Source organism: Furfurilactobacillus curtus (assembly GCF_054657915.1).
Genome location: NZ_BAAHXU010000001.1, coordinates 1,265,514 through 1,323,184, shown reverse-complemented (window position 1 = coordinate 1,323,184; position 57,671 = coordinate 1,265,514). Strand labels below are relative to the sequence as shown.

The 57,671-nt window shown below is 43.7% G+C and carries 41 protein-coding genes, 2 tRNA genes, 3 rRNA genes and 1 riboswitch (2 of these 47 cut by a window edge); of the genes, 29 read left to right on the top strand and 17 right to left on the bottom strand.

Annotated elements, in window-relative coordinates:
- On the bottom strand, window positions 1-908 hold the beginning of the coding sequence (locus ACYQ0Y_RS06310) for a YfhO family protein (protein WP_407882596.1). 1,684 nt of this gene lie to the left of the window's left edge; 908 of the gene's 2,592 nt are visible here — the first part of the coding sequence; the start codon lies at window positions 906-908; the stop codon falls past the left edge of the window.
- 145 nt (window positions 909-1,053) lie between these two features.
- Between ACYQ0Y_RS06310 and ACYQ0Y_RS06305 the strand changes: the two genes are divergently transcribed.
- The 4 genes from ACYQ0Y_RS06305 to ACYQ0Y_RS06290 are packed head-to-tail and all read left to right on the top strand — an operon-like array spanning window position 1,054 to window position 4,233.
- Entirely contained in the window at window positions 1,054-2,808 is a 1,755-nt protein-coding gene (locus ACYQ0Y_RS06305) for a hypothetical protein (RefSeq protein ID WP_407882595.1), read from the top strand.
- 41 nt (window positions 2,809-2,849) lie between these two features.
- Window positions 2,850-3,380: a helix-turn-helix domain-containing protein gene (locus tag ACYQ0Y_RS06300; RefSeq protein ID WP_407882594.1), complete on the top strand. Its 531-nt coding sequence runs from the start codon at window positions 2,850-2,852 to the stop codon at window positions 3,378-3,380.
- Complete coding sequence (locus tag ACYQ0Y_RS06295) at window positions 3,365-3,805, top strand: IS3 family transposase (protein WP_407883428.1); 441 nt, start codon at window positions 3,365-3,367, stop codon at window positions 3,803-3,805. Before ACYQ0Y_RS06300 ends, ACYQ0Y_RS06295 begins: the two co-directional genes overlap by 16 nt.
- A gap of 8 nt (window positions 3,806-3,813) precedes the next feature.
- Window positions 3,814-4,233: a DDE-type integrase/transposase/recombinase gene (locus tag ACYQ0Y_RS06290; RefSeq protein WP_407882593.1), complete on the top strand. Its 420-nt coding sequence runs from the start codon at window positions 3,814-3,816 to the stop codon at window positions 4,231-4,233.
- Window positions 4,234-4,256: 23 nt separating this feature from the next.
- Here ACYQ0Y_RS06290 and ACYQ0Y_RS06285 read toward each other — a convergent pair whose 3' ends face one another.
- Complete coding sequence (locus ACYQ0Y_RS06285) at window positions 4,257-4,787, bottom strand: hypothetical protein (RefSeq protein ID WP_407882592.1); 531 nt, start codon at window positions 4,785-4,787, stop codon at window positions 4,257-4,259.
- 234 nt (window positions 4,788-5,021) lie between these two features.
- Between ACYQ0Y_RS06285 and ACYQ0Y_RS06280 the strand changes: the two genes are divergently transcribed.
- The 4 genes from ACYQ0Y_RS06280 (at window position 5,022) to ACYQ0Y_RS06265 (ending at window position 10,570) form a co-directional block, all read left to right on the top strand.
- Entirely contained in the window at window positions 5,022-6,173 is a 1,152-nt protein-coding gene (locus tag ACYQ0Y_RS06280) for a serine hydrolase domain-containing protein (RefSeq protein WP_407882591.1), read from the top strand.
- Window positions 6,174-6,366: 193 nt separating this feature from the next.
- Window positions 6,367-8,163, top strand: coding sequence for a glycerophosphoryl diester phosphodiesterase membrane domain-containing protein (locus tag ACYQ0Y_RS06275; RefSeq protein ID WP_407882590.1), 1,797 nt, complete (start codon window positions 6,367-6,369; stop codon window positions 8,161-8,163).
- Between the two features lie 237 nt (window positions 8,164-8,400).
- A riboswitch (purine riboswitch) is annotated at window positions 8,401-8,498 on the top strand.
- Window positions 8,499-8,640: 142 nt separating this feature from the next.
- Window positions 8,641-9,249, top strand: a complete 609-nt coding sequence (locus ACYQ0Y_RS06270; RefSeq protein ID WP_407883426.1) for a xanthine phosphoribosyltransferase — start codon at window positions 8,641-8,643, stop codon at window positions 9,247-9,249.
- Window positions 9,233-10,570, top strand: coding sequence for a nucleobase:cation symporter-2 family protein (locus ACYQ0Y_RS06265; RefSeq protein ID WP_407882589.1), 1,338 nt, complete (start codon window positions 9,233-9,235; stop codon window positions 10,568-10,570). The genes ACYQ0Y_RS06270 and ACYQ0Y_RS06265 overlap by 17 nt, the downstream gene beginning before the upstream one ends.
- Window positions 10,571-10,657: 87 nt before the next feature.
- Here ACYQ0Y_RS06265 and ACYQ0Y_RS06260 read toward each other — a convergent pair whose 3' ends face one another.
- Window positions 10,658-11,629, bottom strand: coding sequence for a GMP reductase (locus tag ACYQ0Y_RS06260; RefSeq protein WP_407883424.1), 972 nt, complete (start codon window positions 11,627-11,629; stop codon window positions 10,658-10,660).
- Between the two features lie 210 nt (window positions 11,630-11,839).
- On the opposite strand from ACYQ0Y_RS06260, the gene ACYQ0Y_RS06255 reads away from it, so the two are divergent.
- The 5 genes from ACYQ0Y_RS06255 (at window position 11,840) to ACYQ0Y_RS06235 (ending at window position 19,215) form a co-directional block, all read left to right on the top strand.
- The gene (locus ACYQ0Y_RS06255; protein WP_407882588.1) at window positions 11,840-13,162 is read left to right on the top strand and encodes an adenylosuccinate synthase; all 1,323 of its coding nucleotides are present in this window, start codon (window positions 11,840-11,842) and stop codon (window positions 13,160-13,162) included.
- Complete coding sequence (gene purB / locus ACYQ0Y_RS06250) at window positions 13,159-14,460, top strand: adenylosuccinate lyase (RefSeq protein WP_407882587.1); 1,302 nt, start codon at window positions 13,159-13,161, stop codon at window positions 14,458-14,460. Before ACYQ0Y_RS06255 ends, purB begins: the two co-directional genes overlap by 4 nt.
- A 255-nt stretch (window positions 14,461-14,715) precedes the next feature.
- Window positions 14,716-16,452 (top strand): ABC transporter ATP-binding protein, encoded by a 1,737-nt coding sequence (locus tag ACYQ0Y_RS06245; protein ID WP_407882586.1) that lies wholly within the window; start codon window positions 14,716-14,718, stop codon window positions 16,450-16,452.
- Window positions 16,449-18,356 (top strand): ABC transporter ATP-binding protein, encoded by a 1,908-nt coding sequence (locus ACYQ0Y_RS06240; RefSeq protein WP_407882585.1) that lies wholly within the window; start codon window positions 16,449-16,451, stop codon window positions 18,354-18,356. The genes ACYQ0Y_RS06245 and ACYQ0Y_RS06240 overlap by 4 nt, the downstream gene beginning before the upstream one ends.
- 1 nt (window position 18,357) lies before the next feature.
- Window positions 18,358-19,215, top strand: a complete 858-nt coding sequence (locus ACYQ0Y_RS06235) for a hypothetical protein (protein ID WP_407882584.1) — start codon at window positions 18,358-18,360, stop codon at window positions 19,213-19,215.
- A gap of 90 nt (window positions 19,216-19,305) precedes the next feature.
- Here the strand turns inward: ACYQ0Y_RS06235 and ACYQ0Y_RS06230 are convergent, their stop codons facing one another.
- Window positions 19,306-20,523, bottom strand: coding sequence for a DUF2075 domain-containing protein (locus tag ACYQ0Y_RS06230; protein WP_407882583.1), 1,218 nt, complete (start codon window positions 20,521-20,523; stop codon window positions 19,306-19,308).
- Window positions 20,524-21,231: 708 nt separating this feature from the next.
- On the opposite strand from ACYQ0Y_RS06230, the gene ACYQ0Y_RS06225 reads away from it, so the two are divergent.
- From ACYQ0Y_RS06225 to ACYQ0Y_RS06200, 6 genes are all read left to right on the top strand, one after another.
- Window positions 21,232-22,806: ribosomal RNA gene (locus ACYQ0Y_RS06225) — 16S ribosomal RNA — on the top strand.
- Between the two features lie 91 nt (window positions 22,807-22,897).
- Window positions 22,898-22,971, top strand: a tRNA-OTHER gene (locus tag ACYQ0Y_RS06220).
- Window positions 22,972-23,117: 146 nt separating this feature from the next.
- A 23S ribosomal RNA gene (locus ACYQ0Y_RS06215) occupies window positions 23,118-26,036 on the top strand.
- A 63-nt stretch (window positions 26,037-26,099) separates the two neighbouring features.
- Window positions 26,100-26,216: ribosomal RNA gene (gene rrf / locus ACYQ0Y_RS06210) — 5S ribosomal RNA — on the top strand.
- The 16S, 23S and 5S rRNA genes sit together here with 2 tRNA genes alongside, the layout of an rRNA operon.
- A gap of 473 nt (window positions 26,217-26,689) precedes the next feature.
- Window positions 26,690-26,762 (top strand) — tRNA-Thr (locus ACYQ0Y_RS06205).
- 226 nt (window positions 26,763-26,988) lie between these two features.
- On the top strand, window positions 26,989-28,167 hold the full coding sequence (locus ACYQ0Y_RS06200; RefSeq protein WP_407884360.1) for an NAD(P)/FAD-dependent oxidoreductase: 1,179 nt from the start codon (window positions 26,989-26,991) through the stop codon (window positions 28,165-28,167).
- A gap of 57 nt (window positions 28,168-28,224) precedes the next feature.
- Here the strand turns inward: ACYQ0Y_RS06200 and ACYQ0Y_RS06195 are convergent, their stop codons facing one another.
- Entirely contained in the window at window positions 28,225-29,751 is a 1,527-nt protein-coding gene (locus tag ACYQ0Y_RS06195) for a bifunctional metallophosphatase/5'-nucleotidase (RefSeq protein ID WP_407884362.1), read from the bottom strand.
- A gap of 656 nt (window positions 29,752-30,407) precedes the next feature.
- Here ACYQ0Y_RS06195 and ACYQ0Y_RS06190 point away from each other — a divergent pair.
- On the top strand, window positions 30,408-30,929 hold the full coding sequence (locus tag ACYQ0Y_RS06190) for a hypothetical protein (protein WP_407884364.1): 522 nt from the start codon (window positions 30,408-30,410) through the stop codon (window positions 30,927-30,929).
- A 73-nt stretch (window positions 30,930-31,002) separates the two neighbouring features.
- Here the strand turns inward: ACYQ0Y_RS06190 and ACYQ0Y_RS06185 are convergent, their stop codons facing one another.
- Both ACYQ0Y_RS06185 and ACYQ0Y_RS06180 read right to left on the bottom strand, forming a co-directional pair.
- A complete protein-coding gene (locus ACYQ0Y_RS06185) occupies window positions 31,003-32,574 on the bottom strand; it encodes an MFS transporter (protein WP_407884366.1) in 1,572 nt (523 codons plus the stop codon).
- Window positions 32,575-32,604: 30 nt separating this feature from the next.
- On the bottom strand, window positions 32,605-33,060 hold the full coding sequence (locus ACYQ0Y_RS06180) for a GNAT family N-acetyltransferase (RefSeq protein ID WP_407884368.1): 456 nt from the start codon (window positions 33,058-33,060) through the stop codon (window positions 32,605-32,607).
- A gap of 59 nt (window positions 33,061-33,119) precedes the next feature.
- On the opposite strand from ACYQ0Y_RS06180, the gene ACYQ0Y_RS06175 reads away from it, so the two are divergent.
- Window positions 33,120-33,785, top strand: coding sequence for an endonuclease III domain-containing protein (locus ACYQ0Y_RS06175; RefSeq protein WP_407884370.1), 666 nt, complete (start codon window positions 33,120-33,122; stop codon window positions 33,783-33,785).
- Window positions 33,786-33,788: 3 nt separating this feature from the next.
- Complete coding sequence (locus ACYQ0Y_RS06170) at window positions 33,789-35,024, top strand: ATP-binding protein (protein WP_407884372.1); 1,236 nt, start codon at window positions 33,789-33,791, stop codon at window positions 35,022-35,024.
- 193 nt (window positions 35,025-35,217) lie between these two features.
- On the opposite strand, the gene ACYQ0Y_RS06165 is transcribed toward ACYQ0Y_RS06170, so the two are convergent.
- The gene (locus ACYQ0Y_RS06165) at window positions 35,218-35,364 is read right to left on the bottom strand and encodes a hypothetical protein (protein ID WP_407884374.1); all 147 of its coding nucleotides are present in this window, start codon (window positions 35,362-35,364) and stop codon (window positions 35,218-35,220) included.
- 198 nt (window positions 35,365-35,562) lie between these two features.
- Here ACYQ0Y_RS06165 and cls point away from each other — a divergent pair, with 198 nt between their 5' ends.
- Complete coding sequence (gene cls, locus ACYQ0Y_RS06160; protein ID WP_407884376.1) at window positions 35,563-37,008, top strand: cardiolipin synthase; 1,446 nt, start codon at window positions 35,563-35,565, stop codon at window positions 37,006-37,008.
- Between the two features lie 75 nt (window positions 37,009-37,083).
- On the opposite strand, the gene ACYQ0Y_RS06155 is transcribed toward cls, so the two are convergent.
- The 4 genes from ACYQ0Y_RS06155 to ACYQ0Y_RS06140 form a co-directional block, all read right to left on the bottom strand.
- Window positions 37,084-38,499 carry a DUF4097 family beta strand repeat-containing protein gene (locus ACYQ0Y_RS06155; RefSeq protein ID WP_407884378.1) on the bottom strand — a complete coding sequence of 472 codons (1,416 nt, stop codon included), beginning with the start codon at window positions 38,497-38,499 and terminating at the stop codon, window positions 37,084-37,086.
- A complete protein-coding gene (locus ACYQ0Y_RS06150; RefSeq protein WP_407884380.1) occupies window positions 38,486-38,842 on the bottom strand; it encodes a PadR family transcriptional regulator in 357 nt (118 codons plus the stop codon). The genes ACYQ0Y_RS06155 and ACYQ0Y_RS06150 overlap by 14 nt, the downstream gene beginning before the upstream one ends.
- A gap of 135 nt (window positions 38,843-38,977) precedes the next feature.
- Window positions 38,978-39,229, bottom strand: coding sequence for a kinase to dihydroxyacetone kinase (locus tag ACYQ0Y_RS06145; RefSeq protein WP_407884382.1), 252 nt, complete (start codon window positions 39,227-39,229; stop codon window positions 38,978-38,980).
- Between the two features lie 107 nt (window positions 39,230-39,336).
- A complete protein-coding gene (locus ACYQ0Y_RS06140) occupies window positions 39,337-39,567 on the bottom strand; it encodes a helix-turn-helix domain-containing protein (RefSeq protein WP_407884384.1) in 231 nt (76 codons plus the stop codon).
- A 138-nt stretch (window positions 39,568-39,705) separates the two neighbouring features.
- On the opposite strand from ACYQ0Y_RS06140, the gene ACYQ0Y_RS06135 reads away from it, so the two are divergent.
- The 5 genes from ACYQ0Y_RS06135 (at window position 39,706) to addA (ending at window position 52,372) form a co-directional block, all read left to right on the top strand.
- The gene (locus ACYQ0Y_RS06135) at window positions 39,706-39,900 is read left to right on the top strand and encodes a helix-turn-helix domain-containing protein (RefSeq protein WP_407884386.1); all 195 of its coding nucleotides are present in this window, start codon (window positions 39,706-39,708) and stop codon (window positions 39,898-39,900) included.
- 39 nt (window positions 39,901-39,939) lie between these two features.
- Window positions 39,940-42,849 carry an SEC10/PgrA surface exclusion domain-containing protein gene (locus ACYQ0Y_RS06130; protein ID WP_407884388.1) on the top strand — a complete coding sequence of 970 codons (2,910 nt, stop codon included), beginning with the start codon at window positions 39,940-39,942 and terminating at the stop codon, window positions 42,847-42,849.
- A 40-nt stretch (window positions 42,850-42,889) separates the two neighbouring features.
- Window positions 42,890-43,855, top strand: coding sequence for a hypothetical protein (locus ACYQ0Y_RS06125; RefSeq protein WP_407884390.1), 966 nt, complete (start codon window positions 42,890-42,892; stop codon window positions 43,853-43,855).
- Between the two features lie 1,055 nt (window positions 43,856-44,910).
- A complete protein-coding gene (locus tag ACYQ0Y_RS06120) occupies window positions 44,911-48,543 on the top strand; it encodes a PD-(D/E)XK nuclease family protein (RefSeq protein WP_407884392.1) in 3,633 nt (1,210 codons plus the stop codon).
- Complete coding sequence (gene addA / locus ACYQ0Y_RS06115; RefSeq protein ID WP_407884394.1) at window positions 48,533-52,372, top strand: helicase-exonuclease AddAB subunit AddA; 3,840 nt, start codon at window positions 48,533-48,535, stop codon at window positions 52,370-52,372. Before ACYQ0Y_RS06120 ends, addA begins: the two co-directional genes overlap by 11 nt.
- Window positions 52,373-52,840: 468 nt before the next feature.
- Here addA and ACYQ0Y_RS06110 read toward each other — a convergent pair whose 3' ends face one another.
- Window positions 52,841-53,506 carry a CPBP family glutamic-type intramembrane protease gene (locus tag ACYQ0Y_RS06110; protein WP_407884396.1) on the bottom strand — a complete coding sequence of 222 codons (666 nt, stop codon included), beginning with the start codon at window positions 53,504-53,506 and terminating at the stop codon, window positions 52,841-52,843.
- Window positions 53,507-53,962: 456 nt separating this feature from the next.
- A complete protein-coding gene (locus ACYQ0Y_RS06105; RefSeq protein WP_407884398.1) occupies window positions 53,963-54,217 on the bottom strand; it encodes a hypothetical protein in 255 nt (84 codons plus the stop codon).
- An 880-nt stretch (window positions 54,218-55,097) separates the two neighbouring features.
- Here ACYQ0Y_RS06105 and ACYQ0Y_RS06100 point away from each other — a divergent pair.
- The gene (locus ACYQ0Y_RS06100) at window positions 55,098-55,310 is read left to right on the top strand and encodes a hypothetical protein (protein ID WP_407884400.1); all 213 of its coding nucleotides are present in this window, start codon (window positions 55,098-55,100) and stop codon (window positions 55,308-55,310) included.
- Between the two features lie 662 nt (window positions 55,311-55,972).
- On the opposite strand, the gene ACYQ0Y_RS06095 is transcribed toward ACYQ0Y_RS06100, so the two are convergent.
- The 3 genes from ACYQ0Y_RS06095 to ACYQ0Y_RS06085 form a co-directional block, all read right to left on the bottom strand.
- Window positions 55,973-56,500, bottom strand: coding sequence for a DUF1836 domain-containing protein (locus tag ACYQ0Y_RS06095; RefSeq protein ID WP_407884402.1), 528 nt, complete (start codon window positions 56,498-56,500; stop codon window positions 55,973-55,975).
- Between the two features lie 29 nt (window positions 56,501-56,529).
- Entirely contained in the window at window positions 56,530-57,387 is an 858-nt protein-coding gene (locus ACYQ0Y_RS06090) for a DegV family protein (RefSeq protein ID WP_407884404.1), read from the bottom strand.
- Between the two features lie 276 nt (window positions 57,388-57,663).
- Window positions 57,664-57,671, bottom strand: the end of a protein-coding gene (locus ACYQ0Y_RS06085) for an APC family permease (RefSeq protein ID WP_407884406.1). The gene runs 1,297 nt beyond the window's last position; 8 of the gene's 1,305 nt are visible here — the last part of the coding sequence; its start codon lies off the right edge, out of view — the gene reads right to left on this strand; its stop codon occupies window positions 57,664-57,666.

Here is a 57,671-nt window from a genome sequence, read left to right as displayed (position 1 = left end):
GAGTAAATGAGTGGCGCATTGTTGAAATCGCTGCTCATATTTGCGCCATATGTTCCGGCTAGAAAGGATCGGCCGAAGCCTTTTATTGCATTGAATTGGGTGAGGGGATGAACAAAGGCCGAAAAGGATTGTTTTTTAGCCCCGCGAAGTGAAATTAACGTTGGTAACCAGATAATTGTTGTTAAGCTAAGTGAAGCAAAACCTGCAAGTATGTATTGACGCATACGCTGCCAAAATAAGTCTGTGTTGAACCGGGTTAACTGCCGGTATATTAACCAAAGGAAGCTAAATACGCCAATCATAAACGCGATATAATAGTTTAAAATTACAGATGCGCTTAGTGTCACAATGAACCAACGCGATTGCCCCGTTTTAATTAGGTAATCAATAGCTAATAAAACCAATGGGAGCAAAATGAAGCCATCAAACCACATAATGTTCATTTCGAAGCCGATAAAGAAAGTTGATAGAGCGTAACTTGTTGTCAGGGATAAACGAAGCCATGGCAACAAACGGGTATTAAGATTCGGTGCAGGTTCCTGTTTTAAAAATAACCCCATTGTTAGTCCGAGCAAGCCAATTTTTATCGTCGTAATCACCACAATAGCTTGATTGATGGCTGTCAAAGGTACCAGTATAAAAATCAAATTCAAAGGTGACATCAGATAGTAGGTAACTAAACCAAATAGATTCCCACCTAGTGTAAATGAATATGAATACCATGAATGCTGGGAGACAATGTGTTTTAACGCTGCAAAGTAACTTACATACTGGTTATTCATGTCACTACGCAGTGGAGAAATATTGCCGAATGGTGTGATGTGAGCAGCTGCTAACAGAACTGAGAAAATTAAGATTGGTATTAAAAAACTGGCTATATAAAAAAAGATCGTATGTTTAGGTTTCACAATATCCCTCCAATATCACTTGTTAGATTGTTTTATTAGTATATTGCAATCATTAGAATTTATGAAATTTTATATAAATTAATTCTATTGATTGTCTGTTTTTGATTATAATTTAAACTAGGCAGAAAAAAGATGGGGATACTTCATGAAAACGTTTAAGCAAAATGGTTTATTGTTTATCTTCTTTGGTATTAGTGCAATTGCTTTTGGATTATTAATTTTCCCTCCATCAGGGTTGTTGGTGGGAAGCGATCGGGCATTTCATTTACAACGGTTGTTGGAAATTTATGGAAATTTAAAACAAGGGCACTTAACATATATTTCGACACAGGCGTTTGGTAACGCTGGCCAAGGAATTAATTTTTTCTATCCATGGCTTGGGCTAACCCCCTTTTTAATTGGCTTAAAAATTGCGGGACCACACATCATTGCATTGGCGCTTGGAGAAGCGATCATTGCTTTTTTGGGCCTATGGATGAATTTCATAACAATTCGCTTATCTGGATATGCGTGGCGTACTGGTGTTATTTTTGCTACTGGCTATGTTTTTTCAATTTACTTGATTGAAGATAACGTAGGGCGGTTTGACTTGGGCGAATCTGTGGCGATGCTCTTTTTTCCCTTAGCTATTTTAAGTTTTTATCATCTCATTTATCAGTCAGAACATAATTATTTTGGAAAATTTACTTGGGTATTTTTAGGCTTTAGTCTGGCATTAATTACGCAGACCCACTTCATGACCGCCTTTATAACGTTTATTGGATTTGGCTTATCCTTGATATATTTCATTATTGCTCGACGGATATCTTGGTCAGCGATATTACGTTTGTTTGCCGCTTCAATTCTGTATATGGTTGCGACGTTAAATTTTTGGATTCCCTTTTTCGATCAATATCTACATACTAAGATTTTATCGCCACCAGCAACTAATTTTGGAACACAAAATGGTCTGGCACTTAGTCAAATAATTAACAATTCGCTAGATACACGAATTGAAGTCTATCAGCTACAATTTGGCATATTGATCGTTGTTGGCTGTCTGGTATTGATTTCTAAATGGCGTTATTTATCGCGGATTGTTAGGATTACTCTGATCATCGGGTTTGGATTAACGATAATGTCTACGGATATTTTCCCTTGGTCATTAATGACCAAGACTGTTATCAGTCGACTTCAGTACTCGGGACGAATGATGCCAATGGCTAATTTCTTTCTATGCTATGCCATTGCTGTCGCTACCGGTAACTATCTGAGTTCATTGGAAAAATCTCCTAAAATAGTTAACCGGTTAACATTGGGTGCTATTATCCTGCCTGTTATTTTAATGGTGAGCGTAACGACCACGTTAATTAATACGGAAAACAAAATTCATAAAGATCAAACCAACACTGTGTCTGCAACGAGCACGATGCAAAATGTAACTAGTAATAATTTTAGAATAACAAATGCAGGTTTTAAAAATGACATTGGAGCATCTATCTATCGTGATTATATTCCGGACTATGGGCTAGATCGGCAAGCCTTATTGCAAGTTGATCGGCATCTGCTTTTGGTTGGTAAGCAAACAATACGGCCGGAGGATATTCATGTTGGTGCCAATACTGTTGTGTATAAATTAGAAACGAAGAAGCCAGTAGTACAAAATACAACAGTTCGCCTGCCATTTTGGATTTATAATGTTCGAGAATACCGAGTCATCGTAAATCATCACGTCTCGAAAGTAACATTAGATCGATATCATTTGGCTCGGGTTCGACTCGTTAACAATAAGGTTTTTAACACAATTCAAATTGAATTTGTCCCGCCTAAAATTTATAAAATTTCATTTGTTATTAGCATTCTCACATTACTTTTTTGTTCATTAGTGATTCTGACTTTGCTTTTTACTAATCTGAAGTGAACCCCCAGAGTTGGACAAAATCCAACTCTGGGGGTTTTACTATGACCAAATATAATTATGAATTTAAAGCAAAAATTGTCGCAGAATACTTAGCAGGCGCTGGCAGCACGACGTTAGCCCATAAATACCAGATTCCAAAATGCGGTACGATTCTTGAATGGGTCAAGAAGTTCCAAGCCTATGGTGTTGAAGGGTTAGAAATCAAACATGTTCAGCGTGTCTATTCTAGTCGCTTTAAGCAACAAGTATTAAACTGGATGAAACAACATCAGACTTCCTATGCAGTAACTGCGTTACATTTCAACATACCAAGTGACACGACAATTTTATCTTGGCAAACGCGGTTCGAGCAATTTGGGATCGAAGGTCTGAGCACACAAAAGCGAGGACGTCCAGTAATGAAAAAACATAAGCGACCAACAAAAGCTCCTAATGATGATTCAGATGCATTAAAGAAGTTACGTGAAGAGAACTTGATGTTAAGAATTGAGAACGCCTACTTAAAAAAACTAGATGCCTTAGATCGGGAAGAAGAAACTCGAGAGAAGTCGCACAAATCATCACAGAACTAAGGCAAATCTTTCGAGTTTCACTAGCACTAGTTTTAAAGATTGTTCACCAACCACGTAGTACCTACTATAATGCCAACAAAAATGACACGAGCCTGATACCAATTGACACTCAGTTAATCCAAGCGATTGATGAAGTTAAGCGTGCTAATAAGCACTATGGTTATCGTCGCGTAACGGCTGAATTACATCAGCAAGGCTTCAGTGTGAACCATAAACATGTCTTACGTTTGATGCATCAAATGGGTTGCCTATCGACAGCCTACAATCGTAAAACACGTAAGTATAATTCCTATCAAGGGCAAGTGGGTAAACTCGCTCCCAACCGACTACGACGACGTTTTGAGACAGATCGACCCTATCAAAAATTAGTCGCGGATGTGAGTGAATTTCGTTATGGTAGTCAATTAATGAACGTGTCTATTTAGAGCCAGTGATGGACTTATATTCAGGTGAAATTTTAGCTTTTAATATCAGTGATCATCCAACAGTGGCCTTCGCGATTAAACCGCTTCAGGAAGCACTGAATAAAGTAGCGGGACGATCGTACCGCACGACAGTTCATACGGACCAAGGGTTTCAATACCAAAATACGGCTTGGCGAAAAGTATTAAAACAGCATCGTGCTTTCCAAAGTATGTCTCGAAAGGCAACATGTTTAGACAATGCGACAATGGAATCATTTTTCCACATCATGAAAGCCGAGCTGTTCGACCAAGCTTATCCAACCAAGGCAGCATTAGTTCTAGCTATGACTGATTGGTTGGACTATTACAATCAACGCAGAATCAAAATCAAATTAAAAGGTAGATCACCAGTTCAATACCGGCAGTCTACCTCTCAATCAGTCGCTTAATTTAATTGTCCAACTTAATGGGTTCACTTCAACAAACAAGCTTTTTTGAATTTATGCTGATTGAATGAAAGGATTAGTAAAAGAAGTGCAAAGGTGATAAAAATTGGTGCAATGTTAGCATCTAATACCCAACGACCAGACATGAATAGTCCAGGTGCAGTAACCATGCATAGCGTGATGGTAGTGGCTAATAGTTTGTTTTCAAACGCATAATATGTGTAAATAACAATGCTTAGCATAGCTAATAGTGTGAGTACAGCAAAGGGTGCTCTAAACACAAACAATGAAAAACCAAATAATCGGATGAAGGGGACGACGATCCAGCTATAAACGGCGGATTGTCCCTGTCCCCACGTACTAGCAAAGTACATAGAATGGTGAAGACCATTGATATCAGTTCCAAAATTGGCTTTACTGATAACTTCATTTATGTAGTCAGCCTCGTCCATGAAAACGCCAGGAACTTGACCAATTCGGTAAAATAATAGGATTGTAAAGATAATAAACATGGTTACACATGATGCAAATGCAATATAATCTGACTTTTTCTTCATAAAATTTAAAACCTCAGAGGCGAATTGTTTTATATAACTTTAGCTCATTTATTTTCTTGTTCATAGTTTTGAAATGAAAAATAATTCAATATCATGTGATGCTTGTTCCACGTGAAACAGCCAGTCTTTGAGAAATGAAAATAGGTATCTAAGATGAGCTTTGTTATAATGGTTCACATTGGAAAATTAATTAAAGCGGATGGGACTGAACCCAGCTGTTTATAAGGAGTCATCATGTCCAGACCAATGCGAATTAGCTTGATTTTAATTACTGTCGGTTTGATTAGTTTATTAGCTTGGGGCAGCGTATATCATCAAGTGCGTCAGACGACCAAAGTCGAACATGTAGTTCATCACCGCAGGGCCAACGCTAAGCCAGCCCACAAATGGTCCACGTTAAAGTTACCGAAGACCATTAATCAACAAGAGACCACGACGTTGAATCAGCAAATTAGTGACATGCATTTTGTTGGATCTGTGCTGATTGTGCGTGGTGGTAAAATCACTTATGAACGGCAGTTTGGACAAGCCAATGTGGCGAGGAAACTACCAAATCAAGCTTCGACGGCTTATGCAATTGATTCAATCCAGAAAATTGCAACAGGTGCGCTAGTGATGCAACAGATTGAACAACATCACTTGTCGATGACAGATCATTTAAAGCGCTTCTTTCCTGAGGTGCCACATAGCAATGAGATCACGATTCGCCAAATGCTAGATATGACCTCTGGGTTGCGCATGGATGGTCCAGTCGGCCCAACAAATTTACAAACGGACGATCAAATTGTCGATTATGACGTCCATCATGTGATATTTGATCCAGCGCTTTATAATCAATGGCAATATTCACAAGTCAACTACAATCTCTTAACTGGTGTGCTGAAGAAATTGACGGGGAAATCGTATGAACAGCTATTTAATCAACAAGTGGTTAAACGACTTGGTTTACATCAAACGGTAATGATGCCTTCAGACCGACTACAAGTGGCGGTTGCATATGCGGGTACGCCGTCTGGGGATGTTGATTACAATCGAGCAGTCGTTACGCCAGCGGCACAATGGCATGATGAGGTCGGAACGGGGCGGGTAGCCACTTCTGCTCGAGATCTATACGGAATGATTAGTGGCATCATGGCGGGAAAAATCATCTCTAAACAAGCTGTAGCGCAACTATACCAGTCCGGTAGTCGCAGCACTTACGGTGGTGGCACATACAATCTGTATGGGGCGGCTGTCAATCATGGCCTAGGATATGGATATCAATCGATGAGTTGCGTGTCAAAAGACGGCAAAAATGCAGTTATTATGTTAAGCAACAGCTTTCGGTCGCGGTATAGTTTTAAGCCATTTGCAGAACAACTTTATTTGAAATTGTTTTCAAATTAATTTCTTTGACCACCAAGTGATTGGTGGGCTTTTTCGTTGAGCGGCACCAGCCTACTTTCGATGTTTTGGCAGTTATCAGCAATTAATTAAGCATGTCAGTCGCTGCCTGTTTGCTAGGGCTGATCGGAAGTTAAAATCTGTACAGATTTTAGAAATCAGGTATGATAATTCTAATAATCAAGGGGGTCTGGGGATGAAGGGGACTAAACGAACTAGCATTTGGCGGTTTACGCGAGCGTTTTGGTATTTTTTTAAACATTATTCATTTACAGCTATTGTCGTCTACGCGGTGCTAATTCCTACCTTTTCGTGGTTGGGAGCCGCCATTTTACGATGGAGCAATATTGCCTATTTGTCTTATACGAATTTTGGCGCTGTGGTAGTAGCGCATCCGGGCGCGATGGCCAGTCTGCTACTCTTATTGCTAGTGATTCTGGTGGGCATTTATCTTCAATTTGCATACTTGTTACTGATGGTGGCCTATCGACGTAAGAATCAACGACCAACGATTCGCCAATTGGTGAGCGAGCTTTGGCGGCGACTACCACGTTTGTCACTCGGAACCTTTGGCTTTTTTGTCCTTTATTTCATCTTGATCGTGCCCTTTGGTGGGAGTTTTATTCGCACACCACTGTTAGCAAAAGTTCAAATTCCAGCCTTTATTTTGGAATTCATTACGACCAAACCTTTACTGTTAGCAGCGCTGATTTTAGTTTATGCGTTCGGATATTATTTTGGTCTGCGCCTATTGGTTGTGATTCCATTATTAATGTTCAAACGAAATTCTGTTAAGCAGGCCGTCAAAGAATCATGGCGACAAACGAAGGGATCGTTTTGGTGGATAACACTACGAATTATCGGCATTATCGTCAGTGCAGCTGTATTGTATTTGGTTCTTTTTATGGGCTTTTATGGCGCGCAAACGTGGTTCGATCAACAGAATCATATCACTGCTTTGACGGCGGCCATCGTTAATTTCAATTTACTATCATTATTAACTTACACGGTCTCGATTTTAACGACAGTTTGGGTATTGGATTTGAGTTTACAGGTTATGCAACGCTACGATGTTGGCGCATTAGAACAACTGCCAGATTTGCCCCATATTATTGCTAAATCCTGGTGGCGGGTCAGTATATTTGTTGCCTTTGTGGTGGTTGCGGTTGTTTTTGCTGGTTACGGGTATAGCTACTTTGATGGATTATTGGAAGTTAATCCCCAGACATTGTCACATCGTGGTGTTAACGATGGCAATGGCGTGCAAAATACGATCCCTGCATTAACAAAAACGCACCGAGATCATCCTAAATATGTTGAAATGGATATTCGCGAAACTAAGGATCACCATTTTGTTGCCATGCATGATGATAATCTGATCAATTTAGCGGGTAAAAATGAAAAAGTTGATCAACAGACATTAGTTCATTTGACTGCGACGACCATTCACGAAAACGGTTATTCCACCAAAATTGATTCGTTTGATCAGTATCTAAAAGCGGCACACGCGATGCACCAGAAATTATTGGTTGAAATTAAAATTGATTCTGATCAGGATCGTAAGGCGCTGGTGAATCGTTTTATTGATCGCTATGCGGACACGTTATTGACGCATCACGACATTATCCATACTCTTGATTACGGCATTGTGGAACAATTAAAGCGTGAGCGTCCAGCATTAACGGTCGGATATATTTTGCCGTATAACTTCGTTGGCGTCCCACGCACGCGAGCTAACTTTTTCACAATGGAATACAGTACGTTAAACGATCGCTTTGTTTCAGCGGCCCATCGTGATCACAAACGCGTTTTTGCGTGGACCGTTAATGATGAAGATGACATGGACCAAATGATGCGTTTGGACGTCGATGGGATTATCACGGATCAATTGAGTACACTAAAAAGTGAAATTTCGCAGCAGAAGCGCGACCATAATTATGCAGATCAACTGCTTAAATATGGGACCGAGGTTCTTTATCAGCAACCACGATAAAGTTGAGCTTCGTTTTGGTGAGGCCGCTGACTATTACTCGGCCTAACTGACTTACACGCTGCATAAACGTGCTCGCCAGACCTGAGCCCTGTGCACAACCAACAATCGCCACCGGGCCAAAAGCGCCCAATCGCGATTGTCTGTTGTTGCTCGGTCTCATAACGGTCTGGCTCACACTCTGATCTTAAAAACCTTTGCACGAATAAAGTTGCTGTGTTAAGGTGGACAACATAAATTAATACGTTGAGCGACAACGCTTATATATGGTCATAATACGGATGGCTGTCTCTACCCAGAACCTTAAACTCTGGACTATAAGCAAAATGAGCTGTCTTTAGTGAGCTCCTTTTGCGGATTTCCGTAAAAGGAGCTTTTTGTGTCTGATCATTTAGATTAAGCTCATCTGTCAGATCCACAGTGGTTCTCAACGTGAACACATGGCATTGATTCAGCAAGCTATCAGAGGAGGGGACCATTATCAAAGAATTAGAGCAACGAATTGAGACAGAAGGTCGCGTATTAGGCGATGATATTTTAAAAGTAGATGGTTTTCTTAATCATCAGGTCGATCCAAAGTTAATGCAAAACATTGGTGAGGCATTTGCTGATCGCTTTGATGGGCTTGGCATTACTAAAGTCCTGACAGTTGAGTCCTCAGGCATTGCCCCAGCTATGATGACTGCTTTATCATTACAAGTTCCCCTAGTATTTGCACGTAAACACAAGAGTCTGACACTCACGGATAATTTATATACGGCGACAGTTTATTCATTTACAAAGCAAGTAGATAATCAGATTTCGATCTCACGTGATTTCCTTTCAGCTGATGATCATGTCCTTATTATTGATGACTTTTTGGCAAATGGGCAGGCAGTTAATGGGTTATTAGAAATTATTCATCAAGCCGGTGCAACTGTCGGCGGCGTAGGGGTCGTGATTGAAAAACGCTTCCAGCGTGGTCATGCCCTGATTGAAGAACAAGGCATTCCGTTACTTGCATTAGCCAGTATCAGTGGTTTTGAACAAGGACATGTGATTTTTGCTGAAACCGAAGATAAGGAGTCGACGAATGTTGAAAAAGGTTAATACCGCTCGTGAGTCAAAAGCAGCCATGTTAGGACTTCAACACTTACTTGCAATGTATTCAGGCGCTATTTTGGTTCCTTTATTGATTGGTGGTGCATTGCATTTTAACAGCAGCCAAATGACTTATCTTGTTTCAATTGATATTTTTATGTGTGGGTTAGCCACCTTATTGCAGTTACTGAAGAATCGCATGTTTGGGATTGGTCTACCAGTTGTTTTAGGTTGTGCGGTCCAAGCTGTAGCGCCACTACAGATGATTGGCCAACACTTTACGATTGGGACGATGTATGGTGCGATTATTGTTGCCGGGATTTTCGTCTTTGCGATTGCTGGTGTTTTTGCAAAGATTCGGCGCCTATTTCCACCGCTAGTAACAGGAACGGTTATTACGGTTATCGGTTTAACGTTGATTCCGATTGCATTTTTAAATTTAGGCGGTGGCGATGTCACTGCTAAAAACTTCGGCTCACCAGTTAACTTAGGGGTTGGCGCCTTAACCATTGTCGTCATTCTGGCTTGCAATATCTGGGGTCGAGGCTTTATTCGTCAGATTGCTGTCTTAATCGGGTTATTAGCAGGTAGTTTAGCCGCAGGATTAGCAGGGATGGTTTCAGTACGGCCAGTCCTAGAAGCGAGCTGGTTCCATTTTCCACAACCCTTTTACTTTGGCATGCCCCATTTTGAACTCTCCTCTAGCTTGACAATGGTCATGATTGCCTTGGTATCGATGGTTGAATCAACAGGGGTCTTCTTTGCTCTTGGCGATTTACTCAATCGACCAGTATCAACAGCAGATCTTAAAAAAGGGTATCGCGCTGAAGCGTTAGCGGTGATGTTAGGCGGGATCTTCAATACCTTTCCTTATACTACGTACTCACAAAATGTTGGATTAGTGCAATTATCTGGCATCAAAACGCGGCGCCCAGTCTTTTACGCAGCTGGCTTCTTAATGTTACTAGGGTTACTACCTAAAGTAGGCGCATTGGCAACTATGATTCCTGTGCCAGTTATCGGTGGTGCAATGGTCGTGATGTTTGGGATGGTTGCGATGCAAGGGGTTCGTATGTTAGGCCAGGTAGATTTTCGAAACAATAAGAATATTCTGATTGCCGCGGTTTCCATCGGCTTAGGTTTGGGTGTCACAGTTCAACCAGCTATTTTCCAAGCTTTACCGAAAACGGCTCAATTGATGCTGAGTAATGGCATCGTGATGGCTAGTGTGACTGCAGTAATTTTGAATCTATTATTAAAACCGGAAGAAGAAACTGTAACAGCAGCCCCAACGGCTAGCGAGATTGAACAACCTGTTTCGCATAACTAAGCTTACTCGGTTATTATGATCAATAAAAAATGGCGGTTCGTCTGTGCACTGATTGTGCAGGGCAACCGCCATTTTTATGTGGATTAATTAATCACCAATGGTAATCGTGTTACGAACTAAGACATAGTCAACTGTCTTTAAAGCTGTTAGGTCATTGCCGCCAGCGTAAGAAATGGATGATTGTAAATCTTCACCCATTTCGGTGAGTGTATCTTGGATATCGCCACGGTAAGGCACCAGCATGTCTTTACCTTCGACATTTTTGTGTGCGCCTTTTTGCTGGGCAGAGGCCGACCCATAATATTGTTTGAAATGACGATGGTCAATCACGAGATCAGTACCTGGCGATTGTTTGTGGCCAGCAAATAATGAACCGACCATGACCATGCTGGCACCGAAACGAAGTGACTTAGCGATATCACCATTATGACGAATGCCCCCGTCGGCAATGATTGGTTTACGAGCGGCTTTAGCACACCACCTGACAGCTGCGAGTTGCCAACCGCCAGTTCCGAACCCCGTTTTAAGTTTAGTGATACATGCTTTGCCCGGTCCGATACCAACTTTGGTGGCATCAGCTCCCGCATCTTCTAGTTCACGAACGGCTTCGGGTGTTGCAACATTACCAGCAATTACAAAACTATCTGGCAATCGTGATTTAATGGCGTGAATCATTTCAATAACTCGGTTTGAGTGGCCATGAGCGATGTCAATGGTAATGAAGTCAGGTGTCAATTCAGCGGTGGCTAGTTCATCGATGAGTTGGTATTCTTCTGGCTTCACGCCGACACTGATCGAACTGAATAAGCCACGTTCGCGCATGGCTTGTACAAAGGCTAAGCGACGTTCTGGGTTAAAACGGTGCATGATGTAAAAGTAATCGTGCTCCGCTAGCCAGATTGCTAAAGGCTCGTCGATGACGGTTGCCATATTAGCAGGAACAACTGGGAGCTTAAAGTGGTGTCCACCAAATGTTGTTGTTGGATCGGCTTGAGATCGACTGTCGATCAAACATTTATTGGGAATGAGCTGCACATCTTCGTAATCAAAAATTTCCATCACGTGGCGACCTCTTTCTAAATCAATCGTTGTAAAGTTCGGCAACGGAAACTAAGATAAGCGTTTTTAGGATGTAAGTCAAATGTTTCAGCAATATAAAAGAACGTTATAAAAAGAAACTGATTAGTTCGTTCGATTTTTGTTGATAAACTGAACGATTTACGTTAAAATCAAGCTTGTTGTTCGAAAATAAAACGTTGAGGTGAAAAAATGACAGCAGTTGTGATTGTTGGTAGTCAATGGGGCGATGAAGGAAAAGGAAAAATTACAGATTTCGTTAGTCAACGTGCTGACATGATTTCTCGGTATCAAGGTGGTGACAATGCAGGCCATACCATCACTTTTGCTGGCGATCGATACCAACTCCAATTGTTGCCATCTGGCATTTTTGAATCTGATAAATTATGCCTAATTGGTAATGGGGTCGTGTTAAACCCGAAGACATTGTTAGCCGAAATTGATTATTTACATGGACGAGGCATTAAAACTGATAATTTACGAATTTCTGATCGAGCACATCTCATTTTTCCTTATCATATTTTGCAAGATCACTGTGAAGAGATGAGTAAACAAGGCCATAAAATTGGGACAACCAATAAAGGAATTGGGCCAGCCTATATGGATAAGGCATCAAGGATTGGCATCCGTGTGGCTGACCTGCTTGAACCGGAAACGTTTAAAACATTATTGCAACGTAATTTAACTACTAAAAACAACTTGCTGGCGAAGGTCTACGGTGCACAACCACTGGATTTCGACACGATTTATCAAGACTATGTCGGTTACGCAAAGCGTTTAGCCCCATATGTAACGGATACGTCAGTAGTTATCGATGAAGCCTTGACTAAAGGCGAACGCGTCTTGTTTGAAGGGGCGCAAGGTGTGATGCTGGACATTGATCATGGCACATACCCTTATGTAACGTCTTCGAATCCAATCGCTGGTGGCGTGACGATTGGTAGTGGTCTTGGACCAAGCAAAGTTATGGCGGTGGTGGGTGCGGCTAAGGCCTATACATCCCGTGTGGGGGATGGTCCATTTCCCACGGAATTGCATGATGAAATTGGCGATCAAATTCGCGAGGTCGGCCATGAGTATGGGACGGTGACTAAGCGTCCTCGGCGAATTGGTTGGCTTGACACGGTTGTCTTACGTCATGCACGACGGGTTTCAGGTTTGGACTATTTGGCGTTGAACTGTTTGGATGTTTTGACTGGTTTGCCAGAATTAAAAATTTGTGTGGCTTACGACCTAGATGGTGAGCGGATTGATCGATATCCAGCTGGGCGACAGGCCTTATTACGCTGCCAACCAGTTTACGAAACGTTGCCAGGTTGGACCGAAGACATCACCCAGTGTCGAGAATTTTCAGCATTGCCAATAAATGCACAACGATACGTGCAACGGGTGGTTGAACTAGTTGGCACGGATTTGGCGACTTTGTCAGTCGGACCTGACCGCGAACAAACGATGATTTTGACGGATGTTTGGCAAAAGCCGAACATTAAGGTTGAAACGGCGGTGACTGAATGATTGATCGATACGTTCGTTCGGAAATGGAGCAAATTTGGTCACAGGAAAACAAGTTACATCAGTGGTTGGCCGTTGAACTCGCTGCTTGCCAAGCATGGGCCAATGCCGGTAAAATTCCTCAGGCTGATGTGGATGATTTAAAGGCACACGCGACCATTAATGTGGATCGGATGGCCGAAATTGAAGCGGAGACGCATCATGATGTCGTTGCTTTTACGCGAATGCTATCAGAATCACTTGGTTCGGAACGAAAATGGGTTCATTATGGCTTGACGAGTACCGATGTGGTCGATACGGCGCAAGCTTTGCAGCTAAAGGCTGCTAACACTTTGATCAAAACAGATTTAGAAACATTACGTGACACGTTGATTCGGCAGGCAAGACGCTATAAAAAGACCATGTTAATGGGTCGAACTCATGGCGTTCAGGCTGAACCGATGTCGTTAGGCATTAAACTTGCGCGATGGGTGGATGAACTAAACCGAGATTTGAATCGCTTTCAAGTGGTTAGTGATGAATTGGCTGTCGGTGAGTTGAGTGGTGCGGTAGGAACGTTTGCCAATATTCCACCGCAGATCGAAGCAGATGTTTGTCGGCAGTTAGGTTTGCGCCCGCAGCCCGTCACCAGCCAAGTTCTACCACGCGATTTGCATGCTCATTATTTGAGTGTCTTAGCACTCATTGCGACCGGATTGGAAACCTACGCCACTGAGATTCGTGGTCTTCAACGTTCAGAGATTCATGAAGTGGCTGAACCGTTTGCCAGTGGTCAAAAGGGGTCTTCGGCGATGCCCCACAAACATAACCCGATCGGGTCAGAAAACATTACGGGCTTGGCACGTGTAATCCGTGGGTACATGGTGACTGCCTATGAGGATGTGGCTTTGTGGCATGAACGCGACATTTCTCATTCATCAGCCGAACGGATTATTCTACCGGATGCGACGGCGCTGTTAGATTATATGTTGCATCGATTTAATCGGATTATGGACGAACTTGTCGTGGATGAGCAGCAAATGCTGGCCAATATTAACGCGAGCGGTGGACTGGTCTTTAGCCAGCAGGTTTTGCTTGCCCTGATTGATACTGGTCTAAGTCGTGAAGTAGCCTATGATCACGTACAGCAGTTAGCTAATCTGGCAATGTCGACCGGGCAGTCCTTTAGGCAGTTGGTCACTGACGATCGGTTCATTAAAGAACATTTAGAGTCGAATGCAGTTGAAGCGGCGTTTGACCTGCAGCGCCACGTGCAATACGTTGATGAAATCTTCAGTCGAGTAGGCATTCCTACAGATTAGAACAGAATCACCGGAAAACACTTGTCACAGTGGTAAGTGTTTTTTTTATTTAAAACAGTTTCCGTTAGAAACAAATGGTGCTATACTGCTCGCTGGTTGCTAAAATTGTGGCGTCACTGATATTTATTGAGCCACTAATTTGATGAATTTTGGAAATCCACAATTAAGTCGACTACAAGCGGTACAAAAAGCGTATAATGGCTTGCTGTCGTTATGCACAGTTACATAGCTAGATAAACAGGAGGAACGTGCTAAATGCTAAAAATTGCAAGAGGCCGAATTTCATCATGGGCAGTCCTCGGGGCGGTCTTTTTCATGATCATTCAGGTCATCGCCAATCTAAATTTACCCAGTTTGACGTCAGATATCGTCAACAATGGGGTCGCCAAAGGGAATATTGGGTACATTTGGCGGATTGGTTTTGAAATGATTGCTTTTTCATTGCTCTCAGTTGGAGCGGCGGTCGTCAATGTGCTGTTGGCAGCACGCTCGTCACAAAAATTGGGGCAAAATTTACGAAGTGACATCTATCGTAAAGTGATGAATTTTTCAAACGATGAATTTGATCAAGTTGAAACATCTTCTTTAATTACGCGGACCACCAACGATGTGGTGCAAATTCAAAATGTCACGATGATGGCGTTACGGATGATGATTATGGCACCAATCATGCTGGTGGGGGCAAGCTTCTTAGCTTATAACAAGAGTCCCCAGCTATCTTGGATTTTTGTGGTCGCTATCCCCGTGTTAGTCCTCTGTATTGGCTTAATTATGGGTCTGGCAATTCCACTTTTTCGCGCGATGCAGACGAAAACGGACCGTTTAAACTTAGTCTTTCGTGAAGGATTAACTGGGGTCCGCGTGATTCGGGCTTTCCGACAAGATCGATTTGAACAAGATCGTTTTGAAGCTGCCAACCAAGACTATACGCAAAATTCGATCAAGGTTAATACGATTGTCGCCTTTGCTTTTCCCGTGATGACTTTGATCATGAGTGGCACGAACATCGCAATTGTCTGGTTTGGCGGCCAATTAATTAGTTCGCAAACAATGCAAGTTGGGAACATGATCGCGTTTATGACTTACGCGATGCAGGTCTTAATGAGCTTTATGATGCTGGCGATGATCATGGCCTTTCTACCACGGGCCGCAGCCTCAGCAACACGAATTCAGGAAGTTCTTTCATTAGAGAGTCATATTACTGATCCAAAAGAAGCCGCAGCTCAAGTAGCTGAAGCGCCAAAAGCTTTGGCCTTTGATCACGTTGATTTTCGTTATCAGCAAGCTGAACAGACAGCGTTGACGGATATTGATTTTAACGTCCACGCAGGTCAAACTGTGGCAATCATTGGCGGCACGGGTTCTGGTAAAACAACGCTCGTTAACTTAATTCCTCGTTTCTTCGATGTGGAAAAGGGGACTGTTAAAGTCAATGATGTGGATGTACGGCAACAAAATTTACATCAATTACACGGTGAAGTTGCGATGGTCCCACAAAAAGCAACCTTATTTACGGGCACTATTCGTGACAATTTGAAATTTGGTAATGCTGATGCGACAGATGATGATTTGTGGCAAGCTTTAGCCATCGCGCAGTCATCTGACTTTGTTAAAGAAGAGGGCGGTTTGGATGCCCATGTTGAGCAAGGTGGGGACAATTTTTCTGGTGGTCAAAAACAGCGGCTGGCGATTGCTAGGGCATTGGTTAAACAAGCTAGTGTGTATGTCTTCGATGATTCATTTTCAGCATTAGACTTTAAAACGGACGCTGCCTTACGAGCGCAATTACGCGCCGATCAGCAAATTCAGCAAAGCGTAGTTGTCATTGTCGCTCAACGAATTGCGACGGTGGCTGATGCCGATCTTATTTTGGTGTTAGATAACGGCAAATTAGTGGGTAAGGGAACTCACGATGAACTACGTGCTAACAATGTCGTTTATCAAGAAATTATGAAATCACAACTACGTGAAGGGGAGGCGGCCTTATCATGAGTGAAAATAAATCGAAAAGTTCAACCCCAACTTCACGTCCGATGGGTGGCCATGGTCCCGGTGGTCATGGTGGCCCCGGTTTAGTTGAAAAACCGAATCATTTTTGGCGAACTTTTGGCCGCTTGTTACGGTACATGTCAGATCGCTGGCTAGGGATGGTCTTGGTTTTAATCTTTGCCATTACGGCCGTTATTTTCCAAATTCGGACACCTAAAATTTTAGGACAAGCCACGACGGAAATCTTCAAGGGCATTATGAAGGGAACCGCGGAACAAAAAGCCGGTATTCCCATGAGTGGTTTTCCTATTAACTTCGGCAAAGTTTTGAACATTGTTGTTGTTGTATTGATCATGTATCTAGCTTCGGCAATCTTCAACTTTTTACAACAGTACATTATGACTCGTATTTCTCAACGAACCGTGTATAAATTGCGGCGTGAGTTTAAGGGTAAAATGCGCCTGGTTCCGATTAAGTATTATGATACCCACAGCAATGGGGATATTATGAGCCGGGCTGTCAACGATATGGATAATATTGCCAGTACGTTACAGCAAAGTTTAACGCAAGCGATCACGAGCTTAGTCACTTTTGTGGGGACTTTGTGGATGATGCTTACGATCAGTTGGCAGTTAACCTTGATTGCTTTAGTAACCATCCCACTGAGCTTGGTCGTTGTTGGGCTTGTAGCTCCTCGATCACAGCGTTTCTTTGGACAACAGCAGAAGAGCCTGGGACTGATTAATAATGAAGTCGAAGAGAATTACGCTGGTCATGAAGTCGTCAAAAGTTTCAATCGTGAAGACCGGGCCATTGAAACTTTTGAAAAGCAGAACGAAGTTTACTATGGCGCGGCTTGGAAGGCACAATTTATTTCCGGTGTGATCATGCCATTGATGATGTTTATTAACAACATTGGTTATGTATTTGTCGCGATCGTCGGTGGGATTCAAGTCGCCAATGGGAACGTAACCTTAGGGAATGTACAAGCTTTCTTGCAGTATACCCAACAGTTCTCTCAGCCAATTTCTCAGCTGGCCAACTTATTGAACACCATTCAGTCCACGATCGCCTCGGCCGAACGGGTCTTTGACGTCATCGATGAAGAAGAAATGACGGATACGAAGTCTGGACAGCCAGTGAAAACGGATGATCCGAACTTAATCACGTTAGATCATGTGAAGTTTGGTTATGGTGATGAACTGCTGATGACCGACTATAATTTAGCCGTTAAGCGTGGTCAACAGGTAGCAATCGTCGGACCAACTGGCGCTGGTAAAACAACGATTATTAATTTGTTAGAACGTTTTTATGATGTTTCCGGCGGGTCAATTCGGTTAAGTGGAACTGATACTCGCGATCTTGCCCGTGAAGATTTACGATCGCACTTTGCGATGGTTCTTCAAGATACGTGGCTATTTACTGGCACGATTTGGGACAATTTGAAGTATGGGCGTGAAGACGCGACCGATGACGAAATTTTAGCGGCTGCTCAGGCAGCGCATGTGGATGAATTTGTTCGCAAATTACCAGATGGTTACCAAACGATCTTAAATGAAGAGGCTTCCAATATTTCACAGGGGCAACGGCAGCTCTTAACGATTGCTAGAGCGTTTGTAGCCAATCCCGAGATTTTAATTTTGGATGAAGCGACTAGTTCGGTGGATACCCGGACTGAAGTACAGATTCAACATGCCATGGAGCAGCTTTTGGTCAATCGGACGAGCTTCGTCGTTGCTCACCGATTATCCACGATTCAAAACGCAGATAACATTATCGTAATGAATCATGGATCAGTCGTTGAGACGGGGAATCATAATGAGCTAATGGCTGCCAATGGTTTTTATGCGGACCTTTACAACAGTCAATTTTCTGGCAACATTTCGATGGACGAGGAGGCTAACTAAGATGCGACGAAATTCATTATTAATTGTGACAGCCGCGGTTAGTTTGCTGGCATTAGCTGGTTGTGGCCGTGCCTCACTATCAACAACGAAACAAACTTATCGCGCCAATGTACTGGTGGCACCAGTAAAAGGCCACACGAACGCCAAGACCGTGACTTATCAGATTGATCAACAAACGCCTCACAAGCAAACGGTTCACGACGGGACCTTCGTCATTCAGGTGCCGAGTACCACCAAGCGCCAGCAAGTTAAGCTGAGTGCTAATGGTAATCATCAGACTGTCCAAGTGGCGGCGGTGAAACCACTTACCAATTATCAAAGCCTGCAACAGGCTTATAATCAGGCATTGACCGGTTCGAAGATGTCCCCAGCTGCGCAAAAGCAAGCCGTAACCTTACAAAAGGCTGCCGCACAGTTAAAACAACAACCTAATCCGGAATTGGCGGCTACTGTTCAACAGTTACAACCACAAGTTCAAGCTGCGATGGCACAGGCTAAGACTGCGGCCAAGGGCCAGCTATTGCCAGTAGCCACACCGAAAAATGGCTTGCATGACGTGGTCAGCACAAAAGTTGTTCAAACACGGATGAATGTACAAGATGGTCAAGTTATGGCAGCATCAATGATGGTGCCAACTAAAGCTTTTAAGTCCAAAGCAGGCCAAAAAGAATTTGGGACGAGTTTTGCCCTAATGGCTGGTACGACTGGTGCGGATGCAAAGAAAGTGATGAAAGAATTTGGCAAGCAAACGAAAGCGGCCAAAAAAGGAAATACAACGGTTCATCCGATCTATTCGAATGGCGTGAAATTTACGTTTGGCGTTTCGACAAGTAAAATTTATCTGTTTATGGAAAAATAACACTTTAGTATTAGTATGAAATAGCTGGCTTGACCCAGTAAGCAAACGGCAGCCAATCACTGTAAAATCAGTGATTGGCTGCCGTTTAATTTATTCGCTTAATTCCCGTAAACGTTGGTGTAACGCTGGCTGACTAGCATACAGATATAAGCCTTTCACGCCGCGTTTCATCAAGACGTTTAGAACGTTTAACGTTAGTTGTTCATTAATTTGCTGGCGCTCTTTTGGATCTGACAAATCGTCGCGTCGTTTGAAGACTTCGGGGTCAGTGACACGACTTGGATCCACGATTAATCGATCGGTAACAGGGTTGTAATCAAAGGGCGGCCCGATAATCACCCCGACATAATTTAAGTCGAAGCCTTGAACGGTGTAAATTGAGCCAACCTCGTTAATTGTGCTGGCTTTTTCAGCCCAAGCCGTGGTTTGGTAGTTGTATTGATCCCAAGGTAGTTTAAAATGGCCAGCGGTGACAAAGTGCTGCCCACCATCGAGTTTGGAGGGATACCCAGATGTAGCGACGATACGAGATAGGCCCATTTGCTCGTTTTTGTTGCGAATCTGCTGATACATTGTTTGAGCATCGTCAAAAATTTGCAAATCATATTGACCTTGATGCAGTGGCAAAGGCAATAGTTGGCGACTAGTAAAGGCGTTAATCCAGTCAACTACAGATGAGTCGGCATGCATACGAAATTGTTCGTGTAGTTCGAAATCGGCGTGGGGAATTGATCCGATCAATTGTCGAAGGCGATGTGTATTCCAAAAGCTCTTTGTTTTTAGAACCTGGTTAGCGTCAAAGACGATAATGACGACCTTGGCAAGTTTTAAAAGCTCACATAATTGATTCTGTTGGTCGAAATTATTGTAGCGGTCAGGTCGTGACAACAAAAGATGTGCTTCATCAACGATGATAATGTCGGCACGCGTGTGTTGTTTGTGCGAACGGTTGATGAACGATGTCGGTCGATCAAAGTCCTTCTTTCGCAAATTGGGTAAAGGACCTGCAAGTTCCTTATAAACTTTGAGAATTTCCGGATGATTAACGAGAAAAATATTATTTGTTTGATAAAACGGACTCTGTGGGTCAGTTCGAGCTGCCGCTTGTAATGTATTAAATAGATGACTGAGAACGACGCTTTTGCCGGTTCCCGCCTCACCACGAATCGTAAAAATGCCCGGTTTGAAAGAGCCGGTTTGCAACCGTTGTATGCAAAAAGTCAGAGCTTTTTTAACCAGTTCCGACTGCTGAGGTGATAAAGGTTGATCTGGTGCCAGTTTGGCTAGTGCTGAATTATTGTTACTCACATTAAACTTCCTTATTGATGTTTTACGTTATTTTACACCCTTAGACTGTTAGCGCGGGGGCGATGGGTGTTGCTAATGATGAACCCAGCGTTGGCATTTCTCCACTAGCCATTAAGTTAAGCTGGTCAGCGTGCTCTGGATCATTCTTATTGGGTACATGTAGCTAATGTGGGGGAATGTATATTTGGATAGAATTAGTAGGTCAAATTCTTTAGTTAATTTCATATTTTTACGCTACTTCCTTATGAAAAATGGTTTTTGCATAATATAAAGCTAAAATGGTATAAAAGTAAATGAATATGAATAATATCGCTGTTTTGTTCTAGAACAATGCATATGTTTGCCAAAATGAATTCGACCGACGAGTTCGATATTGGTAATCTTTGAACGATGTTGAATATTTTCTTGATAAAATGCTTGACCCAACTAGAACAGATTGATATAGTATTACTTGCTGTTACGGAAGAGCGAGTTATTGATAAACAGATTTCAAAAAAATGTTCATTTAATTGCTTGACTCCTAGTTGATAGCATGATACACTAATTAAGTTGTCACATGGCAACAAAGTAGATCTTTGAAAACTGAACAACGTTTCGACGAATCAAATGTGTAGGGTCTTTGAACTTCGGTTCAAAGCAATACAAATTGTGAAGTCAATTCACTTTATAACCAAGTAACAAAAACAAGAGCTATTTCAAATAACTCATTAATTTGAGAGTTTGATCCTGGCTCAGGATGAACGCTGGCGGCGTGCCTAATACATGCAAGTCGAACGCGCTTTGGTTCTAGATTGACGGTGCTTGCACTAGATTGAAAGAACAATGAAGCGAGTGGCGAACGGGTGAGTAACACGTGGGTAACCTGCCCTGAAGTGGGGGATAACATTTGGAAACAGATGCTAATACCGCATAACAACGAAAACCACATGGTTTTCGCTTGAAAGATGGTTTCGGCTATCACTTCAGGATGGACCCGCGGTGCATTAGCTAGTTGGTAAGGTAACGGCTTACCAAGGCGATGATGCATAGCCGAGCTGAGAGGCTGATCGGCCACATTGGGACTGAGACACGGCCCAGACTCCTACGGGAGGCAGCAGTAGGGAATCTTCCACAATGGGCGAAAGCCTGATGGAGCAACGCCGCGTGAGTGAAGAAGGGTTTCGGCTCGTAAAACTCTGTTGTTAAAGAAGAACGAATCTGAGAGTAACTGTTCAGATTGTGACGGTATTTAACCAGAAAGCCACGGCTAACTACGTGCCAGCAGCCGCGGTAATACGTAGGTGGCAAGCGTTATCCGGATTTATTGGGCGTAAAGGGAGTGCAGGCGGTTACTTAAGTCTGATGTGAAAGCCTTCGGCTTAACCGGAGAAGGGCATCGGAAACTGGGCAACTTGAGTGCAGAAGAGGGTAGTGGAACTCCATGTGTAGCGGTGGAATGCGTAGATATATGGAAGAACACCAGTGGCGAAGGCGGCTACCTGGTCTGTAACTGACGCTGAGGCTCGAAAGCATGGGTAGCAAACAGGATTAGATACCCTGGTAGTCCATGCCGTAAACGATGAATGCTAGGTGTTAGGGGGTTTCCGCCCCTTAGTGCCGCAGCTAACGCAATAAGCATTCCGCCTGGGGAGTACGACCGCAAGGTTGAAACTCAAAGGAATTGACGGGGACCCGCACAAGCGGTGGAGCATGTGGTTTAATTCGAAGCTACGCGAAGAACCTTACCAGGGCTTGACATCTTCTGCTAATCTTAGAGATAAGACGTTCCCTTCGGGGACGGAAAGACAGGTGGTGCATGGTTGTCGTCAGCTCGTGTCGTGAGATGTTGGGTTAAGTCCCGCAACGAGCGCAACCCTTATGATTAGTTGCCAGCATTAAGTTGGGCACTCTAATGAGACTGCCGGTGACAAACCGGAGGAAGGTGGGGACGACGTCAAATCATCATGCCCCTTATGTCCTGGGCTACACACGTGCTACAATGGATGGTACAACGAGCAGCGAAGTCGCGAGGCCAAGCAAATCTCTTAAAGCCATTCTCAGTTCGGACTGTAGGCTGCAACTCGCCTACACGAAGTCGGAATCGCTAGTAATCGCGGATCAGCATGCCGCGGTGAATACGTTCCCGGGTCTTGTACACACCGCCCGTCACACCATGAGAGTTTGTAACACCCAAAGTCGGTGGGGTAACCTTTTAGGAGCCAGCCGCCTAAGGTGGGACAGATGATTAGGGTGAAGTCGTAACAAGGTAGCCGTAGGAGAACCTGCGGCTGGATCACCTCCTTTCTAAGGAAATAAATCGGAACCTTACACATTAGTGGAAACGTTGTTCAGTTTTGAGGGATTTACTCTCAAGCTTAGTCATGTGATGACCTATGGGGGATTAGCTCAGATGGGAGAGCAGCACTTGCTTGCAAGTGAAAGACAGTGGTTCAAGCCCATTATCCTCCATTGGTCACGTCAGTGACCGAGGATTGCACATTGAAAACTGAATCTTGATTCTTTTTATTAAAAACCGAGAACACCGCGTTTTTTGAGTTTTTTAACAAGTAATTGTTATTCGCTAAACTCACAACCGCAGTTCTTTAGAACTGTTAGGTTAAGTTAACAAGGGCGCACGGTGGATGCCTTGGCACTAGGAGCCGATGAAGGACGGGACTAACACCGATATGCTTCGGGGAGCTGTAAGTAAGCTTTGATCCGGAGATTTCCGAATGGGGGAACCCAGCCAGTTTAACCGCTGGTTATCACTAGGGGAATACATACTCTAGTTGAAGGTAGACGTTGTGAACTGAAACATCTCATTAGCAACAGGAAGAGAAAGAAAAATCGATTCCCTAAGTAGCGGCGAGCGAACGGGGAAGAGCCCAAACCAGACTGCTTGCAGTTTGGGGTTGTAGGACTGAACATTTGAGTTACCAAGGACCTTGATAGTCGAAGACGTTGGGAAGCGTCGCCATAGGGTGTGAGAGCCACGTAGACGAAATCAAAGTCCCTCAGTTCAGGATCCTGAGTACGGCGGAGCACGTGAAATTCCGTCGGAATTTGCGGGGACCATCCCGTAAGGCTAAATACTCCCTAGTGACCGATAGTGAACCAGTACCGTGAGGGAAAGGTGAAAAGCACCCCGGAAGGGGAGTGAAATAGTTCCTGAAACCGTGTGCCTACAAGTAGTTAGAGCCCGTTAATGGGTGATAGCGTGCCTTTTGTAGAATGAACCGGCGAGTTACGTTAGCATGCAAGGTTAAGGTGGAAAGACCGGAGCCGTAGCGAAAGCGAGTCTGAAATGGGCGATTGAGTATGTTGAAGTAGACCCGAAACCAGGTGACCTACCCATGTGCAGGTTGAAAGTGCGGTAATACGCACCGGAGGACCGAACCCGTGTCTGTTGAAAAAGGCTGGGATGACGTGTGGGTAGCGGTGAAATTCCAAACGAACTTGGAGATAGCTGGTTCTCTCCGAAATAGCTTTAGGGCTAGCCTCGGATTAGAGCATCATGGAGGTAGAGCACTGTTTGAACTAGGGGCCCGTCATGGGTTACTGAATTCAGATAAACTCCGAATGCCATTGATGTGTTATCCGGGAGTCAGACGATGAGTGATAAGATCCACCGTCGAAAGGGGAACAGCCCAGATCACCAGTTAAGGTCCCAAAATATGTGCTAAGTGGAAAAGGATGTGGAGTTGCACAGACAACTAGGATGTTGGCTCAGAAGCAGCCACCATTTAAAGAGTGCGTAATAGCTCACTAGTCGAGTGATTCTGCGCCGAAAATGTACCGGGGCTAAGCACATTACCGAAACTGTGGGTGCCACGTAAGTGGCGCGATAGGAGAGCGTTCTATGGGCGGAGAAGTCAGACCGTGAGGACTGGTGGAGCGCATAGAAGTGAGAATGCCGGTATGAGTAGCGAAAGATCAGTGAGAATCTGATCCACCGAATGACTAAGGTTTCCTGGGGAAGGCTCGTCCACCCAGGGTTAGTCGGGACCTAAGGCGAGGCCGAGAGGCGTAGTCGATGGCTAACAGGTTGAGATTCCTGTACTAGTTAAACGTGTTTGAACAATGGAGGGACGCAGAAGGCTAAACGATCCAGACGGATGGAAATGTCTGGTCAAGCAGCAAGGTGGTTCATGAGTTAAATGCTTATGGGCTTAACACCAAGCTGTGATGAGGACCGAATTTAGTAGGGAAGTCGTTGATGTCACGCTGCCGAGAAAAGCTTCTAGTGAGCGTTTAATTACCCGTACCGCAAACCGACACAGGTAGTCGAGGAGAGTATCCTCAGGTGAGCGAGCGAACTCTCGTTAAGGAACTCGGCAAAATGACCCCGTAACTTCGGAATAAGGGGTGCTGCACTAACGTGCAGCCGCAGTGAAAAGGCCCAGGCGACTGTTTATCAAAAACACAGGTTTCTGCAAAATCGTAAGATGACGTATAGGGGCTGACGCCTGCCCAGTGCTGGAAGGTTAAAAGGATGGGTTAGCGTAAGCGAAGCTCAGAATTGAAGCCCCAGTGAACGGCGGCCGTAACTATAACGGTCCTAAGGTAGCGAAATTCCTTGTCGGGTAAGTTCCGACCCGCATGAAAGGCGTAACGATCTGGGCACTGTCTCAACGAGAGACTCGGTGAAATTATATTACCCGTGAAGATGCGGGTTACCCGCGACAGGACGGAAAGACCCCATGGAGCTTTACTGTAGCTTGATATTGGGTGTCTGTATAACTTGTACAGGATAGGTAGGAGCCGTAGAGCTCGGGACGCTAGTCTCGAAGGAGGCGTTGGTGGGATACTACCCTTGTTATACGGCCACTCTAACCCGCGCCACTTAGCGTGGCGGGAGACAGTGTCAGGTAGGCAGTTTGACTGGGGCGGTCGCCTCCTAAAAGGTAACGGAGGCGCCCAAAGGTTCCCTCAAAATGGTTGGAAATCATTTGTAGAGTGTAAAGGCACAAGGGAGCTTGACTGTGAGACAGACAGGTCGAGCAGGGACGAAAGTCGGGCTTAGTGATCCGGTGGTACCGTATGGAAGGGCCATCGCTCAACGGATAAAAGCTACCCTGGGGATAACAGGCTCATCTCCCCCAAGAGTCCACATCGACGGGGAGGTTTGGCACCTCGATGTCGGCTCATCGCATCCTGGGGCTGTAGTCGGTCCCAAGGGTTGGGCTGTTCGCCCATTAAAGCGGTACGCGAGCTGGGTTCAGAACGTCGTGAGACAGTTCGGTCCCTATCCGTCGCGGGCGCAGGAAATTTGAGAGGAGCTGTCCTTAGTACGAGAGGACCGGGATGGACATACCGCTGGTGTACCAGTTGTGCCGCCAGGCGCATCGCTGGGTAGCTATGTATGGATGAGATAAACGCTGAAAGCATCTAAGTGTGAAACTCGCCTCGAGATGAGATTTCCCATTCCTATATGGAAGTAAGACCCCTCAGAGATGATGAGGTAGATAGGCTAGAAGTGGAAGTGTGGCGACACATGGAGCGGACTAGTACTAATCGGTCGAGGACTTAACCACGAAGTGGTGGTCCGGTTAAGATAAAAAGAATCAGATTCAGTTTTGAGTGGGTAACCCTCAGAGTGTGGTGATGATGGCACGAAGGATACACCCGTTCCCATGCCGAACACGGAAGTTAAGCTTCGTCGCGCCAAGAGTAGTTGGGGGATCGCTCCCTGCGAGGGTAGGCCGTCGCCATGCATATGAATCGTCAATCTGCGGATTGGCGATTTTTTTTGACTTCATCTCAACTAATAAGATGACGATTAGTGACCAAGTTAGACGGCAAACCAAGCTAATCAAGAAGAATGACGGTTGTGATGAAAACTAAACAGCTGATGGTTCATACCAAAACCCATTTCGTTTTGGAATAAACAGACTGATGCTAATCAAGACGGTCGCACTTAGAAACAAAGCCGGGTTAAATTGAAGTTAGCCTAACCTGGACGTAATGGGGATCAACTGAGTGGACCCAGGGCGTTTCTGATGAATGCCTGTGAAGTTCAGGATAGCAATCGCAATCGACAATGTGTCTGCTTAATCCACTAGGCTAATCCTTTAATCCGTTAAAAGAGATTTCCAATTAGTCGCTGGATGGCCCACGTTTTGATTTAGAAAGATACTTGAAGCAAACGGCCAAGTTCGCTATACTATCAGATGTGCCAATTAGTCTTGCCGGATTAGCTCAGTTGGTAGAGCATCGGTATCGTAAACCGAGGGTCAGGTGTTCGAGTCACCTATCCGGCATCGAATCTAGTCTCGTTTAACCACGTTTAGACGTGGTTTTTTATTAGTAAAATAGTCTCAGAAATCAAACGTCGATTTCTGAGACTATTTTTTTAGATATAAGCAATTTTATGAATTGCGAAAGCGTATTCTAAGACATCTGAACAGCTGCCACTTATAATGAAATTATAGATGTTTTAGATTGATGAACGAGTAACATCAATAAAATTTAGTGGAGGAACTAACTATGACTGAAGTTGTTGTTTTAGGTGCTGGTTACGCTGGTCTTCGTGCAATACGCGAGTTGCACGGAATGCCTAATGTACATTTAACGTTGATTAATCGTGATCCATATCATTATGAAGCGACCGCGTTGCATACCGTGGCGATTGGTACTAATGAACCAGATCACATTACCTTTGATATCAAACAAGCATTGCCTGAGGATGTCACGTTCACGGTAGCCACGGTAACTAAAATTGATGTGGAAGCCAAAACAATTACACTGGCAGATCAAAGTCAGCCACTTACTTACGACTATTTAATCACCGCACTTGGCTTTGAGTCAGAGGACTTTGGCATTAAAGGGGCAGATGAATATGCATTGCCCTTAGAAAATGTTAAGACGGCCGAAGCCATTCGTCGACACTTAGAAGATCGATTGGCTGGGTACCAGGAAACTCAAGATGAGAATGACTTGCATATTATCGTGTGCGGTGCCGGGTTCACTAGCGTTGAGTTACTGGGCGAATTGGTTCACAGAATTCCTTCACTGATTGAAGAATATCATTTGCCTGCTGAATTGATCCAAATCACTTGTTTAGAAGCGGCGCCAAAGGTATTACCAATGTTTGATCAAAAGTTAGTGGATTATGCGGTTCAATACTTGGCCGACCATGGTGCGGTTATCCACACGTCCACACCGATTGATGAAGTGACACCGACGGGCGTAAAGAGCGGTGATACAACATTCAATGCCAACACGATTATTTGGACGACGGGCGTGCGCGGCAGCCATGTAATTGCAGATTCAGGCTTTCAGCAAAAAAGAAATCGCGTGGCAGTTGATCCGACATTGACACTAAAGGATCATCCTGAGGTCTTTATTATCGGTGATGTTAGCGCTGTGCCTGATCCAGCAAGTGGGCGTTTCTATCCAACGACCGGGCAAATTTCTATCGCTCAGGCAACTCATGTAGCTAAAAATTTGCGTGCTCAGTTGGATGGTAACGCAATGACACCATTTACTTATAAATCACTCGGAACAGTATGTTCACTAGGACCGAGCGTCGGAATCGCCGAATTAGGTGATCGTGGCAGTATGAAATTGCGCGGCCGCAAAGTCTCACTATTGAAGAAGATGGTCAATGATCGTACCATCATGGAAGAATCGGGAGTTGGCAACATGCTCCGTCATTTGAGTTAACCATGCCTAAAACACCCTGATTTTCGAACTGATGACGGAATCAGGGTGTTTTTTTGTCTACAAAACGATATCTTTCGCTGTTACTTTATATAAACGTTGGTGAGTTAGATTAATATGCGGATGTTTTTTAAAATATTGTTCAATTAATTTTGGCATGCTAATCGGAATCTCTTTAATAATTTTGTTGGCGGAAAACATTGGAAAACCATCGCCACCCAGTGCTCGGTAGTGATTTAAAACGATGTGTAGGCGATCATCGGGATTAACTGGTTGATGATGATAATGGAGGGCGACGACCCGTTTGCCGATTGGTTTGCTGACATCAAAAATATAATCAATCCCTGTAAAAAGATCATATTGGTTCGGCCGACTCGCTGCGACCGGATTTAATTGACCGTTGTTCCACTGCCAATAGCCGGCACATCTTTCCAAAGCAGCATATAAATCGGCACCAGTGACTTCGAGCACTGCCAGTGAATTTGAAAACGGATAATTAGTCAAGACTTGGCGCATCGTCACCTGTTCCTCAAATCCTTGACCAGTCGCTGATAGAATAGCGGCACCGGAGATGTCTACTGCGGCGGCGTCTGATTGAACTTGATTAAAAAAATCAATGAGCGGATGACCGTGAACTTGTGCATCTGTAAGGTCAGATAGTTTAGCACCACCTGGAAAACAGCCAATTTCTTGATTTAACCACGAACGGGTTTCTAATTCAGCCGTTTGAATCGTTGGGGGAACTGGAATTAAGGAGGGCAACCGCGTATCTGTATGAATTAGACTCGCTTTTGTCTGTGTGATATGGTGCTGATCAACGGTTAAATCTAGCCGACCAATACTAGCTCCATGGCAACCAACCTGGGTGACTGGAATATTGTTCACTATGGTGGCGAGTGGTTGATGGTGGCTGGTGATCATCGCATTGACGCCAGGGAGCGCAGTTAGGGCGGTGGCTTCGTCTGATTCGTCAGATGACAGAGGCTTGTCATTAAAACCGCCATGGTAAGCGATGACAACCACATCCGCTTGATTTTGTAATTGCGGCAGATAGTTTTTGGCGGTCTGTACTGCTGAAACGAAGGATAGTCCGGTTAGATGACGGCGTGGTTCCCATTTTGTAACCGCAGTCGTGGTCAATCCAAGGATCGCGACGGTGACGTCATGCTTTCTAAAAATGTGATAAGGCGTGCCAAAATAGGGTTTGCCATCTTGATCTAAAATATTGGCACAAAGTACTGGGAATTGGCGTTTGGACATGACTAATTCCAGATAATCGCGACCGTAGTTAAATTCGTGATTGCCTAGTATTGCTGCATTATATTTCATTCGGTTCATAATTCGACTCAAATCAGGCGCAACAAATGGATCAAAGCGATGTAAATATTCGGTTAATGGTGATCCTTGAATAAAGTCACCGTTATCGATAGTTAAAATCATGTCATTGTAACCGGCCATGGTTTTGATTTCTTCAAGATAGGCCGCAACCCGCGTTAATCCGCCGGGACCAACTTGATTTTGTTCATGATAGTTAATTGGCGCAATATAACCATGAATATCACTGGTTGATAAAATTGTTAAGTTCATAAGCACCTCATGGGTAAGCATTCAAATTGGTAATGTTCTATATGTAAACGGTGCCCTGACACAAACACCATTTTGTAAGAAATTAAAACTAGCAAACGTCATCGAAAGACTGGTTAATCGTGATCTTAGAACAGTCGCGTGTCCGATTCAGATCGAGAACAAAAGTTGATTCGGCTTAGCATTCTTCTGATTGGCATTGGCCGGACTAACTTTTGTTCGGACGCACCTCCTTTCCAATCCACAGTTCGCGATGGCATCCCCCCTTTCAGTTGTTAATCGAGATGACGAGGGCCTTTAGCAGTTGTTAGTATACACGATCAAATATATAGTTCAAGGCGTTAAGCGTTCGTAATTGTGCCGTGTTCAAGCTGATATTAAAGAATTTATGTTCCGATTCACGATTAATTCACGTATTTCTTATTTTGTTTTAAAGTGTTCCTTGCTATAACAACATTTGTGCCATAAATATGTAAAAAAAACCTCAAATTAATTTTTTTAAACACTACTGGTTAATTATTGAGTTATTACAAATTTGATACGTGAATGTGTAAATTAAATTTTCCGGACAAGTCGTGAATCGGCTTGCAAGTCAGCAACGCTTAAAATTATAATTGAACCACGTTAAAGGAATATTGATGGGGCCTGGGAGGATTTTTATGAAGAAGTTCATTATGCTTGGAATGAGCGCGTTAATGGTATTAGGATTAGCTGGCTGCAGGTCTGGCGCTGAGCAATCGAAAACATCGACTTCAAGTCAGTCGCAAACGAGTCAATCATCTAAAAAGATGAACGCCACGTCGAGTTTCAGTTCCAGTTCACAATCAGCTACTTCAGCCAGCGGATCGACGAGCAGTACTGTGGCGAGTTCTACATCTGATTCCTCAAGTACAACAACGAGCGCCAAAACGCCAGCTGCAGCAACCTCAACGGCTAAAGTGGCGGTTAGCGACCAAACTACGGCGCTAAATGCGCTAATAGCTCAGTATGGAACGAACCAAGGGGATACCGTTTATCAATTTTTAGGTGCGTCAACAATTGATGGTCAAATGGCATATAATTTTGATGGCTTTTCTCAGGCTGCAATGCAACAAGGCCAACGTGGGCAAACTGGAGCCTTTTTTGTATTTGCTGACGGGCATATCGTGAATACGTTTGAAAATCCTAATGCGATTCAATGAATGTGCATAATAGCCAAAAACGCCCAGTCCGAAGTTTAGATAAAAACTTCGGACTGGGCGTTTTACGTACCGGTCATTGATTAAAGTCATCATGATCACGAATTAACAGTGCGGCAGCAATTGCACCGCCGATGGTAAAGACCATCGATAAGAGGAGGACATGTTTCATCCCAAGGTCGAATGCATTAATGACCGCGCCATGTACCGCTTTAAATGCTGGTAATCGTCGCAGCTGACTAGCTCGACTACTGGCTAGCACGGCTGGACCCGAAAATGGACCAGCCGACAGGAGACCGTGTTGGATGCCGGACAATGCAGTTTGGGGGAGCTTAATGCTAGGCAGCGAAGCGGTCAGAGATTGTTGATACGCATTGGTGAGTTGGATACCTAACGTCACGACCCCAAAGCTAATGCCAAACTGGCGAAAGACATTGGCAATTCCGCTGGCCATGCCGACATGCTCTGGTTTCACGCCACCAATGGCAGCCGATGACAGTGGTGGGTTCACAGTGGCATTACCTAAACCAAGAAAGACGAAACCGAGTGCAAAGTCGACATAGGTGACGGTCGGATTAATCGATCGATAGATAAGCCATAGTCCGAGACTGATTGAAACTAACCCACTGAAGGCTAGCCAGCGATTGGAGAAGCGATTAGTGAGCATTCCGACAATTGGACCTAAGAAAAGGCTAAAGACACTGATCGTTAGTTGCCGAATGCCAGTTTGCATTGCAGAATAACCAATATAGTTTTGCATCAACACGGTTAGGTAAGTATAAAAGGCGTACAAACCAGCACCTAGGCCAAAGGATGCCACAGCTGAACCGACGAATGAAGGGGACGCAAACATATGCATATCAATCATTGGATCACTAAGATGACGTTCGATCAGTACAAAACTAACTAATAAGATGAATCCACCGACTAATAGTCCGACAATATGCAGGTTACTCCATGCCCAACTAGGATGATTTTCCTTTTGTAGAAGACCTAAAATAATAGCAAAAATAGCTAATGTACTTAGGATCAGGCCAATTAAATCAATATGCCCATGCCGGTTACCATAAGAGTCATTGATGAACCATCTTCCTAAGACTAACGCGATGATACCAATTGGGATGTTAATGAGAAAAATTGCTCGCCAAGAAAATAACTGAACTAATATACCGCCAACTAACGGACCAATGGCAGTTGCGAGCCCAATCACTGAGCTCCAGATCCCCAGCGCGATCCCACGTTCTTGACCAGTAAAGGTCGCTGCCACGATCGCCATTGAAAGGCTCATCATCGCCGCACCACCCACACCTTGCACGCCGCGAGCCAAGTTGAGCTGCAGGCCACTTTGCGAAAGAGCTGATGCTAACGATCCCAGGGTAAAGATGACCATCCCTAGTTGGAAAAATCGCTTGCGTCCGAACAGATCACCAAGTTTGGCGAAGACGAGTAAGAATACGGCATACATCATTGTATAAGCATTGATAATCCATTGCAGATTATCGAATGATTCATTAAAGTCTTTTTGGACGGTAGGCAATGCCACATTAACGACGGTGACGTCCAGTAAGGCCATAAAAATGCCCAAACAAATGGCGGCTAGTGCAAGCCAGTGTTTAATTTCTGCACTAAAGTGAGTTTGTGTCTTCATTAATAGTTTGTCCTTTTATTTTGGTGGTAGCTAGTAAAGAGCTAAAAATGGATACTGGTCCCGTCTGGTATCGGTTAAAGTGATATTAGGCGGAGTCGCTAAATCATCACGCTTGGTTTCTTGAAAACCAAGCCGTTCATAAAAAGCGCGGGCAGAGAAATTAGTTGTGACGACTTTCAATTGCATTAAGCCGGTTGCGGATTGACGCATCGTTTCAATTAACCGATAACCGACATGTTGATGGCGATAGGCAGGATCAACAAATAATAAATGAATAAAGTTAGCTAGACGGTAAAATGATAGAAAACCGACAACTTTTTGATCAATAACGGCGACCAGAATGTATTCGTGTCGACTATCTCGTTCGAAATCGGTTAATTGGGGTTGATTGACCCATGGAAAGTCACGATAACGATCGATAAAATAAATGCGTTCCAAAGTTGGATAGTCAGTTTTTTTTGCCGTACGCACGATTATTTCGGACATGTGTAGTTCCTTTTCCTTCAGTAGTGAGTAAGCTAAAATAACCTCAGAGGATAACCATAATGAATTTACGACCACTATACAACATTTTAGAAACGAATATGGGACCACAAAATTGGATGACGATTGGCGCATTGTGGGCCCAATCACCTCTGCAAGTGATGTGGACGGCAATTTTAATTCAAAATGCTAGTTCAACGAATGCAGATGCAGCTGCTCGAGATTTGCTCGCGGCAACCAATAATGATCCGGCTCAAATTCGTGCCTATTCGGTTGAAGACTTAGCTGAAGTGATTAAACGAGCCGGATTATACCGGACCAAGGCGAGTTATCTTATCGAAGCCGCCAAGTGGGTCGGTCGACATCACGATGATTTAGCTGAAATTGAACAAATGGATCGGGCAACTTTGCAGGCTGAATTGTTAGCTGTTAAAGGAATCGGCAATGAGACGGCAGATGATATTATGTTATACGGCTTTCATAAGCCACTTTTTATCGCTGATACTTATGCTCGTCGCCAGTTTGGTTGGATGGGTGTGAAGGTTCCGGCGACTTACCGTGCCTTTCAAACGCTAGTCGAAATGAATGCGAGCTTGAACTGGGATGAATTTCAAGAGCTGCATGCCCTCATTGATGGCTTCGGTAAGCAGGTCAAAAACCAACAGCAATGGGTGACTAGCTTTATGGCTGACTTTACTTTGCCATGGACTGATGAAAGTGAGGGGTAATTGATGACCAAAGTGCTAACTGATGTAGCGGTGACGCGATCGCAGGCAAGACCGGTCAGACTAACCGCTGATCAATGGTTCAATCAACATTTGTTAATCGTGGGTCAGACGGGCAGTGGTAAATCGACCACCACGGTAACGCTGATCAATGCTTTAATGGAAAACGATCAAACCGCCATCGTGATTGATCCAACCGGCGAATATGCCCATTTGCCTCACGCGGTCGTGGGAAAGCTTGGGACCAATGCCTTTCTTGATTATCGGATGCTCACTGCATCGCAATTAGCTTCGTTGGCTGGAATTAAGGATCCAGCAGTGATTGTCTTGATTGATCAAGCCATAACGAGCTTACGGGTTGCTAATAATGTGTTGCATCAGAAAACCCCGTACCAAAAATTAGGTCGTCCCTGGTCAATTTATGAGCGGCAGGTCGCACAGCTGCATGATTTTCCACGACCCTATCATATTGAATTATTACCAACTCAATTATTAGAAGAATGTGTGATACCAGCAGTCGGCAAACAGGCTGATTTCGCTTTGATCGGTCAACAATATGACGGTAAACGGCAACGTGAACTGGGGCCAGCATTAATCGCTATCAGAAGATTATTAGCAACACGCGCCTTCCAACAGGTTTTTCGCTTGCCAATGAATGCTGAGGAAATGCGGCAGCGATCTGCTCATACGCAATTGGACGTAGTGTACTTAATGCGTTTGTTTGCTTCCGTTAAAGCGTCTGATCGTTGCTTGGTTGTGGATGTGTCAGCGTTAAGTCAAGATTTAGCTGCTGGGGCATTAGTTGTTTCAATTTTGGCCGCTCAGTTGTTAGCGATTAAGCAGCATCCATCTGCGCAACAACCAGTTGTTCTGGTGGTTGATGAGGCTCACCGTTACTTAACTGCAGCCGCAACTAAAATAGGCGCGTTTAGTGAAGATGGTCTTTCACGAATTGCTCGAGAAGGCCGCAAAGTGGGGCTATACTTGCTGCTGACAACGCAAAGTCCTCTTGATTTGCCAGTTCAATTACTGGGGGAGTTTGGTAACTTAATCGTTCACCGGTTAACGACTACATCTGAATTGCAAACGTTAGCGATGGTGCCCTCATTGCTGATTTCAACAATTGCTCATCAAGAGATCGGAGAGGCCACATTGGTGGGTCATGCTTTTGCGGAGCCAGTGCCCGTTTATTTCAAAAAAACAGTTATTCGTCATGAAACCGCCAGTCCACGGTTTGACTGAAGCAACAGAGCAACATTAATGGTGGGTGGGGCAGGCCTAGCTGAATGTTGCTTAATGAGATGCTGAAATTATTCAAAAATAAACTGGTTATGGTAGAGTTCCGCATAAAAGTCATGTTCGTCTTTAAAAGGCGCAATATGTGATCGAAAAAGCGCCATCGAAGCGCCTCACTTTCTTAAAATAGATTGATCCATTACTGCCGACGATGTAGATAGATGGCGATAATAATGACTAAAAATAGCAGTATGATCATTGCGCTGCGTGGATCTTGACTAAAGCCGCGATGCAACAACCGGAAAGTTCCTAGACCATGAAAGCCACCAATCGCAAAGATAGACATGCATTTTCCTCCACTTGTTGAATGTGATTTTTCCCATTATACGCATAACTTAACGGCTTAGACAGTTAAAAAGCCATTGAACAGTGTGTATTTATGATCAATAACTACTTAAACTGCGCAATTAGTAGCGAAAAGTGCTCGCGGGATAAGGAAAAGATGAGTAAGATGAACGTAGCTTATGATTGAGAGGACCTCACCATGGATTGGGTGCATTTAATTCTACAAATTATTATTTACGTGAACGCGGTGCTGGCGTTTATTACCGTCTTTCGCGAACCACGAGATATCGCTGCCACTTGGGCCTGGTTGCTAGTGTTGGTCTTTTTGCCGGTTGTTGGCTTTGTGGCGTACGCTTTTGTCGGGCGTCGGCTGCCGAAGAATCGGTTATTTCAAATTAGAGAGCAAGAACAACTTCAGCTGGATGAACGACTTGCGTTGCAACGTGATGAGTTATCATCTGAACGAAATGAAGCGGACAGTGTTACGGCGACGGCGTTAGGAACCGTTAACTTATTTATCGAGTCGGACCAAGCCTTTTTAACCCGGAACAATCGAATCCACATTATCAGTGACGGCAAGGATTTATTTCATGATCTTTTTGAAGACATCGAACGGGCCAAAAAAAGTATCCATATTGAATTTTATACGATTTACGACGATGAAATCGGCAATGAGTTGCTACAATTATTGATTCGTAAGGCGCAATCAGGGGTAGCCGTGCGTGTGCTTTACGATTCTTGGGGCTCCATGGGGGTTCGACCAAAATTTTATGACCCGTTGCGTGCCGTCGGTGGTGAAGCTTATCCATTCTTACAGACACATAGCGCTTGGGCTGATTTTCGTCTGAATTTTCGTGATCACCGTAAAATTGTGATCGTTGATGGCACGATTGGCTACACTGGTGGCTTTAATATTGGCGATCAATATCTTGGGCGCAAAGCTAAATTTGGTTACTGGCGTGACACTCATTTGCGCATTGTTGGCGCCGGTGTTTACGGTCTTCAATCACGATTTATTCGTGACTGGAACGCCACCAGTCGGCTAAATCCGTTGGCAGTTACCGAAGACTTTTTCAAAGTGACAAAGGTCAAAGGCGAGACTAATATGCAGATTGTCTCCTCTGGGCCAGATTCGGATAAACAGCAGATTAAAATGGGTTACTTACGCCTGATTAATTCCGCTCAGAAACGGCTATGGATTCAATCCCCCTACTTAATTCCTGATGATTCTGTGTTGGATGCCTTACGAGTCGCGGCTGGTAGTGGGGTGGACGTGCGCATTATGATTCCAGATAAGCCGGATCACCCGTTTGTTTATCGGGCGACGGAGTATTATGCTAAGCAGTTGGCCAACGAGGGCGTCAAAATCTTTAAGTACCAAAATGGCTTTCTCCATTCAAAAACCATGGTCGTCGATGACGGCGTTGCTTCAGTGGGATCAGCCAACTTGGACTTTCGCAGCTTTAAACTAAACTTTGAAGTCAATGCATTTTTATACGACCCGCTGATTACCACTGAGTTAGCGAGACTTTTCGAAGCAGATATGCATGATAGCCGACTGGTCACGTATGCCGATTTTAATCGGCAAAGTCACTGGATCCGGTTCAAACAAACATTTTCGCGATTATTATCACCAATTTTATAAATCAGGACTAAATAAAACCACAGTCCACCACACTGCTTGGTGGTGGACTGTGGTTTTATTTGTCGTGAGATTAAATTATGCGAGTCGAATGGAACCTGATTTGGCAGAAGCTGTGACGTAAATGTGCGGATCGTCACCGACTGCGCCATCCTTAAAGGACGTTTTATCATGATCATAGATTGCATTTGCTGGACCCTTAATACTGCCACCGTCTGCATCGAGATCAAAATTGTATTCGACACCAGGAGCAAAGGCGAGCTTGATTGAACCAGAATTGGCGGTCGTATCGAGGTTCCCGGTTAATTGGGCAAAGGCGAGGTTAATCGATCCAGACTGGGCTTTAAAAGTACCGCTACCAATTAAACGCATGCCCCGAATGGCACCAGAGTGGGCATTGATTTCAAACTGATCGGCTTTAACACCATCGAAGCGAACACTCCCACTTTGAGCATTAGCACGAAAAAGTCCGGTTATCGCTAAATGATTCGCTTTTAGTGAGCCGGAATGAAGATCAGCATCTAGATCCTTCATTTGCCCACCATTAATGTTCAACGATCCGCTGCGCACGATTAAACGGACTTGGTTTAAGGCCGCTAGCTCATCGAAGCGAACGCTGCCAGAATGGGCTTTTAAGAGCAGATCACCGGCAAACGATGCTGGAATCAGCAGTTGGGTCCGAATTCGTAGCGGTAACAAATGAGGATGGCGTCCCGAACGAATCGTCAAGGTGCCATCGGTCACTTGGCTACTGCCAAAATAACTTTGATTGCCACGACTCATGTATTCACGAAAGATAATTTCATTACTATCCGAATTTTTGACGACTCGTACAGCTGCGTCAGCGTAGTCGAAATCAATGCGCTCGACTTGACTTGCGCTGAAACGTTGCTCATTCACTAAGTTTAAGCGTTCCACGTAGATTTCCGTATCGGCGGGATTGGTTTGTCCAAACACAGTATCAAAATCGGCGAAGGGGTCATCCGTTTCATGATTGGGTTGAGCTTTTTGATGGTTATCTGTCCAAATGCCTTGATCATCCATCACGAGGTTGCCTAAACGAATGCCATCTTTATTCAAGCTGATCTTGCCATTTTTAATGTTCACGCCGTCTTCATCAATGCGCATGGTTTTACCACCATCCACTACGATCTTGCCATCTGTGATGTCAATATGATGACCACGAAAATGATGAGTCCCAGTAAATTGATGGGTGGTTGAGGTTGTGTCATCATATTTTTTATGTTCATCTTGGTCAGTCGAGTTCTCGCGATTTGTCATAATTTCGTCAACGAGGTCATCCAAGTTGCCCAAGCTGTCAAAAGCATGATTAACTGCATCGGTGATGGTTTCACCTTGGCCTTCATTTTCATGAGCAGCCTCACTTAAATCAGCTTGCAATTCTTCTTTTAATTCTGTCATTTCATCAATCGTCGGGTAGTCAGCGAAGTAGTCTGCTAAACGACGAGCGACCATGTGATCAATTGTGTCCATCTTCAGTGATCCTCCCGGTAATTAAGTCATCAATAATTTTTTTGGCAAAGGTCCAATCAGCAACGTTTTTAGCTAGGGTAGTTTGGCCTTGGGTTGTGAGTTGATAGTACTTGCGTCGCCCACCTTGAGTTTCATTCCCCCAGTAACTAGTGATATCACCGTTCTTTTCTAAGCGTCGAAAAGCGGTATACAAAGTTGCTTCGTTAAGTTCGTAGGCATTATTACTTAAAGCGCGCACGGCCTTCGCGATTTCATAACCGTAACTATCGCCTTGACTAAGGATATTCAAAATAATGGTTGAGGTATGGCCCCGGATAATATCCTTTGAAATTTCGGGCTTCATCAGGCACCTCCTTTTAAGGTTGTTCTTTGAAACGAGTACAATGTACCACGATGTACTGTGCGTGTCAAAGTAATGTGGTTAAAAAAACACTTTGTCGTTCAACAAAGTGTTGTCAAAGCGTATGATACTCAGATCTTAGCCGGGTAGACCGCGAGACTGACGATCCATATTCTCCACCACAACGTCAAAAACATCTCCTAGTGACGCGCAATATTCCAAGATTTCCCAAGGCTGATTGGTGTGAAAATGGATTTTAATCAGATTACTATCGCCCACGGCAATTAGACTGTCCCCGGCAAAAGTTGCTTTAATGTGTGCATCAATTTCATTCTCATCTAAATCATGTCCGTCGATTAGACATTGCGTATCGTATTTAAATTCAATCATGATTATGACTTCCTTTGGCGTGGTTTTTAAACTAGCTCTACCATAACGAAAAGTGGGTTAATTGGGTAGTGAAGTGTCTTTAGAAGTGAATGAATGTCGATCAATGCTTATCTTCGTCGACTGTTTTGAACATATCCTTCTGCTAGCAAATCCAAGGACCAGTGAAAAAAATCGGCGAGAATAAATAAACGATTCGGTGGAATGTCGGCACCCTTTTCATATCGTTGCAGGGCGCTCTTAGAGAATACTGTGGTGTAGCGTTCGTTTAGAATATCTGTTAATTGAGCGATAGATAAGCCCTGAGCATTGCGAGCGTTTCGCAGTAATTGACTAATCATGGCAACTCCTTTTTGTCTTTAGTTTAAGGCAAAAAGGACATTTTTTTGTAGTTTTCGTCAAATTGTTATTGCATTTGATTCGATTTCGGGTTATGATTCGAATGTGGGTCAATTCATCAAGCAAACCGAGGTGATCAGATGCCGCCAGTTAATGACCTTCGTATTTATTTATACGCTCACAGAATTAAAAGAGCCGAAGTGGCTAAAACATTAGGAGTATCAGTTGGAACAGCGGCCAATAAAATTCATGGCAGAACGCCAATTACAGTAGAAGAGGCACAAGAATTACACGACAAATTCAATGTACCAATTTCTTTATTTTTGCATGAATGACCCGATTTCGAGTCAAAAATATTTTTGGAGGTTTAGGTAATGGATAAACATCGAACACAAGCTCAATTAATCGAAGGACGTCGTTTTAAGTTATATAAGTCAGGCAAGGTTTGGATGGTTGCCGGTGCCACATTTTTGACACTTGGGGCACCTGGTTTAGTGGCCGTCCACGCTGATACCACTAATCAAACGACTCAACAAACAGCTCAACAAAGTCAATCAGCGTTAGAGCAAGCTCAAGCTAAACAGTCAGCCGCCAGTGATGGCGTTCAATCTGCGAGTTCTCTAGCTAGTCAAGCTTCAAGTTCTGCTGAAGCAACTAGCGAAGCTGCAAACTCAGCGAGTGAAGGCTTATCGCAAGCTAATTCAGTGACAAGTGAAGCGAATAATCAGCTAAATTCAGCGCAGAGTCAACAATCACAAGCCAGTCAACTAGCAAGTGAAGCAACGTCAGCCGGCATTGCTAGTCAAACAAGTGTTGTCAATTCAGCTACCAATCAAGTAGCCAGTGATAGTAACGCTATCACAAGCGCTCAATCAAATGAAACTTCTCAAGCTTCCTCACTAGCGGCAACTAGTGAAGTTGCTTCCCAAGCTCAAACAAAAGTTGATTCAGATAACGCCGATGTAGCCGCTAAACAAGCCGCTTTAGATGACGCTCAAGCAGGCACTGAAACAGCTACCGCTCAAAAGAATCTTGATTCAGCCAACGCTTCATTGACGACTGCCAATAATAATTTAACGAGTGCGACTAATGCATTGACTAGTGGTGTTGCTCAAACAAATACCGATCAAACAGCACTAAATTCAGCTAACGCCGCCTTGACTGATCACAATAGTCAAATTACCGGCGCTCAAACTGGCGTCAATAACGCGCAAACTCTCGTGAATACTGATCAAACTGCCGTCAATAATACACAAAGTCAGCTGACTTCAGTGGAAAATCAATTGAGTGACACGGATCAAAATCATCTCATCTTTCCTAGCGATTTTGCTCAAACGTTAAAGTCATGGGAAAGTGGCCAGATGAGTGATAGTGACTTTGATGCCTATATGGCTAAAGCATTTGCTGCAAGTAGTTTCAATTATGGACAGCCTAATCAATATCAACCAACTCAAGCTGACTTAAATGATTCAGTTTCTTCTACCACAGGGCTAACTCAATCACAATTACAAGACTTAGCTCAATTTGCTGCTAAACTAGTCAATGAATTGCGTGATGCTTTAGGCGAACCACATGTAAATGTTAGTTTAGTCTCTCAACAAATTGCGCAATCCGTTGCAAGCGCTTACAACGCTGATAATTGGAATTGGGCGAATGGACACGACATGAATGCTTTACATAATGTCGCAACTCAATATGGAATTACTAGTGATGGTTATCCATCTTTGACTGAAGCTGCTGGTGGTGGTTATCAGAATGCTACAAGTCAATTCTTCAACACTGAATATTCAAATGGAACATTGACTATGGCTTCAATGAAAGCTATGACAGCTATGAGTATCGAAGAAATGATTTTCAATGATTTCTCTAGCAATTGGGGTCACATGGAAACTTTAGCAAATTCTGGTTATGATCAGATGGGTATTGCTATCGATGATCAAAATTGGTCTCACTTGAACTTCTTTTCCTCTTCCAACAATACCAATAATCTCAATCTAACGCCTCTTCCCGCACTGTCTGATTCAACAGCTCTCGCTAATCAAAAACAGCAGTTGCAATCTCAACTAACGCAACAGCAAGCCACTCTCAAAAATGATCAACAAGTTCTCCAAAACGCTCAAGCTAAGCTAGCAAGTTTGCAGAATGACACGTCTTTCGCCAGTGCAGTCAGTCTAGCTCAACAGAAATTTTCCAGTGATCAAAGTCAAAATCTAGCTTTAAGCGTCAAGCAAAGTCAAGCTAAGCAATCAGTTCAAAACGCTCAAGCGAATGTCACAGCTTCTCAAGCAGCTTTAGCGCAAGCTCAAAAAGATGACAGTAATCAATCAGCAAACATTCAACAGAAAACCGCTGATTTGAATGCCGCCAAGAGTCAGTTAGCCGCAGACAGTCAAGCGTTGAATCAAGCCAATGCCAACTATCAAGCAGCTTTAGCCGCTGATAATCAAGCAAAAGCCGCCATTCAAGCCGCTCAAGTGACACTAAAGAGTGATCAAGCTAATCTCGCTGATCAACAGCAAAAATTAGCTGACATGAAGAATGCTCAAGCCAATTTAGCAGCCGCCAATCAAGCCGTTCAAGCCGCTCAATCAAAAGTTGATTCAGCAAATGCAGCTCTCACAAACGTTCAATCAAACTATGATTCAGCTAAGTCAGCTGACGATGCCGCTCAACAAGCCTATCAAACAGCGTTGACTAAACTAGCCGCCGCTAACAAAGCCCTTGATGAAGCTAATCAAGCAGTCGCTGATTTAGAGAATCAAACAAGCGACAATGATGGAAATAGTGGAACAACTGGAACGACTACAGGCGATAATGGAAGTTCAACTAGTGGAAATGATTCGACTGGAACTACTGGTGATGATGGAACGACGGGAGAAGGCAATTCGACTTCGACTAACGGTAATTCAACTGGGGAAACTAGTAATTCAAGTGAAACCGGCACAACTGGAAACTCAAGTGAAACTAGTGGAAATACGTCGAATAATGAAACTAGTAATGGTAAAACGAGTGAAAATGACGGCAAGTCTTCTGAAAGTAATGGCATGAGTTCAAATTCAATCAAGCCAACGCCAACCAGTGTTCAGAAGCGAACTGAGACGACGAGTTCAGCGATTCAGTTGGGGAACCGGACAGTTGTGATGCCAGAGAATGCGACAAAATCAGCTATGACGACGACATTACCGAAAACGGGTGAACAAGAAGTTCGGGCAACTGGCTTACTTGGTTTATTAATCGGGGCAATTTTGAGTTTCGGTGCATTCGGTTATCAACGGAAGCATTAAACGAAAAGTTGGCGTCATTTGCCTATAATTTGAGGTTGAGATGAGTAAAACATTACGGAATATTCTAATCGGAATTATTATTGTGCTCGCTGTCATTTGTTTATTTGTGATTGGACGATTAAGTGCCGGCGGTGAACATAGTAACGCTAGTTCGCATAGTCAACAGACAACGAAAACTAGCGAATCCAGTGATAAAAAGGTCGCAAATAAAGGCAATTTTTCGATTGCTGAATTAAAGAACAATCCGAAAGAGTCCGCTGTGGCCATTGTTTATTATGGGGTGAAGTACGTATCCAATAATCAGACCTGGCATAATATTTTTACTGACGGGGGCAATGGGTTCACGATTTCAGTTAAGACCGTGGATCAGAATACGGCAAAATATTATGTTGAAACGCGCACTGACACCAATAAAGATCCGAATGCGGTTTATTACAGCCTAGTCGGGAATGACCATAATGAAGTTGCTTTTTACGATAGCCAAGATAACGAGCTACTGAAAGTCTCACTAAAAGCGATTCAGACTTATGCCAATCAGAACTTTTCCGAGGCTGATATGGCGGGTCGCACGAAAAAAGTGGACATTATTCAGGCTTCAGGCAGTAACACGACTTCAACACCGGGGACTGATTTAGTTGCTGATGCGCAAAATGATCCCACTAAGTATGCCGAAGAGATTATGACTTATGCCGAACAAGTAAACATTGCAACGGAGTTTAATCAGCCATTGTGGTGGGATAAGTTAGATCAACTTAAGAGTCATTTCGGTGGTTATTATCATATTTATCAATCCAGTGATACTGGGGAATTCAGTTTGGATACGCAAGCAGGTGGTGGACTCGGATTTGATGCCCCTCAAAACGGCAACGTAAAATTCTTTGTTTCTGGTGGTCCCAGTGCGTCTGGTAATGGATCGCAAGAAGTGAGTGTTGATATTGCGCAGATTGAAGCTCAATTAGATAGTGGGAACACGTCTTTGGTCAGTGTTAAATTATCGCAGAATTAAGCTAGTTAACATAATCTCCATTAACAAAAGTAAGCCCGTCATCATTGAGATGGCGGGCTTTTATTTCGAAAACTTTGTGAAATTGAATTGGTCTAGTTGAACAAGCTTGATTTAGAGCGGTTTGTATCAGCTAAAAGTTAGTGAAATTGACGTGATTTATGTATAGAAAAAGGTGTGCCATCGCACACCCCAATCGATCGCACCCGCTACCAGACAGGTACTTGGCAACATGCTTACCACAACACATTCCCCAGATGAATCTTGTTCCAAACTATCACTATATATGATAAGACATTAAATCGCTTAGTCAACGTTAATAATGCGACTTTCTACACAATAAAAAAGCTGCCCGCCACCTAGCGAACAGCTTTCCGTAACTCGGTCTTCGCAAACGACCCATGGCAATTTCACCAAGTCATCATTCGCTCACAAGCTACTACCGGATGTCCCGGCTGTTTAATTGTGCAGCCCCGGGGACTGCTGAATAAATGACGGATTCTAGGTTGCCGTCAGCCTGTTGCCGATTGATGAACACTTCATCCAATCGACCTTGTCGGTGCATTAGGAAGGAATCTTTCTAAGGCCAACACGGATTAACGCAGTCATGATTCACGCTCTAGCAAATCAACTAAAACATCTGATTGAAATGGGACGTTCGCTCCCTGACGATGTTTTTGAAGGCTTTACCATTTCACGGAGCAGTGACTTCATGCCCTGAACCACGGCAATTGCTGCGGGGTTCTCACTTGATTAAAGGCCAACTTCCTTCCTCACCATGCAGTATAGCAGAGACTTTATGGAAGCGCTAACAAAATGCCTGAAATTGATTAACATTCAAAGCAAATCCTCCGATCTTTTTCAGGGCTCATGCTCGCGAAGTTCAGGCTGGTTGACGGGAACGACAATGTAAACAGTTTAACCTAGGTCCCAAGCCGCTAATCAACGATTCACCAAATGTTTACGCGGTCAATCAATTAGCTAGCGGTGTCACTGAAGCTGATTTCGAGTAAAATGTAATTAACAAGTCACTGTAATATTTTAGAAGGAGCTAGGCTGTGACATTAAACTTTATTTTGGGTGCCGCTAAGTACGACCATCGGCAAACGTTAATTGAACAAATACACGCCTCGATGGTCGAGCACCCAACCGATCAATATTTTGTGTTAGTGCCCAACCATATTAAATTTAATGCGGAAGTTGGCGTCTTAACCGCGCTGAAACAAGCTACTGGTCGAGCCGATGCACCACTGTTTGCTGATGGACAGGTGCAAGTATTTTCGTTTACCCGATTGGCCTGGTATTTCATGAAGAATACAGCGACCTATCAGTTACCGCGTCTATCTAACGCGGGTTTAAGCATGTTGCTATATCACATTATTGCTGATCATCAGACTGAATTGACGGTATTTGCAGGAGAACTTAATCAGACCGGATTTATTAATCAATTGGTGCGTCAGTTTGCGGAACTGAAGGTCGGCCGAGTGAGCGCTGAAGATTTGCAGCGTCTGGCGGGTCAACTAACGGTTTCACAGCAGAGTGATCTAGGTGGAAAATTACATGATTTGGCGATTGTGTATCAGGCTTATACGGAGACGTTGGCCGGAAAATACATCGACAACGCTGATTTAATTAACCAGTTAACTGATTACTTTGCCGCCGGGGATCACTTGAATCACGCGCATATTTATTTAGATGGCTTCACCGGATTTTCCGCGCAAGAGCAACAATTGCTAGCGACTTTGATGGTTAAGGCAGCATCGGTCACGGTCTCCTTAGTGATCGATCAGGCGCCAAAACAGGCACCGATGATGGGCGATTTGTTCTACCAACCGGCACTCGCGTATCAACGACTGGTGGCATTAGCCAAGGCCAATCAAGTGCCAGTTCAACTGGATACGATGGCTAAAACCAGGCGAGTTAGTGATTCGTTAGCAGCATTGGATGACTATTGGGTTGCCAGTCGACCGGCCAATCGGGTACCAGCCCAACCACTATCAGCTCAAGACCAGTTGCAAATTTTTACGGCAACGAGCCGGCTTGACGAGTTAAACCAAGTGGCGCGGCAGATTCGCACGCTGGTGGCCCAACAACCGGAACGCTATCATTACCGAGATTTTTTGGTCTTGAGTCGACATTTGGCGCCGTATGAGAATTTTCTTGGGCCTGTCTTTGATCAAATGGAAATTCCTTATTTTGACGATTCAGATAAGCCGATGGATCAGCATCCCTTAATTGAGTTGGTCGGGGCGTTATTTGACGTACGTAGCCATTTTTATCGTTATCAAGATGTGATGCGGTTACTTAAAACCGAATTGTTAATCCCGATGATTGATGGTCAACAGTTATCTATTGAAGCCTTTCGTCAGGCCTTAGCTTTGACGGAAAATTGGGTACTGAAGACCGGCATTGAAGGCGCTGCTTGGCTTGATTCTGCAGATTGGTCCTATTGGCGCCTATTTAATGCGGCTGATGAAACCCTAACGGAGAAAGATCAGCAGGTTCAACGACAAATCAATTTGATCCATCATTACATTCGGCAAACGTTACCACCATTGTTTAAAGCACTAGATCGGGCCACAAATGGTTTAGCAGCCGCGAAGATTTTATATGAATTCCTCGTTAACCATGGTGTCGTGGAGGTATTAAATTCATGGCGACAAACGGCCACTGAGCGTGGTGATTTGGCACGAGCATCCAGAACCGAACAGACTTGGCACACATTTACGAATATTTTGGATGAATACGTGAGTTCATTGGGAGAAACCACTGGTTTTGACGTGGATGAATTCGCTGCCTTGCTCTTAAACGGTTTTGACGGCGCGGCTTATACGCAAATTCCCGCCACGTTGGATCAAGTGACGGTGTCGGAGACCGGAATTGCTCAGCAAAATGATTATCAGGTCGTCTTTATGATTGGGGCCACAGATGATGTTATGCCTGATACGGTGAGTGAAAGCACCATTTTGACGGACAGTGATCGGGATCAATTATCACCGCAACTGGCGACGGACCAATTTTTAACGCTGGGTGCCGGTGAACAAATGACTACTGATCCATTTATCAACTATCTTGGTTTTTTAACGGGTTGTCAGCGATTAGTCTTATCATATCCGCAGGCTAGTAGTGATGAAATAGGATTGCAGCCGTCCCGATATGTGACGGAGATTGCTGACCACTTCAAGTTGCCAATCATTACTTATAACGCTGATCCAGAGGTGGAAAGCCAGCAAATTTCAGCGATCCAACCGTTTGTTGGTTCCCCCCGTTTTACGTTGGCAAACCTAGTCAAAGTGAGCTATCAAGCCAAAACGCAACAGAAATCACTACCAAAACTGTGGCTCTATTTATATCGATGGTTGCAGTTCTCGTCACTTCAGGCGCTGACCAATCAACTATTAGCTGGGTTAGACTATCGCAATGTTCCTGAACCATTGCGGCCGGAAATCGTCACTGGTTTATATGGTGATGAATTAAATACCTCGATTTCGCAGTTAGAAACCTTTTATCGAAATCAATACGAGTACTTTTTGAAATTCGGTTTACGTTTAACTCAACGGGATGAATTTGAACTGTCACCGGCCAGCACCGGTGAATACTTCCATCTGGCGTTAGATCAATTGATGAAACGCGTTGTCAGTGAACAACTGGACTTAAGCCGTTTATCCGATGATGCCATTAACCGGTTAATTAATGACGTGATGCCAGACATTAACGAACAACCACAATTTGCCATTTTAAATAGCTCTCATCGCATGGGCTATATTCGCGCTCAGTTAATTGAGACCGTCAAACGAATGGCGGTCATGATTGGGCGACAGCAGCACACTACTCAAATGCGACCGTTGGCAACGGAAGTTCTCTTTGGTCATGTGGGGGCTGAGCAAGGTTTACCAGCGCTGTCATTTAAACTCGGCGGTCGACATCAAATCAATGTTCGAGGGAAAATTGATCGGATTGATGGCGTGTTAACGGACCAACAGGCTTATCTGAGTGTGGTGGATTATAAGTCTGGGCGCCGAACTTTTGATTTTGAACAAGCTTATTATGGATTGTCGATGCAAATGTTAACGTACTTGGATGCCTTACAGCAGGACGCGACGCGGTTACCCAACTTAGCGAATGGTGTGACGCCGGAATTAGCGGGCGCTTTATATTTGCACATTCAAAATGCGTCACTACCGTTAAATGTGCTCGGAAAAGGCAAATTGCTTGATCTAGATGACTTAACGAAACTTGATGCGGCGTTGTTAAGCGCTTATAAGTATCAGGGCGTGTTGGTGGCTGATCCAATGCTGTTAGCGGCGTTAGACGATTCGGTCAGTACTGGGGGTACATCGAAGATTTATCCGTTTGCGATTAAAAAAGATGGTAGTCTCATGGCGAGTGCGAAAAATGTCATCACTCCAGCGCAACTGAAGAAATTGTTAAAGCATGAAGAGGATTTGATTAAAGCTGCGGGGACCGCGATTTTCAACGGCGAAACACGCTTGAATCCATTCCAGGATGCCCGTAAACGCACGGGTCTACAGTATTCACCGTATCCGGCGATTATGCGATTTGACGCGATGTTGCCGGAAAATCGGTATCATATGTTAGATAAATTAGGACCAGAAGATGTATTAGCTCGGCTTGAAGATGATGATAAATCCCCCAAGGACCAGCAAAAGGAGGCCGATGATGGCGAATAAATCACTGAATTTTACCCCAGCGCAAGACGCTGCCATCCATCATGGCGGCCATAATGTGTTGGTTTCTGCCTCGGCTGGTTCTGGTAAAACTCGCGTATTAGTTGAGCGGGTGATTACGAAATTATTGGATGAACAACGGCAAATTGATATTACTAATTTACTGATCGTGACCTTTACGAATGCGGCGGCCAAAGAAATGCGCGACCGAATTCAGACGACACTGCGCGATCAAATCAATGCTACCGTTGGCAGTGACGCTACTAGCAGTCAACAACGCCGGCGGTTATTGCATCAACTGACCCTTCTGAATAGTGCAGATATTAGTACACTGGATGCATTTTGTTTACGACTCGTTCAAAAATATTACTATGTCATTCACTTGGATCCTGTTTTCCGTCAATTAGCAGATGAGACTGAAGCCCAGTTACTCAAAGAATCTGTATGGAGTGAGCTACGTGAAACGCTATATGCCGAAGATGATGGTCAGTTTGCGACATTGACGCGAAATTTTTCAGGGGATCGCGATGATCAAGGCTTACAAGACCTAGTCTTTCGGTTGGCCACTTTTGCGACCGCTAAGGCAGATCCATCCGGTTGGTTACGTGGATTGCCGACTGCATATCAACTGGCAGAACAAGATTTGTGGCATAGTGATCTTGTGCAAAAGTACGTCGCGCCAGCGGTGCAGAATGCATTGACACAATGTCTGAATGATGTGCAAACGGCCCAAAATTTGACCGATGGCTTTTCAAGCATGGATTACATCGAAAAATGGACGCCGCTGTTAAAGGAACTATCCGAACGTTTCACCAACTTACAGACGGTGGTTGACGATACCGATTGGGATCAGCTGCGGCAGACAATTGCCGAGGTCGATACAGGGCGTGCGCCACGGTTGCTCAAGCTTGATTCGGATGACCAACGGATCCATGACCAATTGAAAGCACTACGTTTAGGCTTGAAACAGCGGCTAGATGGGTTGCTGAATCAGTATTTCGCGCTGAGTGAAGCTGACTTGCGCCTGGTTAATCAGCATGCCGGTCAGTTAGTTACCCAGTTAGCGGACATTGTTCAGCAATTTATGGATGCGTTCAGTGCCGAAAAACGCCGCCGTCACTTGGTGGATTTTGGTGATTTAGAACACTTTGCGTACGAAATTTTGCAAGATCCCGGTGTGCACGAGGCGGTCAGTCAAAAGTATCATGAAGTGTTGGTGGATGAGTATCAAGATATCAATGAACTACAAGAACAGATCTTACAGTCAGTCGCTCATCAAGACCCTGAACCCGGCAACATGTTCATGGTTGGCGATATGAAACAATCGATTTATCGCTTTCGACTGGCAGATCCCACCTTATTCCTGCATAAATACAATACTTTTAAAACGGCTGACGAAGCACTTTCTGATGTCGATGATGAGCGAATTGTGTTAGCGGATAATTTCCGCTCGATGAAAAACGTGGATGAATTTACGAACCTGATCTTTTCACAACTGATGGATGAACGACTAGGCGAAATGAACTATGCCGGTGATGCCGAACTCCAATACGGACCGAAAGATTATCCGTTGGATCAAGTTCCCCCAGCAGAGGTACTGATTTATGAAAGTGGCACACCGGCGCCTGCTGCGGATGCACCGGCAGATTTAGAAGACGTCGATGATGCGTTAGCGATCAATGATCGAGCAGAGGGCCAGATTGTGATGGTCGCTGCTAAAATCCGTGATATGGTTGCTAACCATGAACAACTTTACGATCGCAGTAGCGGTCAGTATCGCGATCTACAATATGGCGATGTGGCCTTGTTAGTGCCGACGCGCAATAATAATTTACTGTTACAAGAACAGTTTGCTAAGTTAGGCGTACCGTTAGCCGTGCGTGACACTGCCAATTACTTTCAAACGACCGAGATTCAAATTATGATGTCACTGCTACAGATTATTGATAATCCGTATCAGGACATTCCACTAGTGGCCGTGTTGCGCTCGCCAATTGTAGGATTAGGTGAAAATGAATTAGCTTATTTACGCATTCAAAATAAGACCAGTGATTACTTCCAGGCGCTCCTCGATTTTGAACAACGGGTTGTTGAGCTGCCAGAACAGGTCGGCGCGTTTGGGCAACAAATCCATGAACGCATTCAACGCTTTTTAAGCCAGTTAGATGAATTTCGTGACATTGCTCGCCAAAATCAGCTAGTGACCTTAATTTGGACCATTTATCAACGAACTGGCTTTCTCGACTATGTGGCAGGGATGCCAGGTGGTCAACAACGGGCCAATAATTTACACGCCTTGTATGCGCGCGCTGCGGACTATGAAAAGAGTAGTTTTAAAGGCGTCTTTCAATTCGTTCGTTTTATCAACGAGATGCAAAAACATAATAAGGATCTGGCCGAAGTCAATGTCGACAATGAAGAAAACGCGGTCTCTGTGATGACCATTCATGGTAGCAAAGGACTGGAATTTCCCGTTGTCTTCGTGATGGACGCTTCTCATGGCTTTAATCTGTCAGACCAACGTAGTGCGGTCGTACTTGATGACCACTTAGGGATTGGCATCAGCTGGTTAGATTCGCAGCGGCATTTGAAAATTGATACGCTCCAAAAGAAGATCGTGGCCAATCAGGCGACCAATAAATTATTATCTGAAGAGATGCGGGTGTTATATGTTGCGCTAACCCGGGCGCAGCAACGGTTGTTTGTCGTCGGCACTTACCAAGATCAAGCAGATTTATTGAGACACTGGCAGCGCGCGGCGACTAATCCAGAATTGACCCTTAACCCAACTGCGCGTAGCGAGACGAAGAACTTTATGGATTGGATCGGGATGGCGCTGTTGCGTGTGCCGAGGGTAGCAGATCAATTAGGTGTCGGGCAATTAGTGACGCCCTTACCATTAGATGAAGCTGGACAGCAGGATCGACTGACCAGTTTTAAACTGACGATGGTGACTAAGGCACAGTTGCAGCAAGCGGGGATCTTAGCCGTGGTAGATGATCAACCTTCCACGTACCTCACTGACTTGCAAGCTAAGGCACAGCAAACAGTGGTTAGCGACTTGAACGTTGATGCCTTGGAACAAGTATTAACCTTTACCTATGCCAATCAAGCAGCTACCCAAACAACGGCCTATCAATCGGTATCAGAATTAAAACGTTTGTTTGAAGAACCGGATCAAGCCGAATTAGGCACTTTGATGTTAGACGAAGAAGCCAAAGCACGTTCACGGGTGAATACTGAAATTTTGCAGACGCCTAGATTTATGCAAACAGTGACGGCACCATCCGCCACCGAAATTGGGACTGCGACTCACTTGGTGCTGCAAGAAGTCGATTTAACCAAGGGACAACCCTCACGTGAACAGCTACAACAAGTCATTAACCAGTTAACGGATGCTAATGTGTTAACAGCTGCTGTGGCTTTACAGATTAATGTTGACCAGTTAACGGCCTTTTTCACGCAACCACTAGGTCAAGCTGTTTTAGCCCATACCAATGATCTCCAACGTGAAGCTGCTTTTTCACTCTTGATTCCTGCCTATCAACTGTATCAAGGGATTCATCAACCGGCTGATGTCAGTCAGGCCGAACAGGTGCTGATTCACGGAATCATCGATGGCTACTTCATTGAAGACGGCGCCGTCACCGTATTTGATTACAAAACAGATTATGTCGATCAAGCGCATCGTGAGTCTGCATTAGCAACATTGGCGGATCGTTATCGCGGTCAATTGAACTTGTATGCGGCCGCCTTGACGAGCATGACCGGCTTGCCAGTGGCGCATAAATTCTTGTATTCATTGAATGCGGCCACGGCGATTGAAATTTAACATGATTAGAGCTACCTAAATAACCCCCGCAACGTTGGTAATACTGGCGTTGCAGGGGCTATTTGCGTTTGTGAAAATACAACATTTCAATTAGCTCATTGATGAGTTTGATACTGGCTTTTTAGGTAGCTGTATTTCATCCTTCAATTGAATTTAATCGAAGATATCGCCAAAGAAAAAAGACCAACAGCCAATCACTAAGATCACTGTGCAAATAACGATGAAGTAAATGAAATTGTGTCGGTTTGCCAACCTTTTTGCGAATACGTCGGGCCCAAATCTTCTAAAATATAATGCTTGGAGGTAAGAAACTCCGAATAAGACAACTAGAAAGATCAGTGCCCACATAACTTTGGTCGTAAACATAAGCTGCTCCCTTCATTTTTTATTAGGGTATTTTAGCGGAGGCACTAAAGGCAGTAAATCCAGACAATCACCATGATCAGTACTCATGAATCTGTGTTTAAATCATGCCACCAGTACGCTCAGTAGTGTTGTCGCGTCGGAAATCCAATGGACATAAATCCCGTTGCGCAAACTATTGGCTCCCCGCCACGACGCGGTGAGCGGATACCGAGAGACACCAACGATAAATACATACGCCCAATTCATCTGATAGTGAGGTAAGTGTAAAAACATAAAAATAATACAGCCGATTAGATTAACGATTGGCCAGGAATGATTTTTAAATTTAGTTTGAGATACTAAGCGAATTAGTGGTAATAAAAGCGAAGCCATCGCAACTTCTTCTCCGACTATGGATACCAATAATTTGAATGTTAGCCATAGTCGCATAATTACAGAAAGCGTTGTTAAATAGGCCCGGGTACCAGCTGGGTTAATCGCGACTAATTCAGCAGGTTTAGTTAAAACCACTAGCAGAATCGCAATGAGTTCAAAAACAAAAAGCTGCAAGACATATTTTAGGAGTACACGCCATTTAGGACTTGGCAGTGGGCGGAAAAAATCCGGGATGTGGTGAAAACCGTATAAAATCCCGAGGCTTAGCATTCCAGTAAGAAGCATTGATAGCCAACTGAGAAAGTGGCTCATGGACAGCTGATTTAGGTAGCCGATGATAAATAACAACACGGTAAGGGGATAATATTTATTTTTAAAATTAAAATTTTCCATTAAAGCGCTCGACTAGCAATGGGGTAAACTTTGCCAAATGCATACCTGATATTAGACTTGATTCGGTTAAGTTCACTAAGGCAATGCAACATACCGTTAATCAAGCTAGAAACTGTTTCTCCAAATGTGGACAAACTAATTAGTCGGTTTTCCATGATAATTGCTCCTCAATCGTGGTCATGTGACTCCATGTTTTAAGTTAGATGGAAATAATAAGAAACGAGCAGTACATTCCTAGTTACTTGGATGAATTGGTTAAGCTTGCACCACACCTAAATTGTAAAACACTTCACAAATTGATGCGCAATTTTTTGTTTTATACTTTAAATCGAATAAATTTGTTGATGTTATGCGATAAACAAAACTATGGATTGATAATCCTTATTGAACAGATTTGTTATGCTGATTTACTTATGCAATAAGCCATTTCCCAAAAACATTGAATCTTGGAAAACTTCAAACCCAGGTTCCAATGTTGAGTCCGACATCATGTCCAATGTTTGGTTTTTGCAAAGCAGTATAAAGCGCAAGCGCTTCTGCTGAAATGTTCTTTGATAATGCCAATTTTCCAAAGCTTTGTTGTAAATCTTTGATAACCCGTCCTTCATAGGCTCCTGAGTTAAGTTCATTAATGCCCGCATCAATGATTTTTTGCTCATTTTGTTTTTTAAAATGTAATTGTTTTAGTTGACTTAATAATTCTTTGTCCACGTTAACTCATTCCTTTTAAGAGATTTAGTATGGAAAATGTTGAACCCAACCATTCATTCGACATTCTTAGATGTCATGTTAATGGTTTTTAATTTTCATCTATAATTAACCTGGGAGGTTATTTTAAACAACTCAACAAATTTTTTATCAGAAATTAGTTTTCCAAGTGTGTTGTGCAGCCTGCTGCTGAACATACATTCCGCCTCCCACGGTGTCCCACCAAGTTTTTTACTAATTTTCAGGTACAGACCCACCGAAAATGACTTTTAAACTAAGTTGTTTAACCGACTTAAATGAATTTTGAGCGATGAGTAATTTAACTAAATTTGGTTTAGCTTTCATAGCCCTTACTCTTTGCCAGTTATGGCGCTTACCTAATCTTATTATATCTCTTCTGAATATCTTTAAGGTGTGTGACCATAGACCAAAGGCATACTCAAGGGCTTGCAATATTCCAGCCACTAAAACCACCAGAAATTTTGATTGAATCGACAGCATTTATCTTAGGGAAGTATCCAAACTACTTAAATTTGTTTTCATGATTATCCTTCCATACTTGCGATAAACGACTCAGTATTTCTGTCTGGCACCGAAAACGATTTTGCTTATAATATTCCGTTGTTATGTATAGGAGGGTAAAATAACTTCCCTCGTTTTTAGCAATTCCCCAATGAAGCGATGTAAATATAAGCACATGTTCTTTGTGTTTTAATGTAATTGTCGTTATCGTTTATTTAGATCAAGCTTTAAAAAGCAATGACTTTTTAAAGTTTACATGCGAATAGTCATGCGCTGGGTGTACTAATACGAGATGAGACGCAATTCGCTCCTTAATAAAATTTACTTTCATTGTCCATCTACTCTGTTTAGGAGGGCTAATATGAAATTCGATCGTAGGTTTTATAAGAATATCTCTTTTTGGGTTTATCTTATTTTAGCCGTATTTGCTGCCTCATCTTTAGGTATAAAAGTCTTCAGCATTGCTTGGTGGGGTTGGTTAATTCTATCTATAATTTTTACCCTTGCACTTTTGCGTACTCTGATTAAAAAACCCGGAAAATCCAATATCTCAAAAAATATCTCAAAAAAATGACTATTTTGATGATCTCTTTGTGATCATCAGACGAATAATCATAATTCATCTGACAAACATGAAGAGATTTTTATGCACCTAGTTCTGAATACTTAGTCCTAGAGAGGGTGGTATTTTTACAGGGATTTAATCGCACTGGCTTATCGTAACCGATTGTTGCGCGGTAACATAGACTTAACGAAAAATCTTGTTGGGTTGGTTTTAGTGCTGTTTAGAGGTTTATTAGGCGAGTACAGTAGAAAAGGTAAGGTCTCCATCAAGAAAAATATGAGGCCATTTTAAGAGGCTGGATAGATAATTAAAGTTCTGATTAAATGACCAGAAAAGCTAAATCTTTTTATACAAAGCTGGTAACTTGAACTGACAGAGAAATACAGGCTCAAGCCAGAAGTAACCTACTTTAGGTCTAAACAATGGTCAATGCTATGCCATTCGATTTCAAGTTTTTTGACAATGCTGATACTTGTGTGATTCTATGATGGTCAGCCAGCATATCTCCATGTAAATAGCAGTCTAGGATGTTTTATCCTAAACTGCTATTTATTGTGATTTATTTATATACTATGGGCTTGCTGAAGTTAGCGAACGGGGCTAGTGCCGTCCTTGCTCTTTTAGAACTAATTTTGTGTACGAGCTCCGGCAGAATGACATTAGCCTATGACTCAATCAGCATCCAGCTCACTTTGCGGTAGTGTTTGCTGTAACAATTGCCGAGCTGCCAACCAAAATAGGAGAGCTTCCATGGCATTGTATTGAATCACCGCGGCTACAGACATCGACGATAACTGCTCATCGCTAAGTTTGGAACGTTTGAACGTGCCATCGGCGGCTTCGTGGTTAAACATATTCGCGAATCGATCGTAACCAGTCTGGGGAGAATTCTCGACGAGGATGTACTGGAGGGCTAGCCGTAATTCTTCTAAAGTGAAGATGTTCTTTAATAGACCGACGACGATGGCGCCAGCGAGATGGATCTGGTGATAGTGTTTTTTATCCGGCGGCACCAACACGTTGGCCTTGAAATAATTATGCATCATCGTCTTAGTAATGGTGTCGTGAGTGATGGGCGCCAAATACTGATTGGTTAGGTCCAGTAATTGAGTTAAATGTAAGTCAAAGGTGGGTAGATCCTGCCATAGTGGCAAGCGCATTGGTGGCAGGCCACTGGCAGGATTGATTAGGGTGCTCATGAAACATTTCTCCTTTGATTGATGATCAGCTAGTCCGCCTGAACGGTAATACCCACTAAGCCAGGGCCAGTGTGGGCGCCGAGGGCAGCAGAAATCTCACCGGTTTCAATCGTCAGTTGGGGAAATTGGGTATGCAGTTGCTCGATGATGGTGTCCATTAGAGGTTCGTTATCGCCATTAGCGACTGCTACGCGCACTTGGTTATGCGACTTAATGTCGTCGACAGCTAAGGCGATCATTTTATCAATGGCTTTTTTTTCAGTGCGTGCCCGGGCGATGGTCGTGTAGACGCCTTCCTCATCACAGGTGATGACAGGTTTGATACTTAATGCTGAACCGACCAACCCGGCAACCCGGCCGATACGTCCGCCAGCTCGTAAATAAGTCAAAGTTGGAATGTAAAAATAGACGTGACTGTGTGGAATCGCGGCGTCTAATTTGGCGACGATACTGTTAAAAGAATCACCAGCTTCGATGAGGTCTTCGGCATAAACTGCAAATAAGCCACTGCCGATTCCGATACTTTGGGTGTTAATGACGGACATCGTCACATCCGTCTGTGAATCAGCTGCTTGTTGAAAGGCGTTGTTGGTCACAGACAAAGCAGCAGACATGGTGATCCCGATGACGTGAGTGTATCCCCCTGCCTTTAAATCATCAATTTGCGTCATAATGTCGCCCATCGTTGGACTCGCTGTTTTAGGTAATTCTGCAGCAGCAGCTTGGCGTTGATAAAATTCTGCTGGAGTAATCTTTTGCCCATCGGCGTACGTTTGTCCATCAATGGTAATTTGCAGGGGCACGATACGTAGATTATCTTTTTCGGCAATTAAACGGGGTGGCACATCGGAACCTGAGTCCACTAACAACGCAATCTTTTCAGTCATGGGAATCTCCTGTTTGTCGTTTAAAAAACTGTAAAAATAGATTCGAACATCCTTTATATAGTTTTAAATACTACATTTTTTGTCAGTGATTGTCTAGTATGAAGAGTGAATTTAGTATGCGACAAAAAAGATCGAAATAGACGCGAACTTGTTGATAGCAAAAAAGCGCAGCGAACGGTTCACTGCGCTGAAAAGTTAGATTGTTATTGTTAATTGGTGCGGGATAAAGCCAAAGTTGAACAGTCTTATATAGAGTATGGAATATATGATACCTACTCAACGTG

Bases quoted from the DNA above. Each gene is read 5' to 3' on its own strand.
- ACYQ0Y_RS06305 (WP_407882595.1), top strand. From the start codon at position 1,054: ATGAAAACGTTTAAGCAAAATGGTTTATTGTTTATCTTCTTTGGTATT.
- ACYQ0Y_RS06300 (WP_407882594.1), top strand. From the start codon at position 2,850: ATGACCAAATATAATTATGAATTTAAAGCAAAAATTGTCGCAGAATAC.
- ACYQ0Y_RS06290 (WP_407882593.1), top strand. From the start codon at position 3,814: ATGGACTTATATTCAGGTGAAATTTTAGCTTTTAATATCAGTGATCAT.
- ACYQ0Y_RS06285 (WP_407882592.1), bottom strand. From the start codon at position 4,787: ATGAAGAAAAAGTCAGATTATATTGCATTTGCATCATGTGTAACCATG.
- ACYQ0Y_RS06280 (WP_407882591.1), top strand. From the start codon at position 5,022: ATGTCCAGACCAATGCGAATTAGCTTGATTTTAATTACTGTCGGTTTG.
- ACYQ0Y_RS06275 (WP_407882590.1), top strand. From the start codon at position 6,367: ATGAAGGGGACTAAACGAACTAGCATTTGGCGGTTTACGCGAGCGTTT.
- ACYQ0Y_RS06265 (WP_407882589.1), top strand. From the start codon at position 9,233: ATGTTGAAAAAGGTTAATACCGCTCGTGAGTCAAAAGCAGCCATGTTA.
- ACYQ0Y_RS06260 (WP_407883424.1), bottom strand. From the start codon at position 11,629: ATGGAAATTTTTGATTACGAAGATGTGCAGCTCATTCCCAATAAATGT.
- ACYQ0Y_RS06255 (WP_407882588.1), top strand. From the start codon at position 11,840: ATGACAGCAGTTGTGATTGTTGGTAGTCAATGGGGCGATGAAGGAAAA.
- purB (WP_407882587.1), top strand. From the start codon at position 13,159: ATGATTGATCGATACGTTCGTTCGGAAATGGAGCAAATTTGGTCACAG.
- ACYQ0Y_RS06245 (WP_407882586.1), top strand. From the start codon at position 14,716: ATGCTAAAAATTGCAAGAGGCCGAATTTCATCATGGGCAGTCCTCGGG.
- ACYQ0Y_RS06240 (WP_407882585.1), top strand. From the start codon at position 16,449: ATGAGTGAAAATAAATCGAAAAGTTCAACCCCAACTTCACGTCCGATG.
- ACYQ0Y_RS06235 (WP_407882584.1), top strand. From the start codon at position 18,358: ATGCGACGAAATTCATTATTAATTGTGACAGCCGCGGTTAGTTTGCTG.
- ACYQ0Y_RS06200 (WP_407884360.1), top strand. From the start codon at position 26,989: ATGACTGAAGTTGTTGTTTTAGGTGCTGGTTACGCTGGTCTTCGTGCA.
- ACYQ0Y_RS06195 (WP_407884362.1), bottom strand. From the start codon at position 29,751: ATGAACTTAACAATTTTATCAACCAGTGATATTCATGGTTATATTGCG.
- ACYQ0Y_RS06190 (WP_407884364.1), top strand. From the start codon at position 30,408: ATGAAGAAGTTCATTATGCTTGGAATGAGCGCGTTAATGGTATTAGGA.
- ACYQ0Y_RS06185 (WP_407884366.1), bottom strand. From the start codon at position 32,574: ATGAAGACACAAACTCACTTTAGTGCAGAAATTAAACACTGGCTTGCA.
- ACYQ0Y_RS06180 (WP_407884368.1), bottom strand. From the start codon at position 33,060: ATGTCCGAAATAATCGTGCGTACGGCAAAAAAAACTGACTATCCAACT.
- ACYQ0Y_RS06175 (WP_407884370.1), top strand. From the start codon at position 33,120: ATGAATTTACGACCACTATACAACATTTTAGAAACGAATATGGGACCA.
- ACYQ0Y_RS06170 (WP_407884372.1), top strand. From the start codon at position 33,789: ATGACCAAAGTGCTAACTGATGTAGCGGTGACGCGATCGCAGGCAAGA.
- ACYQ0Y_RS06165 (WP_407884374.1), bottom strand. From the start codon at position 35,364: ATGTCTATCTTTGCGATTGGTGGCTTTCATGGTCTAGGAACTTTCCGG.
- cls (WP_407884376.1), top strand. From the start codon at position 35,563: ATGGATTGGGTGCATTTAATTCTACAAATTATTATTTACGTGAACGCG.
- ACYQ0Y_RS06155 (WP_407884378.1), bottom strand. From the start codon at position 38,499: ATGGACACAATTGATCACATGGTCGCTCGTCGTTTAGCAGACTACTTC.
- ACYQ0Y_RS06150 (WP_407884380.1), bottom strand. From the start codon at position 38,842: ATGAAGCCCGAAATTTCAAAGGATATTATCCGGGGCCATACCTCAACC.
- ACYQ0Y_RS06145 (WP_407884382.1), bottom strand. From the start codon at position 39,229: ATGATTGAATTTAAATACGATACGCAATGTCTAATCGACGGACATGAT.
- ACYQ0Y_RS06140 (WP_407884384.1), bottom strand. From the start codon at position 39,567: ATGATTAGTCAATTACTGCGAAACGCTCGCAATGCTCAGGGCTTATCT.
- ACYQ0Y_RS06135 (WP_407884386.1), top strand. From the start codon at position 39,706: ATGCCGCCAGTTAATGACCTTCGTATTTATTTATACGCTCACAGAATT.
- ACYQ0Y_RS06130 (WP_407884388.1), top strand. From the start codon at position 39,940: ATGGATAAACATCGAACACAAGCTCAATTAATCGAAGGACGTCGTTTT.
- ACYQ0Y_RS06125 (WP_407884390.1), top strand. From the start codon at position 42,890: ATGAGTAAAACATTACGGAATATTCTAATCGGAATTATTATTGTGCTC.
- addA (WP_407884394.1), top strand. From the start codon at position 48,533: ATGGCGAATAAATCACTGAATTTTACCCCAGCGCAAGACGCTGCCATC.
- ACYQ0Y_RS06110 (WP_407884396.1), bottom strand. From the start codon at position 53,506: ATGGAAAATTTTAATTTTAAAAATAAATATTATCCCCTTACCGTGTTG.
- ACYQ0Y_RS06100 (WP_407884400.1), top strand. From the start codon at position 55,098: ATGAAATTCGATCGTAGGTTTTATAAGAATATCTCTTTTTGGGTTTAT.
- ACYQ0Y_RS06095 (WP_407884402.1), bottom strand. From the start codon at position 56,500: ATGAGCACCCTAATCAATCCTGCCAGTGGCCTGCCACCAATGCGCTTG.
- ACYQ0Y_RS06090 (WP_407884404.1), bottom strand. From the start codon at position 57,387: ATGACTGAAAAGATTGCGTTGTTAGTGGACTCAGGTTCCGATGTGCCA.